This window comes from Erwinia sp. 009765445 (assembly GCF_058137865.1).
On the sequence record NZ_JBYUWC010000003.1, the window covers coordinates 230,687 to 288,357 of the forward strand.

Annotated in this window: 50 protein-coding genes and 2 pseudogenes (2 of these 52 running past the window's edge); 20 read left to right on the forward strand and 32 right to left on the reverse strand. The window is 56.4% G+C overall.

The window, feature by feature from the left end; genetic code table 11:
* Positions 1-184: the 5' end (the start) of a murein transglycosylase gene (gene sltY, locus AC3Y5R_RS04500; RefSeq protein WP_489920385.1), read on the reverse strand. 1,742 nt of this gene lie to the left of the window's left edge; the window shows 184 of its 1,926 coding nt (coding positions 1-184); the start codon lies at positions 182-184; its stop codon lies beyond the left edge, outside the window.
* A 259-nt stretch (positions 185-443) separates the two neighbouring features.
* Here sltY and AC3Y5R_RS04505 point away from each other — a divergent pair, with 259 nt between their 5' ends.
* From AC3Y5R_RS04505 to urtE, 9 genes are all read left to right on the forward strand, one after another.
* Positions 444-3,152 carry a cation-transporting P-type ATPase gene (locus tag AC3Y5R_RS04505; protein ID WP_489920331.1) on the forward strand — a complete coding sequence of 903 codons (2,709 nt, stop codon included), beginning with the start codon at positions 444-446 and terminating at the stop codon, positions 3,150-3,152.
* A gap of 277 nt (positions 3,153-3,429) precedes the next feature.
* On the forward strand, positions 3,430-5,232 hold the full coding sequence (atzF, locus tag AC3Y5R_RS04510; protein ID WP_489920332.1) for an allophanate hydrolase: 1,803 nt from the start codon (positions 3,430-3,432) through the stop codon (positions 5,230-5,232).
* A complete protein-coding gene (gene uca, locus AC3Y5R_RS04515; protein ID WP_489920333.1) occupies positions 5,225-8,842 on the forward strand; it encodes an urea carboxylase in 3,618 nt (1,205 codons plus the stop codon). Before atzF ends, uca begins: the two co-directional genes overlap by 8 nt.
* Positions 8,843-8,852: 10 nt before the next feature.
* Positions 8,853-9,563 carry a GntR family transcriptional regulator gene (locus AC3Y5R_RS04520; protein ID WP_489920334.1) on the forward strand — a complete coding sequence of 237 codons (711 nt, stop codon included), beginning with the start codon at positions 8,853-8,855 and terminating at the stop codon, positions 9,561-9,563.
* 25 nt (positions 9,564-9,588) lie between these two features.
* Positions 9,589-10,857, forward strand: coding sequence for an urea ABC transporter substrate-binding protein (urtA, locus tag AC3Y5R_RS04525; RefSeq protein WP_489920335.1), 1,269 nt, complete (start codon positions 9,589-9,591; stop codon positions 10,855-10,857).
* 83 nt (positions 10,858-10,940) lie between these two features.
* The gene (gene urtB / locus AC3Y5R_RS04530) at positions 10,941-12,515 is read left to right on the forward strand and encodes an urea ABC transporter permease subunit UrtB (RefSeq protein WP_489920336.1); all 1,575 of its coding nucleotides are present in this window, start codon (positions 10,941-10,943) and stop codon (positions 12,513-12,515) included.
* Entirely contained in the window at positions 12,515-13,591 is a 1,077-nt protein-coding gene (urtC, locus tag AC3Y5R_RS04535) for an urea ABC transporter permease subunit UrtC (RefSeq protein WP_489920337.1), read from the forward strand. Before urtB ends, urtC begins: the two co-directional genes overlap by 1 nt.
* Entirely contained in the window at positions 13,584-14,375 is a 792-nt protein-coding gene (urtD, locus tag AC3Y5R_RS04540) for an urea ABC transporter ATP-binding protein UrtD (RefSeq protein WP_489920338.1), read from the forward strand. The genes urtC and urtD overlap by 8 nt, the downstream gene beginning before the upstream one ends.
* Before the next feature lies 1 nt (position 14,376).
* Complete coding sequence (gene urtE / locus AC3Y5R_RS04545) at positions 14,377-15,075, forward strand: urea ABC transporter ATP-binding subunit UrtE (protein ID WP_158781914.1); 699 nt, start codon at positions 14,377-14,379, stop codon at positions 15,073-15,075.
* A gap of 51 nt (positions 15,076-15,126) precedes the next feature.
* Here the strand turns inward: urtE and AC3Y5R_RS04550 are convergent, their stop codons facing one another.
* The 7 genes from AC3Y5R_RS04550 to rbsK all read right to left on the reverse strand — a co-directional run bounded on the left by AC3Y5R_RS04550 (position 15,127) and on the right by rbsK (position 22,638).
* On the reverse strand, positions 15,127-16,095 hold the full coding sequence (locus AC3Y5R_RS04550; RefSeq protein ID WP_489920339.1) for a LysR substrate-binding domain-containing protein: 969 nt from the start codon (positions 16,093-16,095) through the stop codon (positions 15,127-15,129).
* 31 nt (positions 16,096-16,126) lie between these two features.
* On the reverse strand, positions 16,127-17,041 hold the full coding sequence (locus AC3Y5R_RS04555; protein ID WP_489920340.1) for an alpha/beta fold hydrolase: 915 nt from the start codon (positions 17,039-17,041) through the stop codon (positions 16,127-16,129).
* 15 nt (positions 17,042-17,056) lie between these two features.
* Complete coding sequence (gene leuD / locus AC3Y5R_RS04560) at positions 17,057-17,686, reverse strand: 3-isopropylmalate dehydratase small subunit (protein WP_489920341.1); 630 nt, start codon at positions 17,684-17,686, stop codon at positions 17,057-17,059.
* Positions 17,673-19,109 carry a 3-isopropylmalate dehydratase large subunit gene (gene leuC / locus AC3Y5R_RS04565; protein WP_489920342.1) on the reverse strand — a complete coding sequence of 479 codons (1,437 nt, stop codon included), beginning with the start codon at positions 19,107-19,109 and terminating at the stop codon, positions 17,673-17,675. The genes leuD and leuC overlap by 14 nt, the downstream gene beginning before the upstream one ends.
* 266 nt (positions 19,110-19,375) lie before the next feature.
* Complete coding sequence (locus AC3Y5R_RS04570) at positions 19,376-20,392, reverse strand: aldose 1-epimerase family protein (protein WP_489920343.1); 1,017 nt, start codon at positions 20,390-20,392, stop codon at positions 19,376-19,378.
* Positions 20,389-21,714 carry an L-fucose:H+ symporter permease gene (gene fucP / locus AC3Y5R_RS04575; RefSeq protein WP_489920344.1) on the reverse strand — a complete coding sequence of 442 codons (1,326 nt, stop codon included), beginning with the start codon at positions 21,712-21,714 and terminating at the stop codon, positions 20,389-20,391. The genes AC3Y5R_RS04570 and fucP overlap by 4 nt, the downstream gene beginning before the upstream one ends.
* A gap of 9 nt (positions 21,715-21,723) precedes the next feature.
* Entirely contained in the window at positions 21,724-22,638 is a 915-nt protein-coding gene (rbsK, locus tag AC3Y5R_RS04580) for a ribokinase (RefSeq protein WP_489920345.1), read from the reverse strand.
* 184 nt (positions 22,639-22,822) lie between these two features.
* On the opposite strand from rbsK, the gene deoC (AC3Y5R_RS04585) reads away from it, so the two are divergent.
* Positions 22,823-23,503, forward strand: coding sequence for a deoxyribose-phosphate aldolase (gene deoC, locus AC3Y5R_RS04585; RefSeq protein ID WP_489920346.1), 681 nt, complete (start codon positions 22,823-22,825; stop codon positions 23,501-23,503).
* Between the two features lie 23 nt (positions 23,504-23,526).
* The gene (gene deoR, locus AC3Y5R_RS04590) at positions 23,527-24,291 is read left to right on the forward strand and encodes a DNA-binding transcriptional repressor DeoR (protein ID WP_489920347.1); all 765 of its coding nucleotides are present in this window, start codon (positions 23,527-23,529) and stop codon (positions 24,289-24,291) included.
* A gap of 64 nt (positions 24,292-24,355) precedes the next feature.
* On the opposite strand, the gene AC3Y5R_RS04595 is transcribed toward deoR, so the two are convergent.
* On the reverse strand, positions 24,356-25,303 hold the full coding sequence (locus tag AC3Y5R_RS04595) for a 2-hydroxyacid dehydrogenase (RefSeq protein ID WP_489920348.1): 948 nt from the start codon (positions 25,301-25,303) through the stop codon (positions 24,356-24,358).
* Between the two features lie 223 nt (positions 25,304-25,526).
* On the opposite strand from AC3Y5R_RS04595, the gene ettA reads away from it, so the two are divergent.
* Complete coding sequence (gene ettA / locus AC3Y5R_RS04600; RefSeq protein WP_489920349.1) at positions 25,527-27,194, forward strand: energy-dependent translational throttle protein EttA; 1,668 nt, start codon at positions 25,527-25,529, stop codon at positions 27,192-27,194.
* Between the two features lie 147 nt (positions 27,195-27,341).
* Here ettA and AC3Y5R_RS04605 read toward each other — a convergent pair whose 3' ends face one another.
* The gene (locus AC3Y5R_RS04605) at positions 27,342-28,238 is read right to left on the reverse strand and encodes a LysR family transcriptional regulator (RefSeq protein WP_489920386.1); all 897 of its coding nucleotides are present in this window, start codon (positions 28,236-28,238) and stop codon (positions 27,342-27,344) included.
* Between the two features lie 97 nt (positions 28,239-28,335).
* Here AC3Y5R_RS04605 and AC3Y5R_RS04610 point away from each other — a divergent pair, with 97 nt between their 5' ends.
* The 3 genes from AC3Y5R_RS04610 (at position 28,336) to AC3Y5R_RS04620 (ending at position 32,003) form a co-directional block, all read left to right on the forward strand.
* Positions 28,336-29,337 carry a zinc-binding alcohol dehydrogenase family protein gene (locus AC3Y5R_RS04610; RefSeq protein WP_489920350.1) on the forward strand — a complete coding sequence of 334 codons (1,002 nt, stop codon included), beginning with the start codon at positions 28,336-28,338 and terminating at the stop codon, positions 29,335-29,337.
* Positions 29,338-29,575: 238 nt separating this feature from the next.
* A complete protein-coding gene (locus tag AC3Y5R_RS04615; protein ID WP_489920351.1) occupies positions 29,576-30,730 on the forward strand; it encodes a mandelate racemase/muconate lactonizing enzyme family protein in 1,155 nt (384 codons plus the stop codon).
* Complete coding sequence (locus AC3Y5R_RS04620; RefSeq protein ID WP_489920352.1) at positions 30,723-32,003, forward strand: MFS transporter; 1,281 nt, start codon at positions 30,723-30,725, stop codon at positions 32,001-32,003. Before AC3Y5R_RS04615 ends, AC3Y5R_RS04620 begins: the two co-directional genes overlap by 8 nt.
* Before the next feature lie 55 nt (positions 32,004-32,058).
* Here AC3Y5R_RS04620 and nadR read toward each other — a convergent pair whose 3' ends face one another.
* From nadR to serB, 3 genes are all read right to left on the reverse strand, one after another.
* Positions 32,059-33,285, reverse strand: coding sequence for a multifunctional transcriptional regulator/nicotinamide-nucleotide adenylyltransferase/ribosylnicotinamide kinase NadR (gene nadR, locus AC3Y5R_RS04625; RefSeq protein ID WP_489920353.1), 1,227 nt, complete (start codon positions 33,283-33,285; stop codon positions 32,059-32,061).
* Between the two features lie 70 nt (positions 33,286-33,355).
* The gene (gene radA, locus AC3Y5R_RS04630; protein ID WP_489920354.1) at positions 33,356-34,738 is read right to left on the reverse strand and encodes a DNA repair protein RadA; all 1,383 of its coding nucleotides are present in this window, start codon (positions 34,736-34,738) and stop codon (positions 33,356-33,358) included.
* A 9-nt stretch (positions 34,739-34,747) separates the two neighbouring features.
* Positions 34,748-35,725, reverse strand: a complete 978-nt coding sequence (gene serB, locus AC3Y5R_RS04635; RefSeq protein ID WP_489920355.1) for a phosphoserine phosphatase — start codon at positions 35,723-35,725, stop codon at positions 34,748-34,750.
* Positions 35,726-35,841: 116 nt separating this feature from the next.
* Between serB and AC3Y5R_RS04640 the strand changes: the two genes are divergently transcribed.
* Positions 35,842-36,519, forward strand: a complete 678-nt coding sequence (locus tag AC3Y5R_RS04640; protein ID WP_489920356.1) for a YtjB family periplasmic protein — start codon at positions 35,842-35,844, stop codon at positions 36,517-36,519.
* Between the two features lie 71 nt (positions 36,520-36,590).
* Here AC3Y5R_RS04640 and deoD read toward each other — a convergent pair whose 3' ends face one another.
* The 10 genes from deoD to AC3Y5R_RS04690 all read right to left on the reverse strand — a co-directional run bounded on the left by deoD (position 36,591) and on the right by AC3Y5R_RS04690 (position 46,750).
* Complete coding sequence (gene deoD, locus AC3Y5R_RS04645; RefSeq protein WP_489920357.1) at positions 36,591-37,310, reverse strand: purine-nucleoside phosphorylase; 720 nt, start codon at positions 37,308-37,310, stop codon at positions 36,591-36,593.
* Positions 37,311-37,344: 34 nt separating this feature from the next.
* On the reverse strand, positions 37,345-38,568 hold the full coding sequence (deoB, locus tag AC3Y5R_RS04650) for a phosphopentomutase (RefSeq protein ID WP_489920358.1): 1,224 nt from the start codon (positions 38,566-38,568) through the stop codon (positions 37,345-37,347).
* Between the two features lie 62 nt (positions 38,569-38,630).
* Positions 38,631-39,953 (reverse strand): thymidine phosphorylase, encoded by a 1,323-nt coding sequence (gene deoA, locus AC3Y5R_RS04655; protein ID WP_489920359.1) that lies wholly within the window; start codon positions 39,951-39,953, stop codon positions 38,631-38,633.
* A 15-nt stretch (positions 39,954-39,968) separates the two neighbouring features.
* Positions 39,969-40,748 carry a deoxyribose-phosphate aldolase gene (deoC, locus tag AC3Y5R_RS04660; RefSeq protein WP_489920360.1) on the reverse strand — a complete coding sequence of 260 codons (780 nt, stop codon included), beginning with the start codon at positions 40,746-40,748 and terminating at the stop codon, positions 39,969-39,971.
* A 297-nt stretch (positions 40,749-41,045) separates the two neighbouring features.
* Complete coding sequence (locus AC3Y5R_RS04665) at positions 41,046-41,822, reverse strand: TatD family hydrolase (protein WP_489920361.1); 777 nt, start codon at positions 41,820-41,822, stop codon at positions 41,046-41,048.
* Positions 41,819-42,871 carry a patatin-like phospholipase family protein gene (locus tag AC3Y5R_RS04670; protein ID WP_489920362.1) on the reverse strand — a complete coding sequence of 351 codons (1,053 nt, stop codon included), beginning with the start codon at positions 42,869-42,871 and terminating at the stop codon, positions 41,819-41,821. Before AC3Y5R_RS04670 ends, AC3Y5R_RS04665 begins: the two co-directional genes overlap by 4 nt.
* A gap of 190 nt (positions 42,872-43,061) precedes the next feature.
* Positions 43,062-43,223, reverse strand: a complete 162-nt coding sequence (locus tag AC3Y5R_RS04675; protein ID WP_013200641.1) for a DUF1328 domain-containing protein — start codon at positions 43,221-43,223, stop codon at positions 43,062-43,064.
* A gap of 130 nt (positions 43,224-43,353) precedes the next feature.
* Positions 43,354-43,968: a molecular chaperone OsmY gene (gene osmY / locus AC3Y5R_RS04680; protein WP_489920363.1), complete on the reverse strand. Its 615-nt coding sequence runs from the start codon at positions 43,966-43,968 to the stop codon at positions 43,354-43,356.
* Positions 43,969-44,272: 304 nt separating this feature from the next.
* Entirely contained in the window at positions 44,273-45,862 is a 1,590-nt protein-coding gene (prfC, locus tag AC3Y5R_RS04685; protein WP_489920364.1) for a peptide chain release factor 3, read from the reverse strand.
* Between the two features lie 240 nt (positions 45,863-46,102).
* On the reverse strand, positions 46,103-46,750 hold the full coding sequence (locus tag AC3Y5R_RS04690; RefSeq protein ID WP_489920365.1) for a DNA-3-methyladenine glycosylase I: 648 nt from the start codon (positions 46,748-46,750) through the stop codon (positions 46,103-46,105).
* Between the two features lie 193 nt (positions 46,751-46,943).
* On the opposite strand from AC3Y5R_RS04690, the gene yghU reads away from it, so the two are divergent.
* Positions 46,944-47,807: a glutathione-dependent disulfide-bond oxidoreductase gene (yghU, locus tag AC3Y5R_RS04695; RefSeq protein WP_489920366.1), complete on the forward strand. Its 864-nt coding sequence runs from the start codon at positions 46,944-46,946 to the stop codon at positions 47,805-47,807.
* A 171-nt stretch (positions 47,808-47,978) separates the two neighbouring features.
* Here yghU and AC3Y5R_RS04700 read toward each other — a convergent pair.
* The 3 genes and pseudogenes from AC3Y5R_RS04700 to AC3Y5R_RS04710 all read right to left on the reverse strand — a co-directional run bounded on the left by AC3Y5R_RS04700 (position 47,979) and on the right by AC3Y5R_RS04710 (position 49,782).
* Positions 47,979-48,258, reverse strand: a pseudogene (locus AC3Y5R_RS04700) (type II toxin-antitoxin system RelE/ParE family toxin).
* Positions 48,259-48,308: 50 nt separating this feature from the next.
* Entirely contained in the window at positions 48,309-49,025 is a 717-nt protein-coding gene (locus AC3Y5R_RS04705; protein WP_489920367.1) for an SDR family oxidoreductase, read from the reverse strand.
* Positions 49,026-49,152: 127 nt separating this feature from the next.
* Positions 49,153-49,782 carry a glutathione S-transferase family protein gene (locus tag AC3Y5R_RS04710; protein ID WP_489920368.1) on the reverse strand — a complete coding sequence of 210 codons (630 nt, stop codon included), beginning with the start codon at positions 49,780-49,782 and terminating at the stop codon, positions 49,153-49,155.
* A 122-nt stretch (positions 49,783-49,904) separates the two neighbouring features.
* Between AC3Y5R_RS04710 and AC3Y5R_RS04715 the strand changes: the two genes are divergently transcribed.
* From AC3Y5R_RS04715 to AC3Y5R_RS04725, 3 genes are all read left to right on the forward strand, one after another.
* Entirely contained in the window at positions 49,905-50,792 is an 888-nt protein-coding gene (locus tag AC3Y5R_RS04715; RefSeq protein WP_489920369.1) for a LysR family transcriptional regulator, read from the forward strand.
* A 117-nt stretch (positions 50,793-50,909) separates the two neighbouring features.
* A complete protein-coding gene (locus AC3Y5R_RS04720; protein ID WP_489920370.1) occupies positions 50,910-51,677 on the forward strand; it encodes an enoyl-CoA hydratase/isomerase family protein in 768 nt (255 codons plus the stop codon).
* 102 nt (positions 51,678-51,779) lie between these two features.
* Positions 51,780-52,916 carry an alkene reductase gene (locus AC3Y5R_RS04725; protein WP_489920371.1) on the forward strand — a complete coding sequence of 379 codons (1,137 nt, stop codon included), beginning with the start codon at positions 51,780-51,782 and terminating at the stop codon, positions 52,914-52,916.
* Positions 52,917-53,278: 362 nt separating this feature from the next.
* On the opposite strand, the gene AC3Y5R_RS04730 is transcribed toward AC3Y5R_RS04725, so the two are convergent.
* The 6 genes and pseudogenes from AC3Y5R_RS04730 to AC3Y5R_RS04755 form a co-directional block, all read right to left on the reverse strand.
* Complete coding sequence (locus tag AC3Y5R_RS04730; RefSeq protein ID WP_489920372.1) at positions 53,279-54,016, reverse strand: metallophosphoesterase; 738 nt, start codon at positions 54,014-54,016, stop codon at positions 53,279-53,281.
* Between the two features lie 190 nt (positions 54,017-54,206).
* Entirely contained in the window at positions 54,207-54,401 is a 195-nt protein-coding gene (locus tag AC3Y5R_RS04735) for a DUF6882 domain-containing protein (RefSeq protein WP_489920373.1), read from the reverse strand.
* 190 nt (positions 54,402-54,591) lie between these two features.
* Entirely contained in the window at positions 54,592-55,053 is a 462-nt protein-coding gene (locus tag AC3Y5R_RS04740) for a hypothetical protein (protein ID WP_489920374.1), read from the reverse strand.
* A 1-nt stretch (position 55,054) separates the two neighbouring features.
* Positions 55,055-55,603, reverse strand: coding sequence for an RHS repeat-associated core domain-containing protein (locus AC3Y5R_RS04745; protein ID WP_489920375.1), 549 nt, complete (start codon positions 55,601-55,603; stop codon positions 55,055-55,057).
* Between the two features lie 130 nt (positions 55,604-55,733).
* On the reverse strand, positions 55,734-57,302 hold the full coding sequence (locus AC3Y5R_RS04750) for an RHS domain-containing protein (RefSeq protein WP_489920376.1): 1,569 nt from the start codon (positions 57,300-57,302) through the stop codon (positions 55,734-55,736).
* Positions 57,302-57,671, reverse strand: a pseudogene (locus AC3Y5R_RS04755) (AAA family ATPase) (its annotated part continues 1,605 nt past the right edge of the window); the annotation flags it as partial. The gene AC3Y5R_RS04750 and the pseudogene AC3Y5R_RS04755, both read right to left, overlap by 1 nt.

Here is a 57,671-nt window from a genome sequence, read left to right on the forward strand (position 1 = left end):
AAAGAGGGTAATCACGCAGTGTGGGCATCAGCTGCGCCACCGTGTCTATTTGATTGCTGTCCCATGCCTGCTTAATCTGCAGATAACGGCTGCGCTGGGCATCCAGAGAGTCCGCATGTGCCATACCTGCCATCACTGCTGTTAAACAGGCCCCTGCTATCCACAACTGCCACTTGTCCGCCATGACTTTCCCCACGTTAACGCCTCGCTTTATCCGTTATGACTCGTCCAACTTCCTTCATGCTAACCAGGCAAAGCACTTGTCGCTATGTTAAGCACAAAAATTTACTCAGCGCCCGCACTCTAAACGGCCACTAAACCAGCAGCATATTGCAGAATATTTCCGAAAAAAGAGTGCTTCGGATCAATAAGCTCATATCAGGCTTCCTTCAGCATAGCCTCCCTTAGCAAACATTCTAAACAACTCACCTGAAGGAATATCTATGTCGCGATTACCTCCAGCCTCTTCCCGTCAGAAAACTGACGTAGCCTGGTACCGGTACGATACTGCAACGGTACTGAAGAGATTGACCAGCGCTCAAGCGGGATTATCCGTGGAAGAAGCGCAAAAACGCCTGGCCGAAGATGGCCCAAACCAGCTGCCACAGCGTGAAGGCAAAAGCGCACTTATGCGCTTTCTGGCCCATTTCAACGATGTGCTGATCTACGTTTTGCTGGCTGCCGCAGTGCTGACCGGCGTAATGGGACACTGGGTGGATACCGCGGTGATCCTTGGCGTGGCGGTGATCAATTCACTGATTGGCTTTGTGCAGGAAAACAACGCCGAAAAGTCACTGAAAAGTATTGAAAATATGCTGCCTGCCCAGACACAGGTGATGCGTGGCGGTCAGATTCAGACCATTGAAGCCAGCGAACTGGTGGTGGGAGACATTGTGACCCTGCGGGCTGGCGACCGTATCCCGGCCGATTTACGCCTGATTGAGGCGCACAATCTGCGGGTGGAAGAAGCCATTCTGACCGGCGAATCCACGGCGGTGACCAAGCAAACCGGTGAGATCGCAGCTGAGGTGATGATTGGCGATCGCGATAACCTCGCCTTCTCCGGTACCACCGTTAGCGCAGGCAGCGCCACCGGCGTGGTGATTACCACCGGCGGTGATACCGAGCTGGGGAAAATCAACCATATGATGGCGGATATCCAGCCGCTGCGCACGCCGCTGCTGGTGCAGATGGACAAGCTGGGCCACGCGATTTTCCTGATCATTCTGGCGATGATGGCCGCGCTGTTTGTCTTTACTCTGCTGCTGCGCGATATGCCTATGGGCGAACTGCTGCTGTCGCTGATTGGGCTGGCGGTGGCTTCCGTACCGGAAGGTCTGCCTGCCATCATCTCCATTATTCTCTCCCTCGGCGTACAGGCAATGGCGCGTAAGCGGGCGATTATCCGCAAGCTGCCAACCGTGGAAACGCTTGGCGCGATGACCGTGGTGTGCAGCGACAAGACCGGCACGCTGACCATGAATGAGATGACGGTAAAAGCCGTGCTGCTGGCTGGTAACAACGTGCGGGTGGAAGGCAACAGCTATCGCCCTGAAGGCCGTTTTCTCAGTGAAGAGGGGCAGCACCCTGTTGATGTGGCGTCCAGCCCTCTGCTCGCCCGCTTCCTGCGTAACGTTGATCTGTGCAATGAAAGCACCATGATTCAGGACGCTCAGGGACACTGGGGCATTACCGGTGGTCCGACTGCCGGTGCGCTGAAAGTGCTGGCGGCGAAGGGGCATCTGCCCGAAGAACAGATCCGCCTGATTGATAAAATTCCTTTCGACTCGGCCTGGAAATATATGGCAACCCACCACCAGATTGGTGGCGAGCAGCAAATTTTAGTGACCGGTGCGCCAGACGTGCTGCTGAAGCTGTGTGGATCACAGATGACAGCAACAGGCAGCGAACCGCTCGATCAGCAGCACTGGGAAGATGAGATTGCCCGCTTCGCCCGTGAAGGGCTGCGTATGGTCGCCAGCGCCTTTAAACCGGTGGATGACAGCCAGCCTGCGCTGACCCACCAGTGCCTTGAAAGCGGCCTGATCTTCTGCGGGATTGCTGCAATGATGGACCCACCGCGTCCGGAAGCCGTGGCGGCAATTGCTGACTGCCATCGTGCCGGTATCCGCGTGAAAATGATCACCGGTGACCATCAGGAAACCGCCATGGCCATCGGCAGAATGCTTGGGATCGGCGACGGTCGCAACGCGCTGACCGGCTATCAGCTGGAGCACATGACGGACAGTGAACTGGCCGATGCGGCGATCCGCTACGACATCTTTGCCCGTACCAGCCCGCAGCATAAACTGCGCCTGGTGAAAGCGCTGCAGGATAAAGGTGAAGTGGTTGGCATGACCGGTGACGGCGTTAACGATGCGCCTGCCCTGAAGCAGGCCGATGTCGGCATCGCGATGGGCATCAAGGGTACCGAGGTGACCAAAGAAGCCGCCGATATGGTGCTGACCGATGACAACTTCGCCACCATCGCCAACGCGGTGAAAGAAGGCCGTCGCGTTTACGATAACCTGAAAAAAACCATCCTGTTTATCATGCCAACCAACCTGGCGCAGGGTCTGCTGATCGTGATTGCCATGCTGATGGGCAACCTGCTGCCGCTGACGCCGGTGCAGATCCTGTGGATGAACATGGCGACCTCCGCCACGCTCTCGTTCGGGCTGGCCTTTGAGAAAGCCGACAAAAACGTCATGCGCAGGAAACCGCGTGATGCCAAACGGCACGTGATGGATGGCTATGCCATCTGGCGCGTCGGCTTTGTGGGAAGCCTGATTGCGGTCAGCGCCTTTATGCTGGAAGCCTGGCTGCAGCCTCGCGGCTACAGCGCGGAATTTATCCGCACCGTGCTGCTGCAAACGCTGGTAACCGCGCAGTGGGTGTACATGCTGAACTGCCGTGATACTGAGAGCTTCTCGCTGAGCCGTGGCCTGCTGCAGAACCGCGGGATCTGGCTGGTCAGCGGCGTGCTGGTGCTGCTGCAGCTGGCGATAATCTATCTGCCATTTATGAATACGCTGTTTGGCACCGTGCCGCTGCCGCTGACCTTCTGGCTGGTGCCGCTGGCTGTAGCTGCCGTGCTGTTCCTGATTGTCGAGATCGAGAAACCGCTGACCCGTAAGTGGCGCAAATCGTAATCCAGTGAAATCAGGGCGAACAGTCGCTCCTTCAACAGATTGTTTTCACGGGCGGAACTCTTTCCGCCCGTTTCAACAATTTGCCCAAGTCGTCATGCAGTATCTGTCCCGCGCGTTCAAAAGATTCCCCTGCCCCATTTTTGTTCACTCCCTGCCCATCCATCGTGCACCTCAGCACCCCCTCATAATAAAAATCATTTATTTACATACACCTGCTCAGGTGGCACAACTTTTGCTTAATTGAATTCCATCTTGTATACCAGATGGAATTCAACCTATGGCTTTGACCACCGGCTTCACCCTGAACGACTGGCAGCAGCACCATCAGCAGCATCCTCAGGATGTGGTGGCTACGCTGGAGTCGCTGCTGTCCGGTTTATCCACTGCGGATAATGCCTGGCTGTATCTCGCTACCCCGGCCCAGCTGCGCGCTCAGCTGGAACCCCTGCTGGCGGTCTGGCAGCAAAATCCGGCCTCGCTGCCGCTGTTCGGCGTGCCGTTCGCGGTCAAGGACAACATTGATGTGGCGGGATGGCCGACCACCGCAGCCTGCCCGGCCTTTGCCTATGAGGCCGAAGCCGACGCCACCGCAGTGGCTAATCTCAAGGCAGCCGGTGCCGTGGTGATCGGTAAAACCAATCTCGATCAGTTCGCTACCGGCCTGGTCGGCACCCGCTCGCCGTTTGGCGCGGTGCAAAACACCTTTGATCCTGCGTATGTCAGCGGCGGCTCCAGCTCAGGCTCGGCTTCCGTGACCGCCCGTGGCCTGGTGTGTTTTGCGCTGGGAACCGACACTGCAGGTTCCGGCCGCGTGCCTGCCGGATTCAACAATATCGTTGGCCTGAAACCAACCAAAGGCTGGCTCTCCGCCACCGGCGTGGTTCCGGCCTGCCGCCTGAACGACACCATTTCCCTCTTTGCCCTGACAGTGGAAGATGCGTTCCTCGCTGCCACCTGCGCCGGAGGCTATGACGCCAGCGATGCCTATTCCCGCGCGAATCCAGGCCTGGCTCCGGCGGCCCTGCCCGCTGCGCCGAAGCTGGCGATCCCGGCTAACCCTACCTTCTTTGACGATGCGCAGGCTGAAGCCGCGTGGGAAAAATCACTGACCGCGCTGCAGACAGGAGGGGCCACGCTGCATCCGATTGATTTCTCGATCTTCCACCAGCTGGCTGAACAACTTTATTACGGCCCGTGGGTGGCTGAACGTACCGTCGCCGTCGGCGAGATGCTGGATCGCAAAGACGAGATGGATCCGGTGGTGTACGGCATCGTCGCCAGCGGGAAAAACTACAGCGCCGTGGATGCTTATAAAGCGGAATACCTGCGGGCAGAACTGAGCCGCCAGATCCAGCAAACCCTCAGCCAGTTTGATGCACTGGTTGTCCCGACCTCTCCCACCATCCACACGCTGGAAGAGATGAAACAGGAGCCGGTTCGCTACAACTCGCAGTTCGGCACCTATACCAACTTCACCAACCTGGCCGATTTGTCCGCGCTGGCACTGCCCGGCCCGTTCCGCGAGGATGGCCTGCCAGCCGGGATCACCCTGATCGCCCCAGCCTGGTATGACCGTGCACTGGCGGCCTTCGGCCAGAAATGGCAGGCCCGTCAGGCCCTGAGCCTCGGTGCAACTGGCAATGCTCAGCCTGCCAGCCACGCCTCTTTGCCAGCCTCGCCGCTGCATGTCCGTGTGGCCGTCGTTGGCGCTCATCTGACCGGGATGCCGCTCAACCACCAGCTGACCACCCGCGATGCGGTACTGGTTGAAGAGACCAAAACCGCCGCCTGCTATCGCCTCTACGCGCTGGCGAATACCAAACCGCCCAAGCCGGGCCTGGTAAAAGGCAGCGACGGCGCGTCGATCATCGTTGAGCTGTGGGATATCCCGCTGGCACGCTTCGGCGAGTTCGTGGCAGAGATCCCTTCCCCGCTGGGTATTGGCACGCTGGAGCTGGCCGATGGCCGCCTGGTGAAAGGCTTTATCTGTGAACCTGCAGTGCTTCCCGATGCGACCGACATCACTGATTTTGGCGGCTGGCGTAACTGGCTGACCCGCAAGGAGACCCCGAATGTTTAATACCGTCCTGATTGCCAACCGTGGCGAAATTGCCTGCCGTGCAATTCGCACCCTCAAGCGACTGGGCGTCACCAGCGTGGCGGTTTATTCCGATGCGGATAAAAATGCCCAGCACGTCAAAGATGCTGACATTGCCATTGCGCTGGGCGGCGAGAAAGCCACTGACAGCTATCTGCGCATCGATAAAATGCTTGCCGCAGCGAAAGAAACTGGCGCACAGGCCATCTGGCCAGGCTACGGTTTTCTCTCCGAGAGCCTGCCGTTTGCCGCCGCCTGTGAAGAAGCCGGGATCGCCTTTGTCGGCCCCACTGCTCATCAGATCGGCGAGTTTGGCCTGAAGCACCGCGCCCGTGAACTGGCCGCCGCCGCAGGCGTGCCAATGACGCCGGGTACGGCACTGCTCGACTCGCTGGAAGAAGCACTGAGCGCCGCAGACAGAATTGGCTACCCGGTGATGCTGAAAAGCACCGCTGGCGGCGGCGGTATCGGCCTGACACGTTGTGCAGATGCTGATGCACTACGCAGCGCCTGGGAAAGCGTCCGCCGCCTTGGCGAACAGTTCTTCAGCGATGCTGGCGTGTTCCTGGAACGCTGCATCGATCGTGCCCGCCACGTTGAGGTGCAGATCTTTGGCGACGGCAAAGGCAAAGTGATCGCTCCTGGCGAACGCGACTGCTCCCTGCAGCGTCGCAATCAGAAAGTGGTGGAAGAAACACCTGCCCCGAACCTGCCGGAAAGCACCCGCGCTGCCCTGCTGGAATCTGCGGTTAAGCTGGGCGAACTGGTCAGCTACCGCAGCGCCGGTACGGTTGAATACATCTATGATGCTGAGCGCGATGAGTTCTTCTTCCTGGAAGTGAATACCCGTTTGCAGGTTGAGCATCCGGTCACCGAATGCGTCACCGGGCTGGACCTGGTGGAGTGCATGCTGCGCGTGGCGGCAGGTGATGAGCTGGACTGGACGCGCATGGTGCAGGCTCCGCAGGGTGCCTCGATTGAAGTGCGTATCTACGCCGAAGATCCGCTGAAAAACTTCCAGCCAAGCCCCGGCGTGCTGACCGAGGTCTGCTTCCCGGAAAACGTGCGGGTGGATGGCTGGATCTCCACCGGCACCGAAGTGTCGGCCTTCTACGATCCGATGATCGCCAAACTGATCGTCCATGCGGAAAACCGCGAAGCCGCGCTGGCAAAAATGGCCCAGGCGCTGAGTGAAACACGCCTGCACGGCATCGCCACCAACCTTGATTATCTGCGTCAGATAGTGGCAACTGAAGCCTTCCGCAGCGGCAAAGTCTGGACGCGCATGCTGGACAGCTTCACCCCGGCTTCTGCAGTAGTCGAAGTGCTGCAGCCCGGTACCTGGAGCAGCATTCAGGATTACCCGGGTCGTCTGGGTTACTGGGATATCGGCGTGCCGCCTTCCGGCCCGATGGATGACTTTGCCTTCCGGCTGGCGAACCGCATCGTCGGCAACGCCGAAGAGGCCGCCGGCCTGGAATTCACGTTGCAGGGACCAACGCTGCGCTTCCACAGCGACACAATTATTTCCCTGACCGGGGCTGAATGCCCGGCCACGCTGGATGGCGAACCGGTCAGTTACTGGCAGCCAGTCTCAGTGAAAGCAGGACAAACCCTGATGCTGGGCCGTGCTCAGATGGGTTGCCGCACTTATCTGGCGGTGCGCAACGGCTTTGACGTGCCGGAATACCTCGGCAGCCGCTCGACCTTTGCCCTCGGCCAGTTTGGTGGCCATGCCGGTCGCACTCTGCGCGTGGCGGACATGCTGGCGATCTCTCAGCCTGAACTGGCGGCCTGCACCACTCCGGCTCCGGTCAGCGAACCGCAGGCTGTGGATGCCTCTCTGATCCCGACCTACAGCGACGAATGGAGCATTGGCGTGCTGTACGGGCCGCACGGTGCACCGGATTTCTTCACCCAGGAATCCATCGACGAATTCTTTACCAGTGAGTGGCAGGTCCACTACAACTCCAACCGTCTGGGCGTGCGCCTGGCAGGGCCAAAACCGAGCTGGACCCGCGCCAACGGCGGCGAGGCCGGTTTGCACCCTTCCAACGTTCACGACTGTGAATACGCTATTGGCGCGGTGAACTTTACCGGCGACTTCCCGGTGATCCTCACCCGTGACGGACCAAGCCTGGGTGGCTTCGTCTGCCCGGTCACTATCGCCAAAGCCGAACTGTGGAAAGTCGGCCAGGTCAAACCAGGCGACCGCATCCGCTTCCATCCGGTCAGTTTTGACGAAGCACACGCGCTGGAAAAAGTGCAGGCACAGAGCGTTCAGACGCTGCATGGTGCGGTGAAACCTCTCTTTGAAGTGCCGTCGCTGGCGGAAACAGACCACGGCTCCGCCACCGTGCTGGCCGCGCTCAAAGCTACCGCGTTCACCCCGACTGCGGTTTACCGTCAGGCAGGCGACAACTACATCCTGATGGAATACGGCGACAACGTGCTGGATCTGGCACTGCGCCTGCGTGTCCATCTGCTGATGACCGCGCTGCGCGAAACCGGCCAGCCGGGCATTGAAGAGCTGTCGCCAGGCGTCCGCTCACTGCAAATCCGCTACGACAGCCGGATCCTCAGCCAGAAACAGCTGCTGACCCTGCTGCTGGAACTGGAAAAAAACCTCGGTGACGTCAGTCAGATGAAAGTGCCTTCGCGCATTGTCCATATGCCGATGGCCTTTGAAGACAGCGCCACGCTGGGTGCGGTTGAACGTTACAAAGAAACCGTCCGGGACAGCGCTCCCTGGCTGCCAAATAACGTCGACTTTATCCAGCGCATCAACGGCCTGGCCACTCGCGAAGAAGTTCGCCAGACCATTTTTGATGCCAGCTATTTGATCCTCGGTCTGGGCGATGTCTATCTGGGCGCACCTTGTGCGGTTCCGATCGATCCACGCCATCGCCTGCTCAGCTCCAAATACAACCCGGCGCGAACCTTCACTGCGGAAGGCACTGTCGGCATAGGCGGCATGTACATGTGTATTTACGGCATGGACTCCCCGGGTGGCTATCAGCTGGTGGGCCGCACGCTGCCAATCTGGAACAAATTCCTGAAAAACGAGCAGTTCGCCGCTAACGAACCCTGGCTGCTGCACTTCTTCGATCAGGTGCGCTTCTACCCGGTGAGCGAAGCCGAGCTGGACGTGCTGCGCGAAGATTTCCGCGAAGGCCGCGCCACCATCACCATTGAAGAGACGGTGTTTGATTTTGCTGAGCATAAGCAGTTCCTCAGTGACAATGCCGCCGCTATTGCCGATTTCCGTCAGAACCAGGCCACCGCCTTCGAAGCGGAAGTGGCACTGTGGGCGCTGGAAGAGGAAGGCGCGCCGCTGACCAGTGAAGAGAACCTGCTGCCAGCAGAAGAGGATGAAAGCGCGCTGCAGGTCAGCGCAGATCTGAACGGCAACATCTGGAAAGTGCTGGTCAGCCCGGGCGATGAAGTGGTCGCCGGGCAGCCGGTGATCATCGTTGAAGCGATGAAGATGGAGCTGGCAATCCATGCGCCGCAGGCTGGCCGCGTGAAGCGCATCGGCTGCCAGCCGGGCCGTCCGGTCAGCCCTGGCGACGCGCTGCTGTGGCTGGAATAAAGAGGTGAGCATGCAGGAGCTTCACGCCCGACGTAGCAAGGGCCGTCCGGAAGCGCTGGCGGAAAAGGTCTACCAGACCATTAAAAACGACATCTTCGACTTTCGCCTGATGCCGGGCGACCGCTTCAGCGAAAGCGAGATGGCGGAACGCATGGATGTCAGCCGCACCCCGGTGCGGCAGGCGCTGTTCTGGCTGGAGCGTGAAGGCTACGTCGAGGTGTGGTTCCGCAGCGGCTGGCAGGTGCGCCAGTTCGACTTCGAGTATTTCGAGGAGCTGTATGACCTGCGTATTGTGCTGGAGTGCGAGGCGGTTCGCCGCCTCTGCGCCATGCCAGCCGGACGAGCCAGCGATCTGCTCAGCGAACTGAAACGCTTCTGGATGGATGATCTCCGGCTGCAGGATGGCAAAGCCGTTTCCCTGCACGACGAGGCCTTCCATATGGCGATAGTCGCGGCGGCAGGCAACAGCGAAATGGCCCGCATCCATGCCGAACTGACCGAAAAGATTCGCATCATCCGCCGCCTCGACTTTACCCGCGAGGACCGGATCGAAGCGACATACAACGAACACGCCCGAATTTTGCAGGCGGTATCACAACAACAAAGCGAGGAGGCACAGCGGATTCTGACCGCCCATATATCCGTCAGTAAGGCCGAGGTCAGAAAGATCACATTACACAGGCTGCAGCAGGCAAGACTTCAACCGGATTCACCCACATAATTCAACGATATCAGGGGTTCGCCAGATGAAAAGACGTTCATTACTGAAGGTATTTGCACTTTCGGCAACGGTTATGAGTATGGGTTTAGCGTGGGGTGCGCAGGCGGCGGACACCATTAAAGTCGGCATCTTATCCTCGCTTTCCGGCACCATGGCCATCTCGGAAACGCCGCTGAAAGACGTGGCGCTGATGACCATTGACGAGATCAACGCCAAGGGCGGCGTGCTGGGGAAAAAGCTGGAACCGGTGGTGGTCGATCCGGCGTCCAACTGGCCGCTGTTTGCTGAAAAAGCCCGCCAACTGCTGACTCAGGACAAAGCGGCCGTGGTGTTTGGCTGCTGGACTTCGGTCTCCCGTAAATCCGTGCTGCCGGTGTTTGAAGAACTGAACGGCCTGCTGTTCTATCCGGTGCAGTATGAAGGTGAAGAGATGTCGCCTAACGTGTTCTATACCGGCGCTGCCCCTAACCAGCAGGCGATCCCGGCGGTGGAATACCTGATGAGCGAAGACGGCGGCAGCGCGAAACGCTTCTTCCTGCTGGGTACCGACTATGTTTATCCACGCACCACCAACAAAATCCTGCGTGCCTTCCTGCACTCCAAAGGCGTGAAGGACAGTGATATTGAAGAAGTCTACACGCCGTTTGGCTACAGCGATTACCAGACCATCGTCTCCAACATCAAGAAATTCTCGGCCGGGGGTAAAACTGCGGTGATCTCCACCATCAACGGCGACTCTAACGTGCCGTTCTATAAAGAGCTGGCTAACCAGGGCATTAAAGCGACCGACGTGCCGGTTGTTGCCTTCTCGGTGGGTGAAGAAGAGCTGCGCGGCATCGACACCAAACCGCTGGTCGGCAACCTGGCGGCCTGGAACTACTTTGAATCTGTCGACAACCCGGTTAACAAGAAGTTTGTGGCGGATTACCGTGCCTGGGCCAAAGCGCACAACCTGCCGAACTACAATACTGCGGTGACCAACGACCCGATGGAAGCGACCTATGTCGGCATCCATATGTGGGCGCAGGCGGTAGAGAAAGCAGGCACCACCGACGTGGACAAAGTGCGTGCGGCAATGGCCGGACAGACTTTCAAAGCACCGGACGGCTTTACCCTGACCATGGATCAGACCAACCATCATCTGCATAAGCCGGTAATGATTGGCGAAATCGAAGGCAATGGTCAGTTCAACGTGGTGTGGCAGACGGATAAACCAGTGCGTGCGCAGCCGTGGAGCCCTTACATTCCGGGCAACGACAAGAAACCCGATTACCCTGTTAAATCAACGCAATAACCTTTAAGGGCGGGATTTTTCCCGCTCCTGCGCGGGGCGTGTCGTGCGCCCCGCATCCCAATCCTGACATGATGGGCATTGCGATGATAATACGTCGACTTTTTACGCTCTTACTTTCGCTGTGCCTGCTGGCGCCTCTGTCCGCCCTTGCCGGGCCTGCAGCGGATTTCTCTGCCGCCAGCCGGACAGATCAGATCAAACTTTTGCAGGCATGGGCCGCCGCGCCGGATGCCGCACGCCTTCCTTTCCTGCAGGCACTGCATCAGGAAAATGTGGTGCTGGATGAAAACAAACAGCCGTTCAGCGAGGCCGATGGCAAGCTGACGCCGCTCGACAACGTGGAAAAACCGGCTGGTGACACCAAAAAGCTGTTTATGAACAACCGCCTGCGAGTGCTGATTGCCACCACGCTGGCCGCCCATCAGTTGGTCAGTAATAACGTCGCGATCCGTCTGAGCGCCGCCCGTGAGCTGCAAAACGACGCGCAGGCCGATCAGTTGCCGCTGCTGACTCAGTGTCTGGCCGCCGAAAAAGACAGCGGCGTGCATGCGGTACTGGCTCAGGCCGTGGCCGGATTGCAGATCGGTGATGCCGACCCGCAGGTGCGGCTGAAGGCAGTGAAACTGCTGGGTGAAACCAGCGATCCACAGACTCAGGCCGCGCTTGACCGCCTGACTCAACCACAAAACGAACCGGATGCCGGAGTGCGCGCCACCGCCGTCGACAGCCTGAAACAGATTAAACAGCGGCTGATGCTGGGCGATCTGCTTGGTCAGGCGTTTACCGGCCTGTCGCTGGGCTCGGTGCTGCTGCTGGCCGCTCTGGGACTGGCGATCACTTACGGCCTGCTGGGCGTGATTAACATGGCGCACGGCGAGATGCTGATGCTCGGCGCTTACTCCACGTGGATGGTGCAGACGCTGTTCCAGCGCTTCGCTCCGGAGTGGCTGGCATTCTATCCGCTGCTGGCGCTGCCGGTGGCTTTTCTGGTCACCGCCGCGATTGGTATGGCGCTGGAAAGAACCATTATCCGCCACCTGTATGGCCGCCCGCTGGAAACACTGCTGGCAACCTGGGGGATCAGCCTGATGCTGATCCAGCTGGTGCGGGTGCTGTTCGGCGCGCAGAACCTGGAGGTCGCCAACCCGCCGTGGCTGTCAGGCGGGTTGCAGGTGCTGCCAAACCTGGTGCTGCCGTACAACCGTATTGCGGTAATCCTGTTCGTGTTTGGTGTGCTGCTCCTCACCTGGTTGCTGCTGAATAAAACCCGGCTGGGAATGAACGTGCGGGCCGTCACGCAAAACCGCGCGATGGCTGACTGCTGCGGCGTGCCAACCGGGCGGGTGGATATGCTGGCCTTCGGGCTGGGTTCCGGCATCGCCGGGCTGGGCGGCGTGGCGCTGTCGCAGTTGGGCAACGTCGGCCCGGAGCTGGGCCAGGGCTACATTATCGACTCCTTCCTGGTGGTGGTCACCGGGGGTGTCGGACAGCTGGCCGGAACGGTGGTCGCCGCTTTCGGGCTGGGCATTCTGAACAAAGTGCTGGAACCGCAAATCGGTGCGGTACTCGGCAAGATTCTGATCCTGGTGCTGATCGTTCTGTTTATTCAGAAACGACCCCAGGGACTGTTTGCCTTCAAAGGGAGGGTGATTGACTGATGGCACAACCCATGACGCTCACCCTGGCGCAAAAAGCGCCGCGCCTGAGTCTCGGCCTCGGCCTGCTGGCCCTGCTGATCCTTCTGGTGCTGCCCTTTCTCGCGCTGCTGCCTGTGGATAACCCGCTGGCGATGTCGATCTATACCCTGACGCTGGTCGGCAAAATCCTCTGCTATGCCATCGTCGCCGTGGCGCTGGATCTGGTATGGGGCTATGCCGGGCTGCTGTCGCTCGGGCACGGCCTGTTCTTCGCGCTGGGCGGCTATGCGATGGGGATGTACCTGATGCGCCAGGCCGCCGGAGACGGGCTGCCCGCCTTTATGTCCTTTCTGTCATGGGACCACCTGCCGTGGTTCTGGGCAGGAACGCAGCACTTTGCATGGGCACTGTGCCTGATTGTACTGGTGCCGGGCGTGCTGGCGCTGGTGTTTGGCTGGTTTGCCTTCCGCTCGAAAATCAAAGGGGTCTATTTCTCGATCATGACCCAGGCGCTGACCTATGCCGGGATGCTGCTGTTCTTTCGCAATGAAACCGGCTTTGGCGGCAACAACGGCTTTACCGGCTTCACCACTTTGCTCGGCTTCCCGGTGACCGCCCCCAGTACCCGCATCGGGCTGTTCGTCGCCACTGTGTTGCTGCTGGTCGCCAGCCTCGGGATTGGTTTTGCGCTGGCCCGCAGTAAGTTTGGCCGGGTGCTGACCGCCGTGCGCGATGCCGAGAACCGCCTGATGTTCTGCGGCTACGACCCGAAAGGCTTCAAGCTGTTCGTCTGGACGCTGTCAGCGATGCTTTGTGGGCTGGCCGGGGCGCTGTATGTGCCGCAGGTCGGCATTATCAACCCCAGCGAGATGTCACCCACCAACTCCATTGAGGCGGCAATCTGGGTCGCTCTCGGTGGACGCGGCACGCTGATTGGTCCGCTGCTCGGTGCCGGGATCGTTAACGGGGCCAAAAGCTGGTTTACCGTGGCTTTCCCTGAATACTGGCTGTTTTTCCTGGGCCTGATGTTTATCCTCGTGACGCTGTTTTTACCACGGGGCGTGATTGGCCTGCTCCGCCGGAGGAAGCATGACTGAGCAACTTTTTACGCAGCCCCATCCGGCGGACCACCATCGCCAACAGACAGATCCTGTGTTGCAGCTGGAAAACATCAACGTCTCTTTTGATGGCTTTAAGGCGCTGACCAACCTGTCGCTGCAAATCGGCGTTGGCGAACTGCGCTGTGTTATCGGGCCAAACGGCGCGGGTAAGACCACGCTGATGGATGTGATCACCGGGAAAACCAGGCCGGACAATGGCCGGGTGTTTTACGATCAGAGCACCGATCTCACCACCCTTTCGCCGGTGGAAATTGCCCGCATCGGCATTGGCCGCAAATTTCAGAAGCCGACGGTGTTTGAAGCCCTGACGGTATTTGAGAATCTTGAGATTGCGCTGAAAACCGACAAATCGGTGTGGGCCTGCCTGCGCAGCAAGCTGAACGGCGAGCAGCAGGACCGCATTGATGAGGTGCTGAAACTGCTGCGGCTGGGCGCGGAACGTCATCGTCCGGCAGGCCTGCTGTCACACGGGCAGAAGCAGTTTCTGGAGATCGGCATGCTGCTGGTGCAGGACCCGCATCTGCTGCTGCTGGATGAACCGGCTGCGGGCATGACCGATGCGGAAACCGACTACACCGCCGAGCTGTTCCGCAGCCTGGCAGGCCAGCACTCGCTGATGGTGGTGGAGCATGACATGGGTTTTGTCGAAACCATCGCCGACCACGTCACGGTGCTGCATCAGGGCCAGGTGCTGGCGGAAGGCTCACTGCGCGAAGTGCAGGCTAACGAGCAGGTTATCGAAGTTTATCTGGGGCGCTGATATGTTACAGGTATCTGAACTGAATCAATATTATGGTGGCAGCCATATCCTCCGCGGCCTCTCATTCGACGCGAAGCCCGGCGAGATCACCTGCCTGCTGGGCCGTAACGGCGTGGGCAAAACCACGCTGCTGAAATGCCTGATGGGGCTGATCCCGGCAAAGTCCGGCACCATTCGCTGGCAGGATAAAACTCTCAACGGGCGTAAACCGCACCAGCGGGTGCAGGCCGGGATTGCCTATGTTCCTCAGGGGCGCGAGATTTTTCCCCGGCTGACGGTGGAAGAGAACCTGCTGATGGGGCTGGCACGGTTTTCAGGTTCGCAGGCCAGGCAGGTGCCGGAAGAGATTTACCAGCTGTTTCCGGTGCTTAAAGAGATGAAACAGCGGCGCGGCGGCGATCTTTCAGGTGGGCAACAGCAGCAGCTGGCGATTGGCCGTGCGCTGGCGTGCAAGCCACAGTTGCTGATCCTGGATGAACCGACGGAAGGGATCCAGCCGTCGGTGATCAAAGAGATTGGTGCGGTGATCCGCCAGCTCGCCCAGCGAGGCGATATGGCGATCCTGCTGGTTGAGCAGTTTTATGATTTTGCCGCCGAGCTGGCCGACAGTTATCTGGTGATGTCGCGCGGCGAAATCGTCCAGCGCGGTCGTGGAGAAAGCATGGAGGCAGACGGCGTCCGGGGTCTGGTGGCGATTTAAGTCAGAAGCCAGGGTTTATCCTCGCGACCCTGGCCCTCATTAACGGACGGCTCAGCGTGCCTGCCCCGTTACGCCTGCCCCCGGCAGGCGTTTGGCAAAATAGTCGCTCAGGAAATCAATGCAGGTTTTAATCCGCAGGGAGCCGGATGAGCGTTGCGTATAAACCGCCCAGATATTCGCTTCCTGATACCACTCGGGTAACAGCTGGACCAGATCGCCGCTTTGCACATATTTTGCCACGTCCCAGGCCGAACGAAGCACAATGCCGTGTCCCCGCAGCGCCCAGGCCAGCACCACGCTGCCGCTGTTGGAGGAGTGGCGGCTGTTGACGCGACACAGAATATTCTCCCTGCCATTAGTGAGCGCCCAGTGACCATAAGCCGAGCTTCTTTCCTGGATAATCAGGCATTCGTGACGGCCAAGTTCGTCTGCATTCGCAGGCGTTCCGGCTCGCTGCAGGTAGTCCGGCGACGCGCATAATATCCGCCGGTTCGCTGCCAGCCGCCTGGCAATGTAGAGGTCTTTGATGTCATCCCCTACCAGAATTTCTATATCTACGCCCTCATTGATGAGATCCACCTCCCTGTCGCTGAGCACCAGCTTCACGTTGAGTCCCGGGTGCAGCAGCATCAGTTCTGACAGGGCCTGCGACAGGTATTCGTGGCCAAAGCCGAACGAGCAGCTGAGGATAATATTACCGGTCAGCTCGCCGCGCAGCCCGTTGAGATCGCTGACAAAATCCCCCACGCTGCCGACAATCTGCACCGCCCCTTCCAGCGCCTTCTCGCCTTCCGGGGTGAGCCGCATGATGCGGTTATTGCGAAAAAACAGCCGGGTGCCCAGCCGTTTCTCCAGAGTGGCAATGCGCTTGCTGATGTAAGAGGGAGAGAGGCCTAATTCCAGCGCCGCTCTGGCGAACCCGCCATTGCGGGCCACCGTGACAAAAACATGCAGATCTTCAATCGAAGGCCAGCCCGCCACTGGCTGAAGGTGGTTTTTTCCTGCTGGGGTGCTCTTCATAGTCGCCGGAAACAGAGTGGATAATAGGGTTTTATAACACTGTTTTCAGGAATGGCTGAAGTTTATGCAGGAAGAGTTCGGGGATCTCTTCCTGCGGAGAGTGCCCGCAGGGCAGTGCTTCACCCTGAATGTTGAGGGCTTTATCACGCCAGGTCGCCAACACATCGTAAAGCTGTCCGACGGTTCCCAGTTCGCCCCACAGCAGTAACAAAGGACACTGAATGCGCTTATCCTGATCCTCCGCATCATCCTGCAAGTCAGTCGTGGCTGCCGCCCGATAGTCTTCACAGACAGCGTGGATCATCTCCGGCTGCTGATAGCAGCGCAGATATTCGCTGAAAATATCTTCTGACATTGCCCCGGGCGTTTTTAACTGGCCGTTTATATGCTTGCGCAGAAAAAATGCCGGGTCGTGCTGAATCAGCGTTTCGGGGACTGGCGCAGGCTGGATCAGCATGAACCACCAGAAATAGCGCGTGGCAAACGCCTGGTCCGTTAACGCATACATGGTTGCTGTCGGCGCAATATCGATGAAGGTGCAACAGGATACGCACTGCGGGTGATCCAGGGCCAGCCGGTGCCCCACCCTCGCGCCCCGGTCGTGCCCCACAAAAGCAAAAGTCGGGTAGCCCAGCGCGGCCATCAGTAACACGCAATCTTGTGCCATAATCCGTTTTGAATAGGGCCGGTGTTGCTCATCGCTGGCAGGTTTATCACTGTCGCCATATCCCCGCAGATCGGCCATGATAACGGTGTGATTTTTTGCCAGCTCCGGCGCGATTTTACGCCAGGTCAGATGGTTTTGCGGATGGCCGTGGAGCAGCAGCAGCGGCGGGCCTTCACCTCCCATCGCGACTCTGAGGGTAATGCCGTTCGCCAGACTGACGTCTTTCAGGCTGAATCCGGGAACAAAGGAGGAAACGCCTCGTTCGGTAATAGCACTCATGCGATCCTTCCTTCGTTAACGGCGAGGGTTGAGCGTCGGGCGTTTCAGCCAGGGCTTCCCGGCATAATGCCGCGCTTCGAACTGCTCAATGTCGGCAAGATATTGCCATGTCCAACCGATAGAATCTTCGCCGCCTGACAGCATTTCCCGCTTCAGCGCACTGACGGAAAACACCAGCGTCGCCGCACCTGCGGTGATTTCTCCTTTCTCCAGCGAAACGGTAATCGTATTGGTGTCCGGGTTCGCGGCCAACTGGCTCAGGCGCTCATAAGCCCCCTCGTCCAGCGAGACGGTGAGCACGCCATTCTTCTGGCAGTTATCGTCAAAAATCCCGGCAAAGCTGGTGCCGATCAGTGCGCGGATCCCCAACTGCCTTAATCCCCAGACTGCATGTTCCCGGCTGGAACCACAGCCGAAATTGGGGCCAACCAGCAAAAAGGTTGCCCCCTGCCAGCCGGGCTGATTCAGAATGAAGTCGGCGTTCAGCTCGCCTTCCGCAGTAAAACGGCGGTCGAAAAACACCCCTTTATCCAGCCCCTGACGATCGATTCCTTTCAGGAACTGCTTGGGCATAATGACATCGGTGTCGATGTTCGCGTCCGGCAGCGGCGCTACCACGCCGGAGACCTGTTTAAATGACTCCATTTTTTCCTCCGGTATTCAGTACGGTACGCACATCTTCAAGATGGCCACTGATGGCGGCTGCCGCGACCATCGCCGGGCTCATCAGGTGAGTTCTCGCCCCGCCGCCCTGCCGTCCGGGGAAGTTGCGGTTGGTTCCTGAAGCACAGCGATCGCCGGGCGCAAGCACATCTTCATTCATTGCCAGGCACATTGAGCATCCCGACTGACGCCACTCAAAACCGGCGTTGATAAACTGCAGCGCCAGCCCTTCTTCTTCGGCCTGACGACGAACCTGCGACGATCCCGGCACAATGATGCCCCTGACGTGACTGGCAATTTTGCGGCCCTGGATCACCGCCGCAGCCGAACGCAGATCTTCAATACGGCCATTGGTGCAGGATCCAATAAATGCATGGGTGATCTGAATATCACGAAGCGGCGTTCCGGCAGTCAGTCCCATGTACTGCAACGCCTTACGGATCGCCTGCTGTTTAGCCGGGTTGGATTCTTTTTCCGGATCGGGGACGGATCCGGAGATGGTGGTAGTTTGATCCGGGCTGATCCCCCAGGTGACTTTGGGTTCCAGCTCGCTACAGTTTATCTGCACCGTTCTATCAAATACGGCGTCCGGATCGCTGCGTAGCGTTGCCCATTCGCTGAGCGCCTGCTGCCACAGCTCGCCCACAGGCATCTGCGGTTTGCCTGCAATGTAGTCAAAGACTTTCTGGTCTGGCGCGATAATTGCGCCACGCGCTCCGGCTTCCACGGCCATATTGCAGAGCGTCATTCGCCCTTCCATGCTCAGGGCGCTAATCGCCTCGCCATCAAATTCAATCGCATAGCCGGTGGCACCCGACGCGCCGATTCGTTCCAGCAGTTCGAGGATGATATCTTTGGCCGAACAGGCATAGGGCAACTCGCCCCTGACCGTCACCAGCAGCGTTTTCAGCTTGCGGTAGACCAGTGTTTGCGTGGCCAGTAAATGCTCAATTTCTGAAGTGCCGATCCCAAACCCCAGCGCACCAAAAGCGCCGTAGGTGGTGGTATGGCTGTCCCCAGCGGCAATCACCATGCCCGGCATCACCATGCCCTGTTCATGGGCGACCACGTGCTCAATGCCCTGTCGGGGATCCAGTACATCAAAGAGTTCGATGCCAAAATCAGCGGCGTTCTGCCTGAAATAATCCACCTGCAGCTGCCCGCCTGCATCGGTCATCTCTGCGTCACGTTCGGGTCTGGTGGGGTTCACGTGGTCGACATTGAGCAAGATGGTTGCCGGGTGACGGACAACCCGCCCACTCTCTCTCAGCCCGCTGAAAGCCTGCGGGCTGGTATATTCGTTGAGGATCGAGCGATCGATATAGAGCAGTACATGGCCTTCATCGTCCAGCTCACGGACCACGTGCGACTCAATTAATTTCTCATACAGCGTTTTATTCGACATAGCGGCTATCCAGTATGATCAATTTCAAAAGGGATGATTCAGGGGGGGCTGTGATGATTTATTCGTCAGATTATGACATGGAATTTTTGCGGCATTGATGCCATTCGGGAAAGGAGTCAGTGACGAAATGTGCATATTCCAGCGTTATGCGTCGGGTATGCTGGCTTCGCTGTTTCAGGCAACTGGACGGGAAAGAGTGGCGATTACGGGTGGAGCTGGTCTGCCTGCCAGAGGAGGTGGCGGAAACATCCGCCACCTTATTGAGGCTACTCGATTAATCCGGTTTCCACACAGAACTGCCTCTGCTCGCCGGACTCCAGCGAGATCAGCGTTCCCGCCTGCTTCGCGGCATTAAATCCTTCCGGACGGCAGGTGGCAGGTAAAACGAAAGCGGCAACCTGCTGGTCGGCATTATGCAGGATCCAGCGCGTGGCGTAGTTGAACTGGGCGGTATCAAAAATGGTGCTGAAACCGTAGCCCTCCGGCGAGTGCAGCTGAAACTCCGCTTTGCTGCCGTACTGCGCCAGATTATCGGCAAAGAAGACGATTTCCGGATCGTACATCTCCGGCCGGTTCAGCCCGTCGAACGCCTGAGGCGAAGCCTGCAGCTGGCGGGTATAATCCAGCCAGTTCGGCGTGGGATGGACATGGCCGGGAATCGACGTGCGCAGCTGGAAAGCACTGTCCGGGATGCTCTGGCTGAAGGTGCCGTTCTCCACATACGCATAATTCATATGGCACATGTACTGCAGCGGCATCGCGCTGCCGGAGAGGTTGTTCACCACCATCTCAATACGCAACCGTGGCCGCCCCGCCAGCAGCGTCACGCCCGGTGAAGCACGATAATGGTGCCCAAACCCTTTGATATAATTGGTTTCACCTCGCAGCGCCACGCGGTCATTTTCCAGCTCAATCCAGGCGCTGTCCATGCGTGCACAGGCCATTTCACCGTGCAGAGCATGAGTGTCATCTGCAGCCGGGCAGCCGTTTGCCAGCAGGCCGGAATGGAAGGCAAAGCAGCCGTAAGTGTCGATAATATCCTGACCCGGCAGCGGCTGAGTAAAGCCGTTGCCCATGGTCAGGGTTCGCCCGTCAAACTCCGCCTCCCAGATCATCTGCCCATAGAACGGCAGCACAATCACATGGCCGCGGCTGTTTTCCAGCCGCACGGCTTCAATACCGGCGGGATAGCGAAACAGTTTGACGCTGAAGTCACCGTTTTCCAGCAGCGTGCGCGGCGTGTCGCCGAACAGCGAACGGTGCAGAGGAAGTCGGGTTTTCATCGAGCCTCCTCAGCCAGACGGCCAGTGGCGGCAGGCTGCTTTTTGTGGCGCAGCTCGCCCCAGAAGTAAAAACCGACCCAGGCAAAGCACAGCAGCGAAACGCTAAAGGCCAGCTGCATCGATCCCAGGCGGTCAGAAACCAGCCCCTGCAGCGCAGGAACAAATGCAGCCCCAACAATCGCCATGACGATAAAGGCGCCGGCGACTTCGGTGTATTTGTTATCAACGGTCGACAGCGTACCGGCATAGATGGTTGCCCAGCACGGCCCGAACAGCACGCTGACAAACACAGCGGCGTAGACGGCGGTAAAGTTCGGCACCAGCATCACATAGGCCAGCGTGATCACTCCCGCCACCGAGTAGGCAATCAGCACCTTCTCAGCCCGGAATCGGGTCATCAGGAAGTTGGCGACGAACTTGCCGATAAAGAAGCAGATAAAGCTGTAGATCATAAAGTTAGAAGCGTGACGCTCGTTAGTTGCGCCCAGGTTCAGCGCAAGGCGGATAGTAAACGACCACACTGCCACCTGCATCCCGACATAGACAAACTGAGCGACAATACCGCGCTTAAAGTGGCGGTTTTTCGCCAGATAGTTGAAGGTTTCTCCCAGCCCTGGCAGCTTTTTCTCCGCGCTCTGCGGCTTGCAGTGCGGATAGCGCGTCAGCAGGAACAGCACCATCACCACCACCAGTACCATCACCAGGTATTTATAGGGTTCCAGCGTGTGCTCCAGCATCGTCAGGCGGAACTGGTGCAACTGTTCGGGATTCATGCCCGCCATCTGGCTGTGCAGGCTGTCGCCATTCTGGAAGACCAGATATTTACCCAACACGATGCCCATCAGCGCACCTATTGGATAGAAGGTCTGGCTGACGTTCAGGCGCAGCGTGGCATGGTCGCGATGACCAATCATCGAGCTGTAGGTATTGGCGGCGGTTTCCAGGAAGCTCAGGCCAATAGCTATAGCGAAGATCGCCGCGAGGAACATGGTGTAAGTTGCCATGTGCGAGGCAGGATAGAACAGCACGCAGCCAGCGATATACAGCGCCAGCCCCAGCAGTATCGCCACCTTGTAACTGGTACTGCGGATCACCAGCGAGGCCGGGATCGCAATCAGGAAGTAGCCACCGTAGAAGGCACTCTGCACCAGGGCACTGGCAAAATCACTTAGGGCGAAGACACTCTTGAACTGGGTGATCAAAATATCATTCAGGCTGGCGGCGCAGCCCCACAATGGGAACAGGCAGGACAGCAGAATAAACTGGAACAGCGGAGTCTTATTCAGGTAGCCGTCAGGCTGCTGGACAATGTTCTGGTGCATAGCCAATCCTCAGGCGTTGAGAAAACGTTGAAAAGTATCGGCATCGGGATAGGAGCGCTGGGTTCCCCGACCGGTTACGCTGCAGGCGGCATAAGCCGAAGCAGACTCCATTGCACGGGCAATATCGCCGTGCTCTACCAGGCAGTGGGCAAAGCAGCCGATAAAGGCATCCCCTGCTCCGCTGGTGTCCACGGCTTTGACCGGCGTCGGGCTGACGCGATGGACGGTGTCTCCCTGCATCCATACCGAACCTCGGCTGCCCAGAGTGATAATCAGGTTCTTCAGGCCACGGGCCAGCAGCATCTGCCCGGCGCGCAGCACTTCCTCTTCGCTGCCGACTGGCAGGCCGGTGAGGATCTCCAGCTCGGTTTCATTCGGCATAAAAAAGTCGCACTGGCAGGCATAATCGATATCCAACCCGGCAACCGCCGGGGCCGGATTGAGGATCACCTGAATATCGTTCTGGCGGGCAAAATCGATGGCGTAATAAACCGTGGGTAGCGGGATCTCCAGTTGCAGCACTATCAGGCGGCAACACTTCAGGTCCGCTGCGGCAGCATCAATGTCAGCCTGAGAGAGATGCGCGTTAGCCCCTTTGATGATCAGGATGCGGTTCTGCGACTGGTCATCGACAAAAATCGGCGCCACGCCGCTGGAAGTTCCTGCTGCAACAGTCACATGGCGGGTTTCCACGCCAAACTGCTGCAGATTTTTCACCGTGTTTTCAGCAAACAGATCTTCGCCCACTTTGCTGACCATCATCACCGCAGCGCCGAGCTTTGCTGCTGCCACAGCCTGATTGGCCCCTTTGCCGCCGCAGCCCAGAGCGAAATCGGGGGCTTCCAGCGTCTCGCCGGCTTTAGGCATGCTGTTGGTGTAGGTGATCAGGTCGACCATATTCGAGCCGATAACGGCAATATCCATTGTGATTCCCCCTGTAAATTTCGCTCATTAAATGTTGTAGAAATAACAATAACAACGATCATATGTGAATTTTGTGACAGCCCTCTCACGTTAAAAATTCCAGATAAAGGCCATAAACAAGGCATTGACGGCAAGTGAGAAATGTTATTATTTTAACATTCACATTTACTGCGAGGAGAAGATCATGACGTTATCCACCCGTGACTATGCCAGCTTTATCGACCACACCTTGCTGGCTGCCGATGCCACTACTCAGCAAATTGACCGGTTGTGTGAAGAAGCGCTGCAGCACAATTTCTATGCAGTTTGCGTGAATTCCGGCTACGTCCCGCTGGCCGCGGAAAAGCTGAAGGGCAGTAACGTCAGGGTCTGTTCAGTGATCGGATTTCCGCTGGGGGCCGGGTTGACCCGCGCCAAAGCCTTTGAGGCGCAAGCCGCAATCGAGGCCGGCGCGCAGGAGATCGATATGGTGATTAACGTCGGCTGGCTGAAAAGCGGTGAGATACAGGCGGTCACGGCTGACATACAGGCGGTGCGGGAGGTTTGCGGCCCGATCCCATTGAAGGTAATATTGGAAACCTGCCTGCTCAGCGAGGCGCAAATCATTAAAATCTGTGAAATTTGTCGGGAGCTGAGGGTCGCCTTCGTGAAAACCTCTACCGGCTTCAGCACCGGCGGAGCGCGCGAAGAGCACGTTCGCCTGATGCATGAAACGGTCGGGCCGGAGGTGAAAGTGAAAGCATCAGGCGCAGTTCGTGACCGGCATACCGCAGAAATCATGATCCAGGCGGGTGCCAGCCGCATTGGCACCAGCTCCGGCGTCACCATCGTGCAGGACAGCAGCGCTACCGGCGAAGGCTATTAACCGATCATCAGGAATCACCGACCATGGAAACCCGGCGCGACGAGCGCGTAAAAAAACTGGCGCACGCGCTGCAGCGAACCGACAAGATCCACCTGAAAGAGGCGGCGCAGCTGCTTGGCGTTTCCGAGATGACCATCCGCCGCGATATCAGCGAACAGCCTTCTGCGGTGGTGCTGCTTGGCGGGTATATCGTCAGCGATCCGAAAAACAGCCAGGGTCACTACTTTGTTACCGATCAGCAGACCCACAACGTGGAGAAGAAGCGCCGGTTAGGTCAGCTGGCGGCGGCACTCATCCAGCCTGGTGACACGGTATTTTTTGACTGCGGCACCACCATGCCATGGGTCGTGGATGCCATCGACGGCGAACTGGAATTTATCGCTATCTGCTGCGCGATGAACACCTTCCTTGCCCTGAAAGAAAAACCCGCCTGTAAGGTGATCCTGAACGGCGGGGAATTTCACGCGGATAATGCGATTTTCACCCCGCTGGGACAGGGTTCAGTGATGGACAGCCTCTGTCCGGGCAAGGCGTTTATCTCCGCTGCAGGCATTGATGCTGAACAGGGCGCTACCTGCTACAACCTCAACGAATTGCCGATGAAGCATCAGGCGCTGCAGCGCGCCCGCCAGAAAATTCTGGTGGCCGACAGCAGCAAGTTCGGTAAAGTCCTGCCCGCCCGCATCGGCGAACTCAGCGTGTTTGACCGGCTTATCAGCGATGAAGCCGCGCCGAAAAAGCTGGCGCAGCACCTGGCACAGTTGGGAATGGACCACTTACACTCCTGAGCCGGGAGGGTACGCCAGGCCCGGTTCTTCACCGTCGCGTGCTCTCCTGAGCCTGATGGGCACGTCAGGCCCAGCGGTTAAGGATCTCTTCGCCGTCGCGCAGGCGGCGCAGGTTCTCGCAAACGCCCGCCACATTGCCGTTCAGTGAATTATCCGTGACGCCGCCAATGTGCGGCGTTGCCACCACGTTGTACTGGAACAGGTCATCTTCCGGATCCGGCGGTTCCTGCCAGAACACGTCCAGCCCGGCTCCGGCCAGATGACCAACCTCCAGCGCCGCCAGCAGCGCCTGTTTCTCAATCAGCCCACCCCGCCCCAGGTTAATCAGAAAACTGCCCTGTTTCATTTGCGCCAGCGCCGTTTCATCAATGATATTGCGGGTGTCGTTGTTGTCCGGCAGGCTCAGTATCACAAAATCCGCCTCACTCAGCAGTGCAGGCAGGTGCTTCGTATTGCCCAACCAGTCCAGCTGGTGTTCTTTAGCAAAACTCTGGTCGGCGGTACGCTTCACTCCGATCAGCTTCACGCCAAAAGGGACCAGCCGCTTCGCCAGCGCTTTACCGATACCGCCCAGCCCCACCAGCCCGACCGTTTTACCCATCAGCCCTATCCCCACCGGCAGACCAAGCTGGCGGGTGGCGATCATCTGCGGCAGTTCACTGGCCTTACGCGCCAGGCCGATCATCATCCAGATCCCCAGTTCGGCCACGGAATCCGCATTGCCGGAACGGTCAGAGGGTACGTTGGCCACCTGGATCCCCTGCGCTTTCGCACTGGCGATATCCACGCTCTCCAGCCCGGCTCCCGCCTGCTGGATCAGCTTCAGCTTATCGGCCGTTTTCAGCAGGGCTGGGGTGACTTTTGCCATGCCAGGGATCAGCGCGTCATACCCCGCCAGGCTTTCGGCCGCATGTCCGGCGGAAGCGGTAAACTCGACGTCCGGCAGCGTCTGGCGGAACTGCTGAATCATCCCGCCCCAGGCGTTCTCTTCCGCCGCGATCAGAACTTTCATCGTTATCTCCCTGCTTTGTAAGGCAAAAAATCAGCATAATGCCCACCGGTCGAAAATCAAACAGTTATCGCGCAAAAGCGTTGATATCAGGATAATCCGCAGGGGAGTAAGGTGATTAACACCCTGTACGGCTGTGATTAACAGAGGAAACCAGCTAAACTTCGTCATCTGAGTGGGCAGCGAATGCCCCAATTAACACCAGACACCAAGAGGCTCATCCTACGTGGCTCAATTCGTCTATAGCATGCATCGCGTCGGCAAAGTGGTTCCGCCGAAGCGTCATATCCTGAAAAATATCTCCCTGAGCTTTTTCCCGGGTGCCAAGATCGGCGTTCTGGGTCTGAATGGCGCAGGTAAATCCACCCTGCTGCGCATCATGGCCGGTATCGATAAAGATATCGAAGGGGAAGCGCGCCCGCAGCCAGGCATCAAAATCGGCTACCTGCCGCAGGAGCCGCAGCTGAACCTGGAGCACACCGTCCGTGAGTCGGTGGAAGAAGCGCTGGCTGAAGTGGTCGGCGCCCTGAAACGTCTTGATGAAGTATACGCACTGTACGCAGAAGAAGACGCTGATTTTGACAAGCTGGCCGCAGAACAGGGCAGGCTGGAAGAGATTATTCAGGCGCACGACGGTCATAACCTCAACACCCAGCTGGAGCGTGCTGCCGATGCACTGCGACTGCCTGACTGGGACGCGAAAATCGCTAACCTCTCCGGTGGTGAACGTCGTCGCGTGGCGCTTTGCCGCCTGCTGCTGGAAAAACCAGACATGCTGCTGCTGGACGAACCGACCAACCACCTGGATGCAGAATCTGTGGCCTGGCTGGAGCGCTTCCTGCACGACTTCGAGGGCACAGTGGTGGCGATTACCCACGACCGTTACTTCCTTGATAACGTCGCTGGCTGGATCCTGGAGCTTGACCGTGGTGAAGGTATTCCATGGGAAGGCAACTACTCCTCCTGGCTGGAGCAGAAAGATGCCCGCCTGGCACAGGAAGCATCGAGCGAAGCGGCCCGCCGTAAATCCATTGAGAAAGAGCTGGAGTGGGTGCGTCAGGGTGCCAAAGGCCGTCAATCTAAAGGCAAGGCTCGTCTGGCCCGCTTTGAAGAGCTGAACAACACCGACTACCAAAAACGTAACGAAACCAACGAACTGTTTATTCCACCGGGAGCACGCCTGGGCGACAAAGTGGTGGAAGTCAGCAACCTGCGTAAATCTTACGGTGACCGCCTGCTGATCGACGATCTCTCCTTCTCAGTACCAAAAGGAGCAATCGTCGGGATTATCGGCCCGAACGGCGCGGGTAAATCCACCCTGTTCCGCATGATGTCCGGCCAGGAACAGCCTGACTCCGGCAGCATTGTGCTGGGTGATACCGTCAAGCTGGCCTCGGTCGATCAGTTCCGCGACAGCATGGATAACTCTAAAACCGTCTGGGAAGAAGTTTCCGGCGGCCAGGACATCATGCGTATCGGCAACACCGAGATGCCAAGCCGTGCCTACGTTGGCCGCTTCAACTTTAAAGGTGTTGATCAGGGCAAACGTGTTGGTGAACTGTCCGGTGGCGAGCGTGGCCGTCTGCATCTGGCCAAGCTGCTGCAGGTGGGCGGCAATTTGCTGCTGCTCGATGAACCGACCAACGACCTGGATATCGAAACCCTGCGTGCACTGGAAAACGCCCTGCTGGAGTTCCCGGGCTGCGCGATGGTTATCTCGCATGACCGCTGGTTCCTCGACCGTATCGCCACCCACATTCTGGACTACCAGGATGAAGGCAACATCGAGTTCTTCGAAGGGAACTTTACCGAATACGAAGAGTACAAGAAGCGTACGCTGGGTGCCGAAGCGCTGGAGCCAAAACGCATCAAGTACAAGCGTATGACTAAGTAAGGCTGTCGCCGATACTCAAAGCACGGGAACCCAGGCCGTGATTAAAGCGTCTAGCGCCATGGAGGGTGCAAGTCTGGCAACCAGGGACGGCGCTGTTTGCGTCTTTATGAACGGCCAGGGTTCCCCGTGCAGTCGCTGTTTTATTTGTTACTGATAGAACTCCCGAAACACCGGCGACTGTAGCGCGTAGTCAACAAAGTGCGAAAGCGCAGGCGAATTCAGTTTGCGGCTCGGATAGACCAGCCACAGCTCGTTGCCCGCAATCTTCCAGTCCGGCAATACCTCCATCAATGGCCCATCCGAGAGTAACTCGTCCGTCAGGAAGCGTGGCAGCAGCGTGATCCCCGCATCCTCCAGCGCGCACTCACGCGCATAGACCAGATTGTCGGTCATATGGATGGGCGGCAGCATCCAGCGGTAATACTCCTCATCTTTTTTCAGCAGCCATTCGCTCCACGCCCGGTGCGCAATACAGCGGTGTTCCGCCAGCTGCTGCGGATGAACGATCTCCTCATGCTGCGCCAGGTAGCCTGGTGAAGCCACCAGCAGGCGTTCGCAGTAGCCAATCCGCCGGCCAATCAGTGAAGAGTCTTGCGGCTGACCGGTACGCAGGGCCACATCATATCCCTCCAGCACCAGATCACGAACCTCATCAGAAACCGAGACTTCCAAAGTGATGTCCGGATACTCCTGCTGAAAAGCCGCGTTCAGTCGCGCCAGCAGCGTGGCCCCAATCCCCGCCGGTGACGTAATTCTCAGTCGCCCGCTGGGATTATCCCGCAGGCGTTGAATAGCCAGGCTTGCTCTTTCACTGGCCTGCACCATTTCCTGGCAATGAACCAGGTACCGCTCCCCGGCAAACGTCAGGTTGAGCTGACGGGTGGTGCGGTTGATCAGACGTAACCCCAGTGTTTGTTCAAGCTGGCTGATACGCTGACTGACACTGGATTTCGGCAATCCGGAGCGCTTCGCAGCAGCAGTGAAACTGCCGCATTCGGCCACCATCGCGAAGAGAGCCATATCCTGCAGCTGTTTAAACATGATTGTTCACCTGAAACGAACACTTCGTTAGTTATTGTGCGACTTATCATTAGCCTGCTTACCTTCTACACTGAATAACACAACTTAAAGGAGATGCGCTATGACAATCAGAGCGATTGCTATCAATCCAGATAAACCGGATCAATTTTTTGAAATTCAGCCTGAAAAACAAGCCCCTGGTGAATATGACCTGCTGGTAGAGGTTAAGGCTGCCTCCGTCAATCCAGTGGATACCAAAGTGCACAAAGGCGCACAAAAGAACGGACTCCAGCAGCCGCGTATTCTCGGCTGGGATGCCAGCGGTGTGGTGCTGGAAGTGGGCAGTAAAGTCAGCGGTTTTAAAGTCGGTGACGAAGTGTATTACGCCGGGGATATCACCCGTCCGGGCAGCAACAGCACCCATCAGCTGATTGACGCACGTATTACCGGGCATAAGCCCTCCTCGCTGAACTGGGCTGAATCTGCGGCTATTCCGCTGACGGCCCTGACTGCCTGGGAAGGTCTGTTTGACCGCCTGCACATCGACGAAGCAGAAGAAGGCAAAACGCTGCTGATTGTGGGCGGCGCGGGCGGCGTCGGTTCGCTGGCAATCCCGTTTGCCAGACTGCACAGCAAGGTCAAAGTGATCGCCACCGCTTCCCGTCCGGACTCTGTGCAATGGTGCAAGGATCGCGGCGCAGATATCGTGATCAACTATAAAGATATGCCAGCAGAACTGGAGAAGCACGGCCTGAAGCAGGTCGATTACATTTTCTGCCTGAACGATACCGACGGCCACTGGGAAACGATGGCGAAGCTGGTCGCACCACAGGGGCATATCTGCACTATCGTGGAAAACGAAAAGCCGCTGAGCATGGACCAGCTAAAGCTGAAAAGCGCCTCGCTGCATTTTGAATTTATGTACACCCGCAGCATGTACGGCACGCCGGATATTGCCCGCCAGGGTGAGATTCTGGAGGCCACCGCGAAGCTGCTGGATACCGGGAAAATTTCCACCTCCCTGAGCAAAACCCTGCAGGGCCTGAGCGTGGAAACCCTGACCGAAGCTCACCAGCTGGTGCTGGAAGGGCATATGCGCGGTAAAGTGGTGATGGTTTACTGATTGTCGGGCGGGTGCGTCGTCACCCGCCGTTCCTGCCGCAATTTTGTGAGCTGCCACGCAGCCGCTTATCCAGATGCCAAAATAACCTCCTCCTTCCTGCCCTATCCTTGTGCGCCTGAACGATGCCCGCCCCCGCCGCACTTTTTATACTGAACTGGCGAAGTCTTATCTTAACGGTCAGAACGGCCTCTTCTCATAACTCCAGCCGCTGACCGCCCTACACATTGAGGTCTTTGGCATGAAAATTAGTCAGATAGAGGTGATCCGCCTCAGCATTCCTTTTGCAAGCGATCGTGGCCCTGCTGCGCCAGAGGAGAAAGCCTGGAACGCCGCATCGGCGGCACTAAAACAGATGGAAACCCTGCTGGTCAGGGTGGAAACCGACACTGGCCTGCAGGGCTGGGGAGAAGGTTTTGGTCATTTGTGTAATCCCGTGACTGCACAGGCCCTGCAGGATGTGGTCATCCCCTGTTTTCTCGGTAAAACCTTACCGAACAGCCGCGCAGCCCTGACGACATTGATGGCAGAAGCCGAAACGGCCCTGCACGCCTTTGGCAGGACTGGCCCGGTGCGCTTCGGCCTTTCCGCCATTGATATTGCGCTGTGGGATCTCCTTGGCCAGCAGCAGGAGCAGCCACTGTGGCAATTGCTTGGCGCAAAACGTCAGCAGATTGAGCTGTATGCCAGCCTGGTGAGCTATAACAACCATCCGGAGGAGGTCGCCCGTCAGGTCAGGCGCGCCTGGCAGGCAGGTTTCCATACGCTGAAGCTGCATGAAACGGAATATGCTGCAATCGCCGCCGCACGCACCGCGTTACCGGCAGAAGCGACGCTGATGGTGGATGTGAACTGCCCGTGGACGGTGACTGAGGCCTGCCACCGCGCCCGCCAACTGGCAGAGCTGAAGCTGGGCTGGCTGGAAGAGCCGGTCTGGCCGCCGGAAGATGCCGCTGGACTGGCAACAGTCCGCCGCGAAGGGACACCGCTTGCCGCCGGGGAAAATGCTGCTGGCGAATGGGGCTTTGAGGAGCTGTTTGCGCAAGGAGCCGTTGATGTGGTTCAGCCAAGCGTGACAAAAGTGGGCGGTATCACCGCTTCACTGCGCGTTTTTGAACGGGCCAGAGACTGCGGCGTAACGGTGGTACCGCACTGTTTCTATTACGGTGCCGGATTACTGGCGACCGCGCATCTCGTCGCAACCCTGCCGCCGGAAATCCTGCTGGAAGTGCCTTACATCCGCTTCTCTTCCCTGCTTTATCCGCAGTTAGATTTTGCCCCCACGCTGACGTTACCAGATGAACCTGGCCTCGGCTTTAAGCCCGATGCAGAGACCATGAAAAAACACACCGTCAGCCATCTGCGCATCGATATGGAGGGAATTCATCATGTTTAAAAACACCCGAAGCGTCGTTGCGCTGCTGCTGTTCTTCGCCGGGATGCTGAACTATCTGGACAGGGCTGCCCTGTCGGTGATGGCTCCTCTGGTGAAAAAAGATCTGAGCATCGATGATGCGCAGATGGGGATTCTGTTCAGCTGCTTTTTTATTGGCTACTGCCTTTTCTGTTTCCTCGGCGGCTGGGGAGCCGACCGCTTTGGCCCGCGTAAAGTCTTCGGCTGGGCGGCAGCCATCTGGTCACTGTTTTGTGGCGCAACCGCGCTGGCAGGCAACTTTACACATTTGCTGATTGTCCGCGTGCTGTTCGGCATTGGTGAAGGTCCAATGGGAACCACCACCAATAAATCCATTTCAAACTGGTTCCCACGCAAAGAAGTCGGACGCGCGGTCGGTTTTACCAATGCGGGTCAGCCATTGGGGGCGGCGGTCGCGGCTCCCGTTGTCGGTCTGGTTGGCCTGAATTTTGGCTGGCGGGTGTCATTTATCGTCATTGCCGTGCTGGGCTTTGTCTGGCTGGGCTTCTGGTTGTGGTTGTTCAGGGATAAACCGGAACAGCATCCCCGCGTCAGCGAGAGCGAATGCCAGATGATCAAAGCTCAGCGCCCTGCCACGCGCGCCCCGGGAGCGACAGCGGCTCAGCCAATAAAACTCTGGAGCTATGTCTTCTCACTGCCGGTATTGGGCGTGGCGGCTGCCTTCTTTTGCTTCAACTACATCCAGTATTTTTTCCTCTCCTGGCTGCCAAGTTATCTGACCGATTTTCAGCATCTGGATATCAAAAGCATGAGCCTGATTGGCATCCTGCCCTGGCTGGGGGCAACGATTGGCTTTATCGGTGGAGGGCTGGTCTCCGATGCGCTGTTCCGCCGGACGGGAAATTTCCTGCAGTCACGTAAGCTGGTGATCTTCTCCGGGCTGGCGGTGGCTGCTGTGTGCGTCATGCTGACGGCCTGGGCCAGCAGCGTCACCGTGGCCGTGTCGCTGATTACGCTGGCCAGCGTTTTCGCCTATATGACGCCGCAGGCGTGCTGGTCACTGTTGCAGGATATTGTCCCGGCTGAGCGCATCGGCACCGCTGGCGGCTTTGTGCATCTGTTGGCAAACCTGGCGGGGATCCTCTCACCGGGGATCACCGGCTTCCTGATCCAGTATGGCGGAGGCTATTCTTCAGCGTTCCTGCTTGCCAGCGTGCTGGCTCTGGTTGGTATGGCGATGCTGGCGCTGTTTGTCCGCGAACGTAGCGTAAGGGCTTTACGCACGCTGGCATAACGACGTGTTTGCTATCAGGCTCCGTGATGCGGAGCCTGTGCTGCTGCCCGTCTGCTTACGCGCCCAACATGTCCTTCACCAGCTCAACACAGCGCAGGAAGCGCTCATCGTAGTTATCCTGCTCGACATGCATATACCGGATATTGTTCTCTTCCAGCATTGAGACCAGTAGCGCCTGGAACTCTTTGCGATCCACCGAGCTGCCAAGGCTGCGCAAACCGTCTGCAACCCAGGGAACGTTGTTCTCTACCAGGATCACCAAATCGAAGCGATACTCGTCGATCAGCGCCTGCACGAAGGGATGTTCGCGTCCTTCATATTTTTTGCAGAAAGCCTGGGTGGTGACAAAGTCGGTGTCGATAAATGCCACTTTGTTCGCATATTTAACTGCAAAATCAATGTATTGTGCCTGACCAAGCGCGATTTTATCGTAGTCGGAATATTGCAGAGCCATCTCGTCACCGCCGAGATGCGAGAAGACATAATCGCGGCCAAATTCCCACGCACTGGTGGTATTAAAAATGTTCGCCAGCTTGTTCACCAGCGTTGACTTGCCGCTGGACTCCCCGCCGAGGATCGCCACCGTACGCACGAAGAACGGCTTCACTTCCGTCGGGATATATTCCCAGTAGCGGAACGGATCCTGGCGGATCTGAGCACCACTGATGTTCATAAATGAGCGCCGTGGGTCGATCAGTACCGCTTCAATCCCCAGATGCTGCTGATACTGCGGCGCATCCAGCTCTTCACTGGTGTAAACCCGGTTCGGCACGATGCCGTGGTTGCCCATAAATTCCTTGATGCCGCGACTCCACACGTCCCAACCATGCGGGTAAGGCTCCATCCCCTCCTCGTTAAACGAGTGAATACGGATGTTTTTCTGGTATTTGAAGGTCTGCAGCAGCCAGCGCAGGCGGTCGCTGACGGTGGGCTGCTGCGACATTGCGCTGTCTTCAAACAGCTGCAGATCACGCGGTTCATCGTAGCCCATGATGATATGCAGCTCGTCAACCTGGCTGCAGGCACGCTGGATAAGGTAGATATGGCCGGTATGCAGCGGATAAAACTTGCCAAACACCACGCCAATGGTCTTCTCACGGCGCGGGAACTCCAGCCCCAGAAAACGGTGCAGCGCTTCCAGCTTTTGCGCGCTGGGGCTTTTGATTTTGGCATTCAGCAGCTGGCTGAGGTAGCCCTTGGTCATGCCACTGGCATCAGCCACCTGCTGCAGCGTGCAGCCCTGCTGGCGTATTGCGGTTTTCAGATAATCGAATGACGACATCAAATGCCTCCGGCATAACGGGCGGCATAAATTCCGCCGTTGCGATTACAATCCATTCAACGATAAATGGTCAGAGATCTTCCAGAATCGCCAGCGCGTCGGCCAGCTTTTTCACGCCATACACTTTCATGTTTTCCGGCACTTTTTTCGGCACGTTGGCCGCTGGCACAATCGCCCGGCGGAAACCATGTTTTGCCGCTTCGGAAATACGTTCCTGCCCGCTCGGCACCGGACGAATTTCTCCTGCCAGCCCCACTTCGCCGAATACCACCAGATCCTGCGGCAATGGCCGGTCACGCAGGCTCGACACCATCGACAGCATCAACGCCAGGTCCGCACTGGTTTCGGTCACCTTCACGCCACCCACCACGTTGACGAAGACGTCCTGGTCTGCCATCTGCAGGCCGCCGTGACGGTGCAGCACCGCCAGCAGGATCGCGAGACGGTTCTGCTCCAGCCCCACCGCAACGCGCCTTGGATTACCCATCATCGAATGGTCCACCAGAGCCTGAATCTCCACCAGCAGCGGCCGCGTGCCTTCCCACAGAACCATCACCGAACTTCCGGAGGTCACCTCTTCGCCCCGGCTGAGGAAAATAGCCGAGGGGTTGCTGACTTCGCGCAGGCCCTGCTCGGTCATGGCAAACACGCCCAGCTCGTTAACGGCACCAAAACGGTTTTTATGGCTGCGCAGCGTGCGAAAGCGCGAATCGGCATCGCCATCCAGTAACACAGAACAGTCGATACAGTGTTCCAGTACTTTCGGCCCGGCCAGCGAGCCATCTTTGGTAACGTGCCCCACCATGACGATTGCCACGCCGCGCGTTTTGGCGAAGCGGGTCAGATAAGCTGCGGTTTCACGAACCTGCGCCACGCTGCCCGGCGAAGACTGGATGTCTGCCATGTGCATCACCTGAATCGAGTCGATCACCATCAACTTCGGTTCTTCCTGCTCAGCAATCAGGCAGATCTGCTCGATGCTGGTTTCCGAAAGCATATTGAGGTTTTCAGTCGGCAGGCCAAGACGGTGCGCACGCATCGCCACCTGCTGCAACGACTCTTCGCCGGTGACGTAAAGCGTCTTCATTCCTTCAGCAAGTTTGCACAGGGTTTGCAGCAGCAGAGTACTTTTTCCTGCGCCGGGATTGCCCCCGATCAGAATAGCACTGCCGGGTACCACACCGCCGCCCAGTACCCGGTCAAACTCTTTAAACCCGGTGGAGAAACGGGGCAGCGCTTCCAGGCTGATATCCGACAGCTTCTGCACGCGACTGGTGCCCGCACTGCCCGCATAGCCTGAAAGCCGCTCGTTGCGGGCCACGGTTGGCGAAGCCGCCAGCCTGACTTCGGTGATGGTGTTCCAGGCGTGACAGGCGCTGCACTGCCCCTGCCAGCGTGGATAATCTGCGCCGCATTCGTTACAAACAAAGGCACGCTTTACCGCTTTGGCCAAATCTACCCCTTAACGCTCTTCATGGATCAGGCTGCCGCTGAGGATGCAGAACACCCCCATCAGATCGGCGTGACGGATAATGACTTCGGTTTTTTCATTGACTTTAGGCTTGGCATGATAAGCAATGCCCAGCGCAGAGGCCTGGATCATCGGCAGATCGTTGGCACCATCGCCGATAGCGACAGTTTGCTCTGGCGCGATTTCAAAGCGTTCCGCCAGAGCACGCAGCATGTCCGCTTTGTATTTTGCATCAACGATATCGCCCAGCACTTCACCGGTCAGTTTGCCATCGCGAATTTCCAGCACGTTGGCGGCAATCGCGGACAAATGAAGGGTATCACGCAGGTATTCTGCAAAATAAGTAAAGCCGCCGGAAGCGATAGCCACATGCCAGCCCAGCGCCTGCAATTTAGGCACCAGCGAAGTCAGACCCGGCATCAATGGCAGTTTGTCGCGAACCTGCTGCAGAATAGTGGCATCGGCATCTTTCAGCGTTGCCACGCGCTGACGCAGGCTGGCGGCAAAGTCGAGCTCGCCCCGCATTGCCCGCTCGGTCACTTCCGCCACCAGCTCGCCGCTGCCAGCCAGTTTGGCAATTTCATCAATGCATTCGATTTCGATGGCGGTGGAATCCATATCCATCACCAGCAGGCCCGGCGTTTTCAGATGCGGGATACGCCCCAGCGGTGCCACATCCAGCCCGGCTTCGTGGGCCAGTTTACTGGCACGCGGCGTCAGGGAACCGGCCAGGCGTACCACCTGATAGTCCTCCACCCGCCATGCGCTGACGATGACCATCGCCGCGCCCAGCTGATGCTGCAGCCCGGTGAGGACGCTTTTATCCAGGCTGCGCCCGTACAGAAGCCAGCCGGTGCGGCCAGCGCTGTAGTCCAGCGGCATCACTTCATCGCCGCTGAGAGAGAGGGGTAAACCCGGCCAGAGAGAGACATCGGAAGGCAGGTCGCACCAGGTCAGACTATTTGGCATTACAGCTCCTGTAGGGACATATTAACCACGCAAGAGGCTACCCTGTCAGGCCCGCTTCTGGCAACATAAAGCGTCGATACGGACGGTGGTTCGTTCATAAAGTGTGAAGGGTAAAGATGGCAAAGGCCAAACTAAAATTTCGTCTGCACCGCACGGCAATCGTGCTGATCTGCCTGGCCCTGCTGGTGGTGCTGATGCAGGGAGCTTCGTGGTTCAGTCTGGGCCACCAGATGGCACGTTCCGAGCAGGTGGAAGAGCTGGCCCGCACCCTGACCCGTCAGGTGGCCTTCAGCCTGACACCGCTGATGGAGAACAGCGAGGATAACCGCCAGAAAATTGAAGATATTCTGACGCAGCTGACCAAAGAGAGCCGCATTCTGGATGCCTCGGTTTATGACGATGATGGCACGCTGCTGGCCCACAGCGGCGAGACGATTAACGTGCGCGACAGGCTGGCGCTGGATGGTCAGCGGGCGGGCAGCTACTTCAACCACCAGCTGGTACAGCAGCTGGACAGCCCGGATGGTCCACGTGGCTTCCTGCGCGTTACGCTGGATACTCACGTGCTGGTGACGGAATCCAAGCAGGTGGATAACACCACCAATATCCTGCGCCTGATGATGCTGCTGGCACTGGCCATCGGCATTATCCTCAGCCGCACCCTGCTACGCGATCGCCGCACCCGCTGGCAGCAGTCACCCTTCCTGCTGACCGCCAATAATCCGGTGAAGGAAGACGATGACGAAAGCAGCGAAAGCAGCGAAAGCACGCCAGCAGAGCCTGAGAAACCCTGATCGGCCATCAGCGTGGACGCAGGAAGAAGGGAAAACTGGCCGCAGTATAGCGGCCAGTGGAGAGGTAATAATTACTCTTTATCGCCCAGCAGGACAGATTCCAGCGCGATTTCAATCATCTCGTTAAACGTGGTCTGGCGCTCTGCCGCCGTGGTCTGCTCACCACTGCGAATATGGTCTGACACGGTGCAGATAGCCAGCGCTTTCGCCCCGAACTCTGCCGCCACGCCATAAATACCGGCGGCTTCCATCTCCACGCCCAGAATGCCGTACTTCTCCATCACGTCGAACATCTGCGGGTCTGGCGTGTAGAACAGATCGGCAGAGAAGATATTACCCACGCGGGCCTTCACGCCCAGCGCCTTCGCCGCATCTACTGCGTTACGCACCATATCGAAATCAGCAATTGCCGCGAAATCGTGATCTTTGAAGCGCATACGGTTCACTTTTGAATCCGTGGAAGCGCCCATACCGATCACCACATCACGCAGTTTCACATCAGCACGCACCGCACCGCATGAGCCGACACGAATGATCTTTTTCACACCGAAGTCGGTGATCAGCTCTTTGGTGTAGATAGAGCAGGAAGGGATGCCCATTCCGTGGCCCATCACGGAAATTTTGCGGCCTTTATAAGTGCCGGTGTAACCCAACATGCCGCGCACGTTGTTAACTTCAACCGCGTCCTGCAGGAAGGTTTCCGCGATATATTTTGCACGCAGCGGGTCGCCCGGCATCAGTACCACGTCAGCGAAGTCACCCATTTCGGCATTAATATGAGGGGTTGCCATGTTTTATCCTTATTTGATCAGTAAGTTGCGCTGATTACAGCATGCTTTTGCCGTATTCCATATCGGAAAGACCAAAATACTTCGCCACCGTCTGGCCGATATCCGCGAAAGTGTCGCGGTAACCCAGCGAGCCAGGCTTCACGCCAGGGCCGTAGATCAGCACGGGGATATGCTCACGGGTGTGCTCGGTGCCCTGCCAGGTTGGATCGCAACCGTGGTCTGCGGTGAGGATCAGGATATCGCCCTCTTTCACCTGCGCCATCAATTCCGGCAGGCGACGGTCAAACAGCTCCAGGCCGCCAGCGTAGCCAGGAACGTCGCGGCGATGGCCCCAGGTGGAGTCAAAGTCGACAAAGTTGGTGAACACGATGCTGTTATCCGGTGCGACCTCCATCTCCTGAACAGTGGCGTCAAACAGCGCATCCAGCCCGGTCGCTTTCACCTTTTTGGTGATGCCAACGTGGGCATAGATATCCGCGATTTTACCCACGGAAACCACTTCGCCCTGCAGCTCATCCACCAGCTTTTTCAGGATGGTCGGTGCCGGGGGTTCAACAGCCAGATCGTGGCGATTGCCGGTCCGTTCAAAGTGCCCTGCTTTATTGCCAACAAACGGACGCGCAATCACACGGCCAATGTTGTAGCCGCCTTCAGTCAGCGCTTCACGGGCGATTTCACACAGCTGGTAGAGGCGCTCAAGGCCGAACGTCTCTTCATGACAGGCAATCTGGAATACCGAGTCGGCAGAGGTGTAGAAAATCGGCTTGCCGGTTTTCATATGCTCTTCACCCAACTGGTCGAGGATTACCGTCCCGGAAGAGTGGCAGTTGCCCAGATAGCCCGGCAGATCGGCCTTTTCCACCAGTTCATCCAGCAATGCCTGCGGGAAGCTGTTCTCTTTATCGGTGAAGTAACCCCAGTCAAACAGCACCGGCACCCCGGCTATTTCCCAGTGGCCTGACGGTGTGTCTTTGCCGGATGACAGTTCACTGGCCCAGGCGTAAGCCCCAATAATCTCAGCGTTCTTATCCAGACCCGGCGGGAACTTTCCGGTGGATTCTTCCGCGGCCTTGCCTAACCCCAATGCGGTGAGGTTGGGCAGATGCAGCGGCCCTTTACGTCCTTTGTCGGCTTCCCCTTTGAAGCACGCTTCGGCAATATGCCCCAGCGTATCCGACCCGGCATCGCCGAACTTGTCAGCGTCTTTACTGGACCCAATTCCAAAGGAATCGAGCACCATGATAAATGCACGTTTCATCCTGGTCTCCTGCGTCTTGAACGCGATGAGCTTAAATTTAATCGATCAGAACAGTATGACGCTTATCCGGCGATTCTGCGATAGATAACTGGCGTGGCAGCGGGCGCTTCTTCACTGAGCGTGATGGCCTGCCTGACCGCCGCAGCCGCTTCCTGCCAGCCGGATTCCGTGGCGGCATGGATCACTGCCAACGGCCGCTGGTTATCGACATAATCGCCCGACGGAGCCATTTCACTGAAGCCGACGCTGTAGTCAATGGTATCGCTGGCGCGACGACGACCGCCGCCCATAGCAACAACTGCCATCCCCAGCGCACGGGTATCCATGGCGCTGACAATGCCCGGCCGATCGGCGTAGACCGCCTTGCTGAGCATCGGTGCGGGCAGGTATTTATCCATATTTTCGATAAAGTCTGCCGGGCCTTTCTGCGCTTTAACCATGCGCGAGAACACTTCCGCCGCACGGCCGTTATCCAGCACCGCCTGAAGCTTTTTAGTCGCTTCATCGTTGTCTGCGGCCAGGCCGCCAGACACCAGCATTTCAGCACTCAGCGCCAGCGTGACTTCCAGCAGGCGCGGGTTGCGGTATTGGCCGGTGAGGAACTGCACCGCTTCACGCACTTCCAGCGCATTACCGGCGCTGGAGGCCAGCACCTGGTTCATATCGGTCAGCAGTGCGGTGGTTTTGCAGCCCGCGCCGTTCGCGACGCCGACAATCGCCTGCGCCAGCTGTTCTGACTGTTCAAAAGTTGGCATAAAGGCGCCGGATCCCACTTTCACATCCATCACCAGCGCATCCAGCCCCTCAGCCAGCTTTTTAGCGAGGATCGAAGCGGTGATCAGCGGAATGGAATCAACGGTGGCGGTAATATCGCGGGTAGCGTAGAAGCGCTTGTCGGCCGGAGCCAGCGAGTTGGTCTGCCCGATAATCGCAATACCCACCTCTTTGATCATGCGGCGGAAAGCTTCATCATCCGGAAAGATATCAAACCCAGGGATTGCTTCCAGCTTGTCCAGCGTGCCGCCGGTATGGCCGAGGCCACGCCCGGAGATCATCGGAACATAGCCACCGCAGGCCGCCACCATCGGGCCAAGCATCAGCGAGGTCACATCCCCTACGCCGCCGGTGGAGTGCTTATCCACCACCGGGCCGTTCAGTCCCAGGCTCTGCCAGTTCAGCACCAACCCTGAATCGCGCATCGCCATGGTCAACGCCACGCGCTCAGCCAGCGTCATATCGTGGAAATAAATGGTCATCGCCAGCGCGGCGATTTGCCCTTCTGAGACTGAATTATCACGGACTCCGTTGATAAAAAAACGGATTTCCTCTTCACTCAGCGCCTGGCCATCTCTTTTTTTTCGAATAATTTCTTGTGGCAGGAACACGTCGCCCCCCGGTGTTTAATAAGCTGAATCACTTTTCGCGCCGGAGAATCCCGCCGCATTTAACAGGCTGGCTAACAGGCTGGAGGCCCCGAAACGGAAGTGGCGTGCATCGGCCCATTCGCTGCCGAGGATCTCATCCGCCAGCTTCAGGTACACCGCAGCATCTTCAGCCGTTTTCACGCCACCGGCAGGCTTGAAGCCAACCTGGTGCCTAACGCCCATTTCAGCAATCACCTTCATCATAATTTCTGCGACTTCAGGCGTGGCGTTGACCGCGACCTTACCAGTGGAGGTTTTGATAAAATCAGCGCCTGCTTCGATAGCAATTTCAGAAGCTTTGCGGATCAGCTCGGCAGTTTTCAGCTCGCCGGTTTCGATAATCACCTTCAGCAGCACACCAGCATCGGCACAGGCTTCTTTACAGGCGCTGACCAGCTCATAACCCACTTCATCGTTACCGTCGATCAGAGCGCGGTAAGGAAAAACCACGTCCACTTCATCGGCACCGTAAGCAATAGCGGCGTGAGTTTCTGCCAGGGCGATGTCGATATCGTCATTACCATGAGGGAAGTTGGTCACGGTGGCGATGCGGATATCCGGCGTGCCCTGCTCACGCAGCGTTTTGCGGGCAATAGGGATAAAGCGCGGATAGATGCAGATGGCGGCAGTGTTGCCTGCCGGAGATTTGGCCTGGTGGCAGAGGGAGATCACCTTCGCATCGGTGTCGTCATCGTTCAGTGTGGTCAGGTCCATCAGTTTCAGCGCCCGGATGGCAGCTGCGGTTAAGTCGGTCATAATGCTCTCCACAGAAGAATGTTAAAATAATAACAGGCCAGACAGGTTGTTATCTGTGATAAATTTCACACACATGAATATGCAATTGCAGAGATTGTACATTATGCGTGACCAATATCACATAAGCACCCCTGCGACGGCCATCACTCCTTCCTGACAGACAGGCGAACCAGGATCGATCGGCAGAAAATGTTATAATTTTAACATTTCACACCCAGCATAACAGAGGCAGGTTACAGTATGCCCTGCGATGGCAGCCCGTTTCAGGATGGAAGAGGTATTTAAGAGTTTAGCCAGTCAGAGACGAAACAGCTGACGGGTATTTTCACGAAGGGTTTCAGCAATTTCCTGCGGGGATTCTTCCCGGATGTCACACAGGCTCTGCCAGACATTTCTGAGCCGCTCAGGGCGGTTTGGCTGGCCCTGGAAGCCCTGCAGCGGCATATCCGGTGAATCCGTTTCCAGCAGCAGCGAGCTTAGCGGCAGGCGGGCAATGGCATTGCGGGTTTTAGTGGCGCGCTCATAGGTGATGGTACCGCCAACGCCAATGGCATAGCCCGCACGGATAAAGGCCAGTGCCTGCTGCTCACTACCGGCAAAACCATGCACCACGCCGCGCCGGGGAAGATCGAGTTTACGCAGATGCATCGCCAGCTTGTCGTGAGTCCGTCGGGAGTGGAGTATAACGGGCAAATCGTAGTCCCGGGCCAGCCGCAGCTGCGCATCCAGCACCGCCTGCTGCTTATCAAATTGCGGATTGTCGATGTAGAGATCCAGACCGATTTCGCCAATCGCCACCAACTTTTCCGGCTGCTGCTTCAGATAACGTTCGAGCAGCTCAAGGTGCGAGTCATCATGCTGCGCTATAGCCATCGGGTGAGTGCCCAACGCGGCATACAGTGGCGGCCAGCGTTCAGCCAGCGCCATCACGCCTTTAAAACGATCCGCCGCGACACCCACGACAATGATTTTCTCCACACCGGCTTCCGCCGCCAGCCGCAGGCTTTGTTCTTCATCGCCACAGAACGGCTCGAAGTCAAAATGACAGTGCGTGTCGACGAAAGAGGGTGTCATGCCAGAGAGCCTTTACCGTAATCGGCGTCATTTTCTGCCAGCGGGTCGAGGATGATCCCCTGATGATCCGGTTCATTCGCCACCGGTGCGGCAGGAACCACAGGTTGCTGACTGACCAGTGCGTCACTCTCCTGCAGCCACTGGCCGAGAGTGGCGAGGAAATAGCGGCCACAGCGGCGGCCAAGATGATAATCCTGGTTCAGCGAGGTAACGCGACTGCCAAGCGCCATGCTTGCCAGCGCATGAGGCGGGAAAATTTCAATAATATTCAGCTTGCCGGGCGGCTTCTCGATAAATTCCTGCGTCTGGCGATAACTATCTTCATGAAGATGCATGATGTTGACCAATGGTTGCAGCGCACTTTCACCGAGCCAGCGCTCAATACGCTTCAGCCACTGCGGCGTATACGTCATCTGCGAAGGCACCGTGCGGATCACCACGATGGTTTCAGCGCCACGCCGGGCGGCTTCACGCACCGGAATTGCATCGCTAATGCCGCCATCCAGATAGCTGATCCCATCCAGATCGACACCGGGCCGGTACATACCAGGAATCGCGCTGGAGGCTTTAATGATATTCAGCCAGTTTGCCGCCGTTGGCGCGAAGTACCCCGGTGAGTAGTCGTCGCTGCGGCAGGCACACATATAGAATTCACGACCCGAGGAAAACATCTTCTCCCCTGCCGCCATCGCCAGCGGAAACTCTTTCGCGGTCACGTCCACCAGCCAGTCCAGATCGATCAGATGTCCTCCGCGCACAAAGCGCAGAGGATCAAAGAACAGTTTACTGGTGGTATAACGTGTGATTACCCGCCGGGCATAACCGGCCTGGCCGCAGACATAAGCAGAGAGGTTTTGTGCTCCGGCAGAAGTGCCCAGCATCAGATCGAAGGGATTGAAGTCAGCCCGCTGAAATTCATCCAGTACGCCAGCGGTGAAGATACCGCGCTGCCCACCGCCTTCGCAGACCAGGGCCAGTTTACCCGGACGAAAAGGAGTTAACGCCAGCGGCTCAATATTGCCGAGGGTGATGGGAATGCGTCTGCCCAAAATCGGTATCCTCAGGAGAATGAATGAACTGAGGATACGCCCAAAGCGGTAAAACTGTTTGGCGCTTGTTGCTCTTATTGTTGTCACTTTGTTACAAACAACAACAACAAGGGAGAAAGGATGCTGCTGGCGGGCCATACAGCCCGCCGCTTAATACCCGTTCATAACGGGTATTAACTGTTGGCAGGCTCTATAATTTCTTCCTGCCGGTAAACAGGCTGATCAGGAAGATAATGATACCCACAACAAAGACAATTTTAGCTGCCCATGCGGCCGTACCAGCAAGACCACCAAATCCTAACGCTGCTGCGATGAGCGCGATAATCAGAAAAATAATACCCCAACGAAACATAAGCCTCTCCTTACCCTATAGTGAAAATCGAACTGCTTGTATTATTAACTCCAGCCGTTTAAGGCCTGACTTTATAGTCTTAAACAGTCAACACGGAGCCGCACCGTCAACCGGGCGGCCCGCATCAGCGTTAAGATTTTACAGTGAGATCGTTTTTAACGCTTTTCACGCCATCAATCGCTTTGGCGATCCCTTCGGCACGTTCAGACTGTGCCTGGGATTTCACCGTACCGGACAGCTGAACCACACCGTTGGTGGTTTCAACCTTCACATTTCGTGACGGAACGATGTCATCCGCTAACAGTTTAGCTTTAATTTCGCTGGTCGTAGCCGCGTCTCCGGCATAACCACTTACGCTGGCTTTAGTGCTGTCTTTAACGTGCAGTTTGTCGCTGACTGATTTAACACCCTCAACTTTTTTCGCCGCTGCAACCGCCAGTTCGGCCTGGTCCTGCGACGGAACAAAACCACTGAGCGTCACGACGCCGCTGTGAGTTTTAACTGAGATATCAGTGCTTTTAATCGCGTCGTTATCCACCAAGGCCGCTTTCACCTTGGCGGTCACGCCGCTGTCATCCATGTATCCACCGACTTTTTTCATAGAACTATCGATTTTTGAACCCGCGCTGTCGGCAGTGTTTTGCGCTTTTGTTGACATGGAGTCATCCGCCATTGCAGAGCCACCCATCAGTGCAGAACCAACCAGTACAGCCATCAGAGTTTTTGCAATCTTAGTCTTGTTCATCGATTTGTATCCTTCTTCATGTTGATGCACTCACAACTGTGAGCTTTCAGCCACAAACGGCGTGACTGTAGTGGTAAGACGTTGCAGCTACCGCGCCGCATATTTTGCGTCCTGTAAAAATAAATATAGACGGTAATCAGGATTTCACCGCTGCTTGTGGTTGATATGATGGATAAATGGCCAAACCAGAGGTTTTTTAAGAGGAGTCTGTAAGCGGGAAAGCGGCAGAAGAATGAAGAATTTATGGCAAAAAAAGCGGTGCAACCTGCACCGCTTCTGAGTATAGCTGAACTTTGCTAATGCATTAATGTTCGCGGGTTTTCCGGAACACTACGTCAGGATAACGCTCCTGGGTAATGTTCAGGTTTACCATGGTTGGTGCAATATAAGTCAGGTTATCACCGCCATCCAGCGCCAGGTTAACTTCGTTCTTACGCTGGAACTCATCGAACTTCTTCACGTCGCTGCATTCGACCCAGCGGGCGGTGGAGACGTTAATTGCTTCATAGATGGCTTCAACGTTGTACTCGCTCTTCAGACGGGCAACCACCACATCGAACTGCAGCACACCAACCGCGCCCACAATCAGATCGTTATTGTGAACCGGGCGGAACACCTGTACCGCTCCCTCTTCAGAGAGCTGGACCAGCCCTTTCAGCAACTGTTTCTGCTTCAGCGGGTCACGCAGGCGAATACGACGGAAAAGCTCTGGCGCGAAGTTCGGAATACCGGTGAACTTCATGTTCTCGCCCTGGGTGAAGGTATCCCCAATCTGGATGGTGCCGTGGTTATGCAGCCCGATGATGTCGCCAGGATAGGCTTCTTCAACGTGCGAACGGTCACCGGCCATAAAGGTCAGCGCATCGGCAATCACCACATCTTTGCCCAGCCGGACCTGACGCAGCTTCATGCCTTTTTCGTACTTGCCGGATACCACGCGCATAAAGGCCACGCGGTCGCGGTGTTTCGGGTCCATGTTTGCCTGGATCTTGAAGACAAAGCCGGTAAATTTCTCATCGGCGGCGGTCACGGTGCGGAGGTCTGTCTGACGCGGCATTGGAGACGGCGCCCACTCCACCAGGCCATCCAGCATATGGTCAACGCCGAAGTTACCCAGCGCGGTACCAAAGAAGACCGGGGTCAGTTGACCGGCAAGGAATGCTTCCTTCTCAAATTCATGAGAAGCACCCTGCACCAGCTCCAGCTCTTCACGCAGCTGGGCAGCCAGTTCTTCACCGATGGCTGCGTCCAGATCGGGGTTATCCAGCCCTTTCACCACGCGAACTTCCTGAATGGTGTGGCCTTTACCGGACTGATACAGGTAGGTTTCATCTTTATAGAGATGGTAAACCCCTTTGAACAACTTGCCGCAGCCGATTGGCCAGGTGATCGGTGCGCAGGCAATTTTCAGCTCGCTTTCCACTTCATCCAGCACTTCCATCGGATCGCGGATATCGCGGTCAAGTTTGTTCATAAAAGTCAGGATCGGCGTGTCACGCAGACGGGTAACTTCCATCAGCTTGCGGGTACGATCCTCAACGCCTTTGGCTGCATCAATCACCATCAGACAGCAGTCGACCGCCGTCAAAGTACGGTAGGTATCTTCGGAGAAGTCTTCGTGCCCGGGAGTATCCAGCAGGTTAACCAGGCATTCGCGATACGGGAACTGCATCACCGAGGTGGTGATGGAGATACCACGTTGCTTTTCCATCTCCATCCAGTCGGATTTCGCATGCTGGCTGGAGCCGCGGCCTTTTACCGTACCGGCAGTCTGGATAGCCTGCCCGAACAGTAACACCTTCTCGGTGATCGTCGTTTTACCGGCATCCGGGTGGGAAATAATAGCGAAGGTGCGGCGACGAGCCACCTCCTGCATAAAGGGTGCATTAGACATGAACAAACTCTATCTGGAGCTGTGCCGCCGTTACGCCCTGGCGTAGTGGCAATCACAGACGATTAATCATCAATGGCGGGCATTTTCGCCGATCCGGGCGTCATACACAATCCGCAACGCCGTGTAATGCGCAGAAAGCAAAGACAGGCCGAAAAGCAGGATGCTTTGCCCGGAGCGTTTGCAGCAATTTTGCGGCGGGGTTTCGATTTCTACACTGGCATTGCCTCTGGAGAGTTTGAGTCAAACCGGGCGCTGAAGAGTGCGCCGTGCTTCTTCAAATTTATCCCGGCACTGGCAGCCTGCAATATGATCGTTAATCAGCCCCAACGCCTGCATCAGTGAATAGGTCGTGACCGGGCCAACCCACGTCCAGCCCCGCTTCTTCAACGCTTTTGACATCTTCACCGCTTCGGGCGACGTTTTGGTATTTTTCCAGTATTCCAGATCGACGATGGCAGGACGTTCCTGCTCTGCAGGCTCAAACTGCCAGAACCAGGCAGCCAGCGATCCGGCTTCATCGACCAGTTCGATGGCACGCATTGCGTTATTGATGGTGGAGAGAATTTTGGCGCGATTACGCACGATGCTTTTGTCCTCCATCAGGCGGGCAACATCTTCTTCGGTAAACTGCGCGACCTTATGGAAGTCGAAATCCTGAAAAGCGCGGCGGAAATTCTCACGCTTGTTATAAATCAGCTGCCAGGACATGCCGGAATGAAACCCTTCCAGGCACACTTTCTCAAACAGCCGCCGGTCATCCACCACCGGCTTGCCCCATTCATTATCATGATAGTCCGGCATTGAGGGCTGCCAGTAGCAGCAGACACGGCCATCGTCGGTCAGGATCAGTCCGGCGGCCATCAGGTCAGCCAGATAATGCTCGTCCATGCGGTTTCTCCGGGTTCGTTGAGGCGGGATTGCTCTTCGAGGATAAACGCGGCAGCCCCTGCAATGCTATACCTGACATTCGATGTAACAACCGCTTTTGGTCTTTTGCGGGGATCGACGCTATTTTTAGTCCACCACAGCGCGGCATCCTTTACGGTACCGCGCCACACTATGAAAAAGGGAAACTTCGGTTATGAGCAACAATGACTATCAGCCAGCCAAAGTCTGGACAGAGAACAAAGGCACGGGCGGCACCTGGGGCAGCATCAACCGTCCGACCGCCGGAGCCCGTCACGAAGCGACTCTGCCGACAGGCATTCACCCTTTGCAGCTCTACTCAATGGGCACGCCAAACGGCCAGAAGGTCACCATCCTGCTGGAAGAGCTGCTGGCGCTGAACGCAGGTGCAGAATATGACGCGCATCTGATCCGCATCAGCGAGGGCGATCAGTTCTCGTCCGGCTTCGTTGATGTGAACCCTAATTCCAAGATCCCGGCACTGCTGGATGTGTCGACCATGCCACCGACCCGCGTGTTTGAATCCGGCGCGATCCTGCTCTATCTGGCAGAAAAATATAGTCATTTCCTGCCGAAAGATCCGGCTGGCCGCACCGAAACGCTGAACTGGTTGTTCTGGCTGCAGGGTTCCGCGCCCTACCTGGGCGGTGGATTCGGGCACTTCTATAACTACGCGCCGGAGAAAATTGAGTACGCTATCGACCGCTTCACCATGGAAGCCAAGCGTCAGTTAGACGTGCTGGATCGTCAGTTGGCGGAGCACCGTTATATCGCAGGGGAAGAGTACACCATTGCTGATATCGCAATCTGGCCATGGTATGGCGCGTTGATAAAAGGACAGGTGTATAACGCCGCCGAGTTCCTGGATGCTGGTTCCTATAAAAACCTGCAGCGCTGGGCCGATGAAATTGCCCAACGTCCTGCCGTCCAGCGCGGCCGCATCGTCAACCGCACCTGGGGCGAGCCTTCAGAGCAGCTGCGCGAACGTCATGATGCGTCTGACTTTGATCTGCGTACCGAGGATAAGCTGGCGAAGTAAAGGCTACAGGTCTCGTCAATAAAAAGGGCATCTCTCAGGATGCCCTTTTTGCTTTATCGCGCGTGTAACACCGAGTGCTTTTGCCGCCTCAGTTACCGAGACCTCACTAAGATACTCACGAAGCACTAAGCCAGGATGAGCCGGGTTAAACATTTTGGTCATCTTATTACCTCAGTGGTAATCCTGATAAGCGACAAGAACGGTGTCTTCGCCATCAAAAAGTGAACGTCAGCCGCCAGCTTCCATTAACGAAAATCGCCCAGCGGCCGGTCAATCCACCTTTTAGTGGGTGTAATTTCCAGCCGGGAGCACTCATGTCACCGGGACGTTTGGCTGCATTTACCGTGGTGAGTTGCAGATTCAGTTTTACAGCATGCTTTTCCTGAATCCCCGCAGTTGAGCCAGTGTAGAAAAACTGTTCAAGACCTTTGTGCCTGAAGGATTTGATCATATACCCATCCATGCGTATAGCGAAACTACACACCTCAGAACGCCAGGTTTTCAGAAAATTAAGTTTCCTGTCGATGCGCCGCCATCCACATACAGTGTCTGCCCGGTCATAAAGGCCGCATCCTCTGACATCAGAAAAGCAATGGTTGCCGCGATTTCGTCTGGTTTGCCAAATCGCTTCATTGGCACACCTTTAAGATATCTCTCTTCACCCACGCTCCCCGGTGGATTGTTCGCCCGAAACAGCTCCGTTTCAGTTGGCCCCGGCGCAACCCCATTCACTGTTATGCCTGTCTGAGCGAGTTCGAGTGCCCAGTTACGGGTAAAGCTAATCAGTGAGGCTTTTGCAGCAGCATAAGCGGTGCGTTCTACACTTCCGAGTACCGTAAGGCTGGAGATATTGACTATCCTTCCCCAGCGCCGGTCTTTCATGCCAGGGAGTATGGCCTGGGTTCCCTGTATTGCCGGGTAGAGATTAACGCGCAGAACCTCTTCGAAAGAGGTTAAGTCGATCTGACCGAGACGCTGTGGCTTAACCAGCCCCACATTGTTGACGATCCCATCAAATGCGTATTGCTGGCTTAACTCCTCAAAGGTTCTTTGTGTCTGCTGAATGTCGGCAAGATCTGCGCTGATTAAAGTACCGGGGAAATACTCCGAAGCTCCCCGAGCGATCCCTACAACATGATGACCCGCATCGGTCAGTCTGTGAGCCAATGCCAGCCCGATACCTTTACTTGCACCCGTAATTAAAAAGGTTCTTTTCATAATTTACTCCGGTTAATCACTTCTGGCATATCCTGCAAGAGTTCAGGATGGGTTTTGCTGGTCAGGGATGCGTCGTAAAAAAGGTGGCATCTCTTTTTGCTTTGGCTGTAAAGGCAAACAATACTGACTATGGAGCAAGCGCGTTAACGCGCTGAACCGCACGCTGAACGGCTGGCCGATCAACCACCTCATTAAACCAGCGAGCCACATGCGGGGCGCTCTCAATGCTTACCCCAGCGAATTCCCGACGCCAGAGCCAGCCAAAGTGTGCAATATCAGCAATGGTGAACTCCTCCCCGGCAACGAAATGGTGTTTAGCCAGAACGTTGTCCAGTACATGCAAGGTGCGGTCCGCTTCTGTAGTGAAGCGCTCAATCGCAAGCGGCTGTGGTTCAGATGCCTGACGCTGAAAGAATCCTGCCTGCCCAAAAGCTGGCCCCAGTCCTGAAGCATGAAAGAAAAGCTGCTCAAACACCCGGGATCTTGCCGTGCCTGAAGCGGGTAGAAGCTTTCCGGTTTTTTCAGCCAGATAAATGAGGATTGCCGCAGACTCTGTCAGAACCAACGGCTCAGATGAAGCGCTGGTATCGACAAGCACGGGGACTTTGCCATTGGGGTTCAGGGCGAGAAATTTGGCCGTTTTCTGTTCTCCTTTACGCACATTCACCGCGTGCAAAAAATACTTCAGACCGAGTTCTTCCAGCACGACAGGCACTTTGATGCTGTTGGGCGTGGCGAATGCATAAATTTCAATCATGGTCATTTTCCTGCTGAGTTTTTGTCAGGCCAGCCCTGACAAGCTGAAAACAATGATGGCTGGCCCCTCTAAGGAATGGTAGGTAAGCTGGTGGGATAACATCTATTCTTAAGAGGAATAACATGGATCGATTTCAGGCAATGGCAACCTATATTCGGGTAGTCGACACAGGCTCTTTTTCTGCTGCAGCCCGACAACTTAATGTCGGTCAGCCTGCGGTATCTAAAATCGTTGCCCAGCTGGAGTCACGATTACAGACCCGTTTGCTGACCCGTTCAACCCACGGTCTGACACCAACCGAGGCCGGACAGCGCTATTACGAGCGGGCACGGGCAGCCCTGCAGGAAGCCGACGAGGCTGAGCTGGCCGCCAGAGGAGCAGGAAAAGGGTTATCCGGAAAACTGCGGATTTCAGCCGCAACCACTTTTGCCCGGCTCCATATCATTCCTCAGCTCCCGGCGTTTCTTAATGAGCACCCGGAACTGGATGTCGACGTGATTCTTGATGACAGAGTGATCGATCTTATTGCTGAAGGTATCGATGTCTCACTGCGCATGGGGAATTTGCCCGACTCGGGTGTCGTAGCGCGAAAGCTGGCAACGGGTCCCCGCTCGGTGATTGCCACGCCGGGCTATCTCTCTAAAAAAGGTGAGCCAGAAACCCCGGCCGGGCTCGCAGAGCATGAAGCCATCCTCTACAACCCACAGCCCAGCCCCTGGACATTTACACGCCAGGGTGCGGTTGTTTCCGCCGCCGTAAGCGGTCGCATTCGCGTCAGCGCCGCTGAAGGACAGCGAGCTGCCGTGCTGAGTCATATGGGGTTGTGCATTGCCTCCGACTGGATGTTTGCAGACGAATTAAGGAACGGGACTGTCCGGAAGGTGCTGATGTCATGGCAACTGCCCTCTATCGACCTGTGGGCCGTTTTCCCTAACGGCCGTCTGACCAGCGCCAAGGCGCGGCAATTTGCGGGTTTTGTCGAATCTATCATGGCGGAAAAGGAGAAATAGTCATTCCACAGAGGAATATTTGTTATCTGATCTTGAGGCGATCCCAACTCTAAGGGAATGGAATATTGTTGTTTCATGGCCAGCCACTCCGGACTGGTAACAACAAGGATCGCCATCATGTCAACATTTGAAACTTATCGTACTGCTTTCCCAAACGCCCTTCTTACCCGTAAAGCAAATGGCGTACTGGAAGTGAAACTCCACACTGACGGTGAAAAACTGATTTTCGATGGGCATACCCATGAGCAGTTCGTTGAGTTGTTCCATGCCATCGGTGAAGACCGTGGTAACCGCGTGATTATCCTTACCGGCTCGGGTGATGCCTTTATGGATGCAATCAGCCCGGAAGGATTTGTTTTTTTTACTCCAACAGGTTTCGACAAAATTCTGCGCGAAGGCAGAAAGGTGCTGAGCAACATTCTGGATATTGAAGTTCCGATGATTAGCGCGCTGAACGGTCCGGTTCTGCTTCACAGCGAGTATGCCCTGCTGACCGATACCATTCTGGCCACCCCGGAAACCGTTTTCCAGGACAAGCCGCATTTCGAATTTGGGATTGTCCCCGGTGACGGCGTTCACATTCTGTGGCCAGAAGTCATTGGCTCAATTCGCGGCCGCCACTTCCTGCTGACCCGTCAGGTGCTGGATGCGGAAACGGCAAAGGACTGGGGTGTGGTTAACGAAATTGTGCCAGCTGATAAGCTCCTGGCCCGCGCCCATGAAATTGCCGACGGGATCGCGGCCCTTCCCCCACTGACCTCGCGCTATACCCGGATTGCACTGACTCAGCGTCTGAAGCGTCTGGTAGATGAAGGCCTGGGTTATGGCCTGGCGCTGGAAGGCATCAGTGCGGCCCAGGTTGCGCACACCATGGCCCAGCAGTAAATCCCGGACAGACATTCCGGATTTTCAGTATTACTGAATTCATTTTGATACAGAGAAAGAGCCTCCTTTGTGTGGGCTCTGGCTCACCGTGGAGAACACAGGATGAAAACGTTATTCTCGCCTGTCACCGCAGGAAAACTGCAGCTGGATCACCGTGTCGTCATGGCACCCACCACTCGTATGAGAACCGTGCAGGGCGGCATCCCTGGGGACCTTATGACTGAGTATTACCGCCAGCGTGCAAGTCGCGGCGGGCTTCTTATCGCGGAGGCCACGGCGGTTTCGCCCTTTGCAAATGCTTATGAAGACGCACCGGGCATCTTTACTGATGAGCAACAGGCGGGATGGCAGCATCTGGTGGAGGCCGTACACGCCCGTGGCAGTCAAATCGTGCTGCAGCTCTGGCATCCGGGTCGTCAGTCTCTGCCTGAACTGTCATCAGGACGTCAGCCCATAGCGCCTTCCGCACTCATCGCGAGAGACACCTATGGTGTGGTCAGAAATGAGCAGGGAGCCTATGAGGGTAAACTTTTCCCGGCCCCACGCGCGCTTGAACTGGATGAAATTCAGCAACTCATGGATGAATTACGCCAGGCAGCCATTCGGGCAAGAGCCGCAGGATTTGATGGTGTAGAACTCCATGCAGCGAATGGTTATTTGCCCGAACAGTTTCTTCTGGACGGCAGTAACCAGCGCACCGACAGCTATGGCGGTTCACTTGAAAACAGGGCGCGCTTTCTGCTTGAGTCCGTTGACGTCCTGACGGATGTCTGGGGTCCGGGACGTGTTGCTGTACGCATCTCTCCAAGCGGTATATATGGTGATATGCATGACAGCGATCCATCGGCCACCTTCCGTTATCTTGCAGAGCAGCTGAATCGCTCAGAACTGGCCTATCTGCATATCATTGAGCCCCGCATCGTGGGACCGGATGACAGGGAAGCGGGCCATTATGCGGAGCCGGTCGCCAGCCGCGATTTACGCGCTTTTTATCAGGGGAAAATTATTGCGGCGGGCGGCTTTAAGCCGGAGGATGCCGAGGAAACGTTGCAAAAAAATGAGGCCGACCTGATTGCTTTTGGTCGTTTGTTCACCTCAAATCCAGACCTTCCGGATCGTATCCGTCATGCATTTCCCCTTGCTGCGTACAACCGTGACGCCTTTTTTGGCGGAGACGAACGAGGTTACACCGATTTTCCAGCTTATAAGCCATTAGCTACAAAAGTACTGTTGGTCTGACTATAACGTCTCGGGTAATGGACCTTAAGGCATTATCAGCAATCCGGCATTGATACAAATGCCGGACTTCTTTTGAATAATACACCGTTCAAAAAGGTCCATTTTTCAACTTAGCCAATATGTCCGTTTATCGCTGACCTGCTTAACGCGGTCCGGGTCACGAAAAACGTGTTCTTTTCATTCCCTGTGGAGAGCGGTGGCCAGATGGCAGCTTTATCACAGGCAAAACCTGCGGTCTCTCAGTGAATGTACTTCAGCGCTTGAGCTTCAACAACGCGGGTTTGATGAGGATGTTGCTCTCTGTCTTGAAGTGGATGCAATTGAGCTGGCGTGCCAGTTGTATGGTGATTTTTATGCGCCAATTAAACGCATACGTGATGGCTGGTAAGAACGTTACTGGTGTAGCGGTGAATCATTAACGCAGGAGGATCACTTGCAGGAGGAACATTTTCTGTTCCAAACCATACAGGATTGGCCGGACAGACGGAGCCACAAATATAAGCCGGAATACCCCCAAACGTGCCTGCTACAGGTCTGTGCACGTGTCCGGCAGAAATGGCCAGCAATCTGGCCGGTGTGCGTCTAATCAGCTTGTCCAGCTTACCCAACCCTCGGCACATCGTTTCATCCAACGTTAGTATACCGGATGCAAACAGGTGATGATGCATAAACAGCAACGCCGGGGAGCCGCCTGCATCGCTTAGATGTTTATCCAGCCATTCGAGGTGATCGGTCACGCTGCCATAATCCTGTGCATCAACCGTCGAATCCAGACCAACCAATCGCAGGCCGCCGATATCATAATTGAAGTGCAGGGCTTCAGTGTACGTATCATGCGCCCATCTGTTCTCACCCCATACCGCTCGCATCAAACGGCGATCGTCTGAATTCCCCGGCAGGACTAACGAAGGGTAATTCTGCTGTTTCAGTCGGGCAGCTATCTGTTTATAACCTTCATGCCAATTCCCATCTGTAAGATCGCCGGTAAGAACCAGGATGTCCGGACGCAGATGCGCAAGCCAGGTGAGCACCCGATCAAACCGCTGTAAGTGATCATTTTCAGATGAGGCGTGAATATCTGAAACCTGCGCTATCAGCATAAAGCCCCCGAAGAATTTAACCTGGAGATCAAGTCAGGAATTAATCCCAATGCAAGAGTATTACTCAAGATTATGACTCTGATTGCAATCTCAGTAGATTCTTTACCTGCACAGCAGACATGAGCAACATTTTAAGATTAATGAACCTGATGTCAGGGTAAACCGTAATGGCTACCAGGGGTGTTTGCACTTAATCCTTTTTGTTTATCGTCACCTGGCCATAGACCATGAGCACCCGAGTTGTACCTGACGAACCACTATAACCGCCCTGACCATCATTGAGGTAACAGGCAAGAGCAGTAAACTCCCAAGTATTATCCATGGTCGCAGCAATTTTGCGTGTGGTCAGCTCCTCCCTCCCGTATTGCTCACCAAAGCTGCGCACACGTCGGGCTAATTATCCAGGTGACTCACTTACCGATGGATGGTCCCATCCCCATAATCAGGTACCGTCTTCAGTATCGTAAGTACCGACTACTTGCACTGGTGCGGTTATCACCATTTATTTGAAACAAAAATTCCCCACATGATGTAAGCGCCTAAACTTATAAAAAATTAAACCCCTAACAGATTATTTATAAAAAACAGGCGCACATCTCACTTATTTTTTTGTTTTCCAAATAATAGTCAAGATATTTTTTAGGTCGCCCCTTAAAAGCTCGTTCTTTCCCGTATTTGTAGGCAGTATCAAACAATCTTAATGCTTCATCAAATTCATTCAACTCGAAACATACTATCCCAAGGGCAATTAACGGCCCCGTGTTATTACCAGAATCACCTGATTCTGTTTGTTTTTTAGCCCATATTTTGGCCTCAAGATATTTTCCCAATTTAAAATAAGCTGTATAGAATGAACCAGCAAGCCAGGAACTAAGCATTTCCCACTCGAGTTTTGGCTCAGGCATTACCTCCCAAGCTTTTTTGTATAAAGAAATAGCATGTTCATACTCCCCCCCTGAACTTAATTCGTTACCTTCTTCAATGATTGAAATTATTTCCTCTTCCAACTCTGGAATATTTTCACTAAGTTCATTCACTTTATAACACCTCATTAAAGTATTGTGACATCTCTGCTGAATCAATAAATTCGGAAGGATCTTTGTATGTTTCCAACAACATTGCACCTTGAGACCGATTATGTCCGTAATATTCTAATTCATAATTATTAGGGCCACGCATCCAAGTCCTGATTTCTTTGGCTTTGGCACCATAGAAGCCACCTCTTTTGTTCCAATAAGATACTGCATCAGTAAGATGGGCCATATCAGCATCTTCAACAAGATACCATTTGCCATTTGTTGAGCTCTTAAATCGCATATCGTCACCTGCACCACGAATCCTACCTTCCGCACGCATTCTCTCAATAACGGCTCTACCAGTTCGCGATTTTTTACCTGGTGTTCTTCCCATATATTGAAGTCGGCAACTTTTCCACCCCAGCGGATCAACCCAGGTCATCGGGTCAGTCACATAGGCATAAGTATTCAACCCACCAGCCAACCCAATAGGATCAAGCTGGGTAAACCTGCCCGCCACCGGCGTCGTAATACCGGAACAGATTGTAGTGAAGCCCGGTTGATTCGGCACCTGCGGTGCCTCACCCCTTCGGGGCCATCGCTGAAGCGATGTTCAAATTTGCTAAAGCAAATTAGTCCCTGTCCGGGTAATGGCCCTGGAAACGCAGGTTCTGCTGTACCGACTGAAAGCCTGTTGAGGTTTACCGCTCTGTTTCTCCCCACGTGGAGAAGCGCCCTCGCCAGACCACTTCGCCCTGCTCGTTGGTCATGCGCTGCGGAAGGCCGTTCAGCTCGGTGTGGTACCAGAATATATCAGACTGTTCACCTATGCTGTCGACACGTGCCAGCGGTTCCCAGCTTCCCTCGCTGTAGAGGTACTGCGTGTTGCGTTCCGGGGTCGCGCTGCTGCTTTCGCCCACCATTCGCAGCCCGCTCCACAGGAACGAGACGGTTTCCGCTTCTTTGCCGTGGCGATGCAGGATCTTGTGGGTACGGCGGCCCAGCACATCGTAGCGATACTCAACCCGGCTGAACTCCGGATGTCGTTCAAAACGGACCTCTGACACCCGCTGCTCATCGTCATAACTGAACCGCTGTTCTATGGCATCCGGACCGCTTTTTCGCCAGATCATCCGGCCAAAGCCATCGAAAGACCAGCGTGCGCCTTTCAGGCGTTGCAGCAGGTTATGCCAGCCCACCTGACCCGGCTTATCGGTCTGGTTTCCGGCGGCATCCCAGCTGAAGTGCTCCTCTTTAAAGGGTCGCACCTCGCGGGTCACCTGCCCCACGGCATCATATCCAAACCGCTGCTGCTGCTGCGCCCACTCGTTCTGTTGGGTGGCGTTATCCAGCACCCTTTGCTGCATCACCTGATCCAGGCGATCCCAGCTGTAGCGACGCCCGAAGATGATGCCGGTGCGATCCTCAAAACCGCTGCGGCGCATTACGATCCGGCCTGCCGGATCGTAATGCGCCTCCTGGTTCAGCACGCCCTGAGTGCGCCCTGTCTCACGATGCAGCCGGTCTCGCTGATAACCGGCAATCTCCTGCTGCCTGCCACCCAGTTGCAGATTAACCTGCAACAGGTGGCCCGTGCCGTAGCGAAGGCAGTTAACTGAGCGGCCATCAGGCAGCGTGCTGCTGGTCAGATTACCCAGCACGTCATACTGATGAGTGAAAATTCCGCCGCTGTTCTCTTCACTGAGCAGATTGCCCAGCGCATCGCTGGTCAGGCTGAGGGTTTCAGTCTCGCGGACCTCATAACCTCCCGCCTGCGCCTGTTGCCAGTTCGCCAGCGACATCTTTCTGACTTCAACGTTATCAGGACGATAGTGATACTCGGTGCGGTTTAGCTGGGTGGTTTTTACCGTCAGCCGGTTCACCACATCGTATTCAAACCGGGTGGTATGTGGCGCAAGCGTTTCTCCGGCGGAGTTCAGCGGATGCTGCGTCACCTCCGCCACCAGCCCCGGCGCATCATAGCGATAGCTTCTGCGCCGACCGGCATAGTCGATCTGTGCCAGCAGGCGCTGGCTGTTATCGTATTCAAACTGCCAGCGATCGTTGTTAGGGTTGATCAACGCGGTCAGGTGTCCAAAACGATCGTACTGATAGCGGGTGAAATGCCCGGCAGGATCGGTTTCGGTGACGATCTGCCCACGTGCGTTACGGGTGACCTTACGCTCAGAAAAACCGTCAACATTCTCGCCGGTGAGCATTCCCGCCCGGTCATATTCATACTGCGTGTCGCGCTCGTCGGCCCGTGTCACACAGCGCTGTAAGGACGGCGGCGAACAGCTTCGGTCAGTACGCCGCCTTCGCCGTAACCGACATAGCCCGGAGGCGCACCCTTCAGAGTCGAAACGGTATGTGCCTCCTGGAACTCACTCATGTTGATGGTGATGATATTCTGTTCACCGCCGTAGAGCGTTTCGGCCAGCGCCAGCGCTGTTTCAGTTTTCCCCACGCCGGAGGGACCGCACAGCATAAAGACACCAACCGGTTTGTTCGGATCGTCCAGGCGAGCGCGCGAAGTGCGAACTCGTCTGGCAATCAGATCCAGCCCGTGACGCTGGCCGATCACCCGCTCGTTCAGCGTGTCGGCCAGTTTCAGCACCGCGTCGATCTCGTTCTTCACC

What these genes read in the sequence shown, in the direction of transcription:
- AC3Y5R_RS04705 (WP_489920367.1), bottom strand. Translation starts at nt 49,025, where the DNA reads ATGAAAAGAACCTTTTTAATTACGGGTGCAAGTAAAGGTATCGGGCTG.
- AC3Y5R_RS04520 (WP_489920334.1), top strand. Translation starts at nt 8,853, where the DNA reads ATGCAGGAGCTTCACGCCCGACGTAGCAAGGGCCGTCCGGAAGCGCTG.
- AC3Y5R_RS04550 (WP_489920339.1), bottom strand. Translation starts at nt 16,095, where the DNA reads ATGAAGAGCACCCCAGCAGGAAAAAACCACCTTCAGCCAGTGGCGGGC.
- urtE (WP_158781914.1), top strand. Translation starts at nt 14,377, where the DNA reads ATGTTACAGGTATCTGAACTGAATCAATATTATGGTGGCAGCCATATC.
- fucP (WP_489920344.1), bottom strand. Translation starts at nt 21,714, where the DNA reads ATGCACCAGAACATTGTCCAGCAGCCTGACGGCTACCTGAATAAGACT.
- deoD (WP_489920357.1), bottom strand. Translation starts at nt 37,310, where the DNA reads ATGGCAACCCCTCATATTAATGCCGAAATGGGTGACTTCGCTGACGTG.
- AC3Y5R_RS04720 (WP_489920370.1), top strand. Translation starts at nt 50,910, where the DNA reads ATGTCAACATTTGAAACTTATCGTACTGCTTTCCCAAACGCCCTTCTT.
- urtA (WP_489920335.1), top strand. Translation starts at nt 9,589, where the DNA reads ATGAAAAGACGTTCATTACTGAAGGTATTTGCACTTTCGGCAACGGTT.
- AC3Y5R_RS04710 (WP_489920368.1), bottom strand. Translation starts at nt 49,782, where the DNA reads ATGATTGAAATTTATGCATTCGCCACGCCCAACAGCATCAAAGTGCCT.
- AC3Y5R_RS04555 (WP_489920340.1), bottom strand. Translation starts at nt 17,041, where the DNA reads ATGAGTGCTATTACCGAACGAGGCGTTTCCTCCTTTGTTCCCGGATTC.
- AC3Y5R_RS04505 (WP_489920331.1), top strand. Translation starts at nt 444, where the DNA reads ATGTCGCGATTACCTCCAGCCTCTTCCCGTCAGAAAACTGACGTAGCC.
- prfC (WP_489920364.1), bottom strand. Translation starts at nt 45,862, where the DNA reads ATGTCTAATGCACCCTTTATGCAGGAGGTGGCTCGTCGCCGCACCTTC.
- AC3Y5R_RS04640 (WP_489920356.1), top strand. Translation starts at nt 35,842, where the DNA reads ATGGCAAAGGCCAAACTAAAATTTCGTCTGCACCGCACGGCAATCGTG.
- AC3Y5R_RS04690 (WP_489920365.1), bottom strand. Translation starts at nt 46,750, where the DNA reads ATGGACGAGCATTATCTGGCTGACCTGATGGCCGCCGGACTGATCCTG.
- AC3Y5R_RS04610 (WP_489920350.1), top strand. Translation starts at nt 28,336, where the DNA reads ATGACAATCAGAGCGATTGCTATCAATCCAGATAAACCGGATCAATTT.
- AC3Y5R_RS04595 (WP_489920348.1), bottom strand. Translation starts at nt 25,303, where the DNA reads ATGAAAGTTCTGATCGCGGCGGAAGAGAACGCCTGGGGCGGGATGATT.
- AC3Y5R_RS04620 (WP_489920352.1), top strand. Translation starts at nt 30,723, where the DNA reads ATGTTTAAAAACACCCGAAGCGTCGTTGCGCTGCTGCTGTTCTTCGCC.
- nadR (WP_489920353.1), bottom strand. Translation starts at nt 33,285, where the DNA reads ATGTCGTCATTCGATTATCTGAAAACCGCAATACGCCAGCAGGGCTGC.
- AC3Y5R_RS04665 (WP_489920361.1), bottom strand. Translation starts at nt 41,822, where the DNA reads ATGACACCCTCTTTCGTCGACACGCACTGTCATTTTGACTTCGAGCCG.
- rbsK (WP_489920345.1), bottom strand. Translation starts at nt 22,638, where the DNA reads ATGGATATTGCCGTTATCGGCTCGAATATGGTCGACCTGATCACCTAC.
- AC3Y5R_RS04675 (WP_013200641.1), bottom strand. Translation starts at nt 43,223, where the DNA reads ATGTTTCGTTGGGGTATTATTTTTCTGATTATCGCGCTCATCGCAGCA.
- AC3Y5R_RS04725 (WP_489920371.1), top strand. Translation starts at nt 51,780, where the DNA reads ATGAAAACGTTATTCTCGCCTGTCACCGCAGGAAAACTGCAGCTGGAT.
- AC3Y5R_RS04715 (WP_489920369.1), top strand. Translation starts at nt 49,905, where the DNA reads ATGGATCGATTTCAGGCAATGGCAACCTATATTCGGGTAGTCGACACA.
- yghU (WP_489920366.1), top strand. Translation starts at nt 46,944, where the DNA reads ATGAGCAACAATGACTATCAGCCAGCCAAAGTCTGGACAGAGAACAAA.
- leuD (WP_489920341.1), bottom strand. Translation starts at nt 17,686, where the DNA reads ATGGAGTCATTTAAACAGGTCTCCGGCGTGGTAGCGCCGCTGCCGGAC.
- deoR (WP_489920347.1), top strand. Translation starts at nt 23,527, where the DNA reads ATGGAAACCCGGCGCGACGAGCGCGTAAAAAAACTGGCGCACGCGCTG.
- AC3Y5R_RS04615 (WP_489920351.1), top strand. Translation starts at nt 29,576, where the DNA reads ATGAAAATTAGTCAGATAGAGGTGATCCGCCTCAGCATTCCTTTTGCA.
- uca (WP_489920333.1), top strand. Translation starts at nt 5,225, where the DNA reads ATGTTTAATACCGTCCTGATTGCCAACCGTGGCGAAATTGCCTGCCGT.
- leuC (WP_489920342.1), bottom strand. Translation starts at nt 19,109, where the DNA reads ATGTCGAATAAAACGCTGTATGAGAAATTAATTGAGTCGCACGTGGTC.
- urtB (WP_489920336.1), top strand. Translation starts at nt 10,941, where the DNA reads ATGATAATACGTCGACTTTTTACGCTCTTACTTTCGCTGTGCCTGCTG.
- urtC (WP_489920337.1), top strand. Translation starts at nt 12,515, where the DNA reads ATGGCACAACCCATGACGCTCACCCTGGCGCAAAAAGCGCCGCGCCTG.
- atzF (WP_489920332.1), top strand. Translation starts at nt 3,430, where the DNA reads ATGGCTTTGACCACCGGCTTCACCCTGAACGACTGGCAGCAGCACCAT.
- AC3Y5R_RS04570 (WP_489920343.1), bottom strand. Translation starts at nt 20,392, where the DNA reads ATGAAAACCCGACTTCCTCTGCACCGTTCGCTGTTCGGCGACACGCCG.
- deoB (WP_489920358.1), bottom strand. Translation starts at nt 38,568, where the DNA reads ATGAAACGTGCATTTATCATGGTGCTCGATTCCTTTGGAATTGGGTCC.
- deoC (WP_489920360.1), bottom strand. Translation starts at nt 40,748, where the DNA reads ATGACCGACTTAACCGCAGCTGCCATCCGGGCGCTGAAACTGATGGAC.
- osmY (WP_489920363.1), bottom strand. Translation starts at nt 43,968, where the DNA reads ATGAACAAGACTAAGATTGCAAAAACTCTGATGGCTGTACTGGTTGGT.
- deoC (WP_489920346.1), top strand. Translation starts at nt 22,823, where the DNA reads ATGACGTTATCCACCCGTGACTATGCCAGCTTTATCGACCACACCTTG.
- AC3Y5R_RS04730 (WP_489920372.1), bottom strand. Translation starts at nt 54,016, where the DNA reads ATGCTGATAGCGCAGGTTTCAGATATTCACGCCTCATCTGAAAATGAT.
- serB (WP_489920355.1), bottom strand. Translation starts at nt 35,725, where the DNA reads ATGCCAAATAGTCTGACCTGGTGCGACCTGCCTTCCGATGTCTCTCTC.
- urtD (WP_489920338.1), top strand. Translation starts at nt 13,584, where the DNA reads ATGACTGAGCAACTTTTTACGCAGCCCCATCCGGCGGACCACCATCGC.